General features: G+C 42.0%; 55 protein-coding genes and 1 pseudogene (1 of these 56 running past the window's edge). 25 read left to right on the top strand and 31 right to left on the bottom strand.

All coding sequences use genetic code 11. The features are described from left to right. On the top strand, window positions 1-1547 hold the 3' portion of the coding sequence (locus JOD17_RS18840; RefSeq protein ID WP_204699529.1) for an SLC13 family permease. The gene continues 136 nt to the left of window position 1, outside the view; 1547 of the gene's 1683 nt are visible here — the last part of the coding sequence; the start codon falls outside the window, past its left edge; it ends in the stop codon at window positions 1545-1547. A 94-nt stretch (window positions 1548-1641) separates the two neighbouring features. Continuing rightward, window positions 1642-2487, top strand: a complete 846-nt coding sequence (locus JOD17_RS18835) for a GNAT family N-acetyltransferase (RefSeq protein ID WP_204699528.1) — start codon at window positions 1642-1644, stop codon at window positions 2485-2487. Between the two features lie 52 nt (window positions 2488-2539). Here the strand turns inward: JOD17_RS18835 and JOD17_RS18830 are convergent, their stop codons facing one another. The 3 genes from JOD17_RS18830 to JOD17_RS18820 form a co-directional block, all read right to left on the bottom strand. Continuing rightward, entirely contained in the window at window positions 2540-3394 is an 855-nt protein-coding gene (locus tag JOD17_RS18830) for an alpha/beta fold hydrolase (protein ID WP_338028830.1), read from the bottom strand. A 5-nt stretch (window positions 3395-3399) separates the two neighbouring features. Continuing rightward, window positions 3400-4455, bottom strand: coding sequence for a tartrate dehydrogenase (locus JOD17_RS18825; protein WP_204699526.1), 1056 nt, complete (start codon window positions 4453-4455; stop codon window positions 3400-3402). Between the two features lie 164 nt (window positions 4456-4619). Beyond that, a complete protein-coding gene (locus JOD17_RS18820) occupies window positions 4620-5327 on the bottom strand; it encodes a hypothetical protein (protein WP_204699525.1) in 708 nt (235 codons plus the stop codon). A gap of 382 nt (window positions 5328-5709) precedes the next feature. Here JOD17_RS18820 and JOD17_RS18815 point away from each other — a divergent pair, with 382 nt between their 5' ends. After that, complete coding sequence (locus JOD17_RS18815; protein ID WP_204699524.1) at window positions 5710-6003, top strand: hypothetical protein; 294 nt, start codon at window positions 5710-5712, stop codon at window positions 6001-6003. A 98-nt stretch (window positions 6004-6101) separates the two neighbouring features. Here the strand turns inward: JOD17_RS18815 and JOD17_RS18810 are convergent, their stop codons facing one another. The 8 genes from JOD17_RS18810 to JOD17_RS18775 form a co-directional block, all read right to left on the bottom strand. After that, window positions 6102-7670 (bottom strand): ABC transporter substrate-binding protein, encoded by a 1569-nt coding sequence (locus JOD17_RS18810; RefSeq protein WP_204699523.1) that lies wholly within the window; start codon window positions 7668-7670, stop codon window positions 6102-6104. After that, window positions 7667-9100 carry an amidase gene (locus tag JOD17_RS18805; protein ID WP_338028829.1) on the bottom strand — a complete coding sequence of 478 codons (1434 nt, stop codon included), beginning with the start codon at window positions 9098-9100 and terminating at the stop codon, window positions 7667-7669. Before JOD17_RS18805 ends, JOD17_RS18810 begins: the two co-directional genes overlap by 4 nt. Before the next feature lie 151 nt (window positions 9101-9251). Beyond that, complete coding sequence (locus tag JOD17_RS18800) at window positions 9252-10730, bottom strand: M81 family metallopeptidase (protein ID WP_420827951.1); 1479 nt, start codon at window positions 10728-10730, stop codon at window positions 9252-9254. A 60-nt stretch (window positions 10731-10790) separates the two neighbouring features. After that, the gene (locus JOD17_RS18795) at window positions 10791-11819 is read right to left on the bottom strand and encodes an ABC transporter ATP-binding protein (protein WP_204699520.1); all 1029 of its coding nucleotides are present in this window, start codon (window positions 11817-11819) and stop codon (window positions 10791-10793) included. Further along, on the bottom strand, window positions 11803-12819 hold the full coding sequence (locus JOD17_RS18790; RefSeq protein WP_204699519.1) for an ABC transporter ATP-binding protein: 1017 nt from the start codon (window positions 12817-12819) through the stop codon (window positions 11803-11805). Before JOD17_RS18790 ends, JOD17_RS18795 begins: the two co-directional genes overlap by 17 nt. A gap of 17 nt (window positions 12820-12836) precedes the next feature. After that, window positions 12837-13772: an ABC transporter permease gene (locus JOD17_RS18785; protein WP_204699518.1), complete on the bottom strand. Its 936-nt coding sequence runs from the start codon at window positions 13770-13772 to the stop codon at window positions 12837-12839. Window positions 13773-13790: 18 nt separating this feature from the next. Further along, the gene (locus JOD17_RS18780) at window positions 13791-14741 is read right to left on the bottom strand and encodes an ABC transporter permease (protein WP_042358782.1); all 951 of its coding nucleotides are present in this window, start codon (window positions 14739-14741) and stop codon (window positions 13791-13793) included. A gap of 486 nt (window positions 14742-15227) precedes the next feature. After that, entirely contained in the window at window positions 15228-15437 is a 210-nt protein-coding gene (locus JOD17_RS18775; protein WP_042416076.1) for a hypothetical protein, read from the bottom strand. A 100-nt stretch (window positions 15438-15537) separates the two neighbouring features. Between JOD17_RS18775 and JOD17_RS18770 the strand changes: the two genes are divergently transcribed. Further along, window positions 15538-15981 (top strand): GNAT family N-acetyltransferase, encoded by a 444-nt coding sequence (locus JOD17_RS18770; protein ID WP_204699517.1) that lies wholly within the window; start codon window positions 15538-15540, stop codon window positions 15979-15981. A gap of 64 nt (window positions 15982-16045) precedes the next feature. On the opposite strand, the gene JOD17_RS18765 is transcribed toward JOD17_RS18770, so the two are convergent. Continuing rightward, window positions 16046-16768, bottom strand: a complete 723-nt coding sequence (locus tag JOD17_RS18765) for a metallophosphoesterase family protein (protein WP_204699516.1) — start codon at window positions 16766-16768, stop codon at window positions 16046-16048. Between the two features lie 314 nt (window positions 16769-17082). Between JOD17_RS18765 and JOD17_RS18760 the strand changes: the two genes are divergently transcribed. Beyond that, complete coding sequence (locus tag JOD17_RS18760; RefSeq protein ID WP_204699515.1) at window positions 17083-18033, top strand: MsnO8 family LLM class oxidoreductase; 951 nt, start codon at window positions 17083-17085, stop codon at window positions 18031-18033. On the opposite strand, the gene JOD17_RS18755 is transcribed toward JOD17_RS18760, so the two are convergent. Then, window positions 18017-18640, bottom strand: coding sequence for a hypothetical protein (locus JOD17_RS18755; RefSeq protein ID WP_204699514.1), 624 nt, complete (start codon window positions 18638-18640; stop codon window positions 18017-18019). The genes JOD17_RS18760 and JOD17_RS18755 overlap by 17 nt on opposite strands. Before the next feature lie 251 nt (window positions 18641-18891). Here JOD17_RS18755 and cls point away from each other — a divergent pair, with 251 nt between their 5' ends. Further along, window positions 18892-20343 carry a cardiolipin synthase gene (gene cls / locus JOD17_RS18750; protein ID WP_204699513.1) on the top strand — a complete coding sequence of 484 codons (1452 nt, stop codon included), beginning with the start codon at window positions 18892-18894 and terminating at the stop codon, window positions 20341-20343. Window positions 20344-20410: 67 nt separating this feature from the next. On the opposite strand, the gene JOD17_RS18745 is transcribed toward cls, so the two are convergent. Further along, the gene (locus JOD17_RS18745) at window positions 20411-21001 is read right to left on the bottom strand and encodes a DUF6198 family protein (protein WP_204699512.1); all 591 of its coding nucleotides are present in this window, start codon (window positions 20999-21001) and stop codon (window positions 20411-20413) included. Window positions 21002-21251: 250 nt separating this feature from the next. On the opposite strand from JOD17_RS18745, the gene JOD17_RS18740 reads away from it, so the two are divergent. The 6 genes from JOD17_RS18740 (at window position 21252) to JOD17_RS18715 (ending at window position 28513) form a co-directional block, all read left to right on the top strand. Continuing rightward, entirely contained in the window at window positions 21252-22616 is a 1365-nt protein-coding gene (locus JOD17_RS18740; protein WP_204699511.1) for an FAD-binding oxidoreductase, read from the top strand. 13 nt (window positions 22617-22629) lie between these two features. After that, window positions 22630-23619: a bile acid:sodium symporter family protein gene (locus JOD17_RS18735; RefSeq protein ID WP_204699510.1), complete on the top strand. Its 990-nt coding sequence runs from the start codon at window positions 22630-22632 to the stop codon at window positions 23617-23619. A gap of 168 nt (window positions 23620-23787) precedes the next feature. Then, window positions 23788-25371 carry an ABC transporter substrate-binding protein gene (locus JOD17_RS18730; RefSeq protein ID WP_204699509.1) on the top strand — a complete coding sequence of 528 codons (1584 nt, stop codon included), beginning with the start codon at window positions 23788-23790 and terminating at the stop codon, window positions 25369-25371. A 17-nt stretch (window positions 25372-25388) separates the two neighbouring features. After that, window positions 25389-26498, top strand: coding sequence for an o-succinylbenzoate synthase (menC, locus tag JOD17_RS18725; protein ID WP_204699508.1), 1110 nt, complete (start codon window positions 25389-25391; stop codon window positions 26496-26498). 20 nt (window positions 26499-26518) lie between these two features. Further along, window positions 26519-27379 (top strand): MurR/RpiR family transcriptional regulator, encoded by an 861-nt coding sequence (locus JOD17_RS18720; RefSeq protein ID WP_081831665.1) that lies wholly within the window; start codon window positions 26519-26521, stop codon window positions 27377-27379. An 18-nt stretch (window positions 27380-27397) separates the two neighbouring features. Beyond that, window positions 27398-28513 (top strand): amidohydrolase, encoded by a 1116-nt coding sequence (locus JOD17_RS18715; RefSeq protein ID WP_204699507.1) that lies wholly within the window; start codon window positions 27398-27400, stop codon window positions 28511-28513. Between the two features lie 34 nt (window positions 28514-28547). Here JOD17_RS18715 and JOD17_RS18710 read toward each other — a convergent pair whose 3' ends face one another. Next, window positions 28548-29669: a S8 family peptidase gene (locus JOD17_RS18710; RefSeq protein WP_204699506.1), complete on the bottom strand. Its 1122-nt coding sequence runs from the start codon at window positions 29667-29669 to the stop codon at window positions 28548-28550. A 264-nt stretch (window positions 29670-29933) separates the two neighbouring features. Here JOD17_RS18710 and JOD17_RS18705 point away from each other — a divergent pair, with 264 nt between their 5' ends. From JOD17_RS18705 to JOD17_RS18695, 3 genes are all read left to right on the top strand, one after another. Continuing rightward, on the top strand, window positions 29934-30752 hold the full coding sequence (locus tag JOD17_RS18705) for a GerAB/ArcD/ProY family transporter (RefSeq protein WP_204699505.1): 819 nt from the start codon (window positions 29934-29936) through the stop codon (window positions 30750-30752). Window positions 30753-31002: 250 nt separating this feature from the next. Further along, entirely contained in the window at window positions 31003-32433 is a 1431-nt protein-coding gene (locus JOD17_RS18700; RefSeq protein WP_338028831.1) for a spore germination protein, read from the top strand. Between the two features lie 11 nt (window positions 32434-32444). Further along, window positions 32445-33563 (top strand): Ger(x)C family spore germination protein, encoded by a 1119-nt coding sequence (locus JOD17_RS18695; protein ID WP_204699503.1) that lies wholly within the window; start codon window positions 32445-32447, stop codon window positions 33561-33563. 34 nt (window positions 33564-33597) lie between these two features. On the opposite strand, the gene JOD17_RS18690 is transcribed toward JOD17_RS18695, so the two are convergent. From JOD17_RS18690 to JOD17_RS18680, 3 genes are read right to left on the bottom strand one after another with little or no spacing between them, the layout of a single operon-like run. Next, window positions 33598-34449 (bottom strand): transglutaminase domain-containing protein, encoded by an 852-nt coding sequence (locus JOD17_RS18690; RefSeq protein ID WP_204699502.1) that lies wholly within the window; start codon window positions 34447-34449, stop codon window positions 33598-33600. A 33-nt stretch (window positions 34450-34482) separates the two neighbouring features. Next, complete coding sequence (locus tag JOD17_RS18685) at window positions 34483-35391, bottom strand: alpha-E domain-containing protein (protein WP_204699501.1); 909 nt, start codon at window positions 35389-35391, stop codon at window positions 34483-34485. After that, window positions 35391-36791 carry a circularly permuted type 2 ATP-grasp protein gene (locus JOD17_RS18680; RefSeq protein ID WP_204699537.1) on the bottom strand — a complete coding sequence of 467 codons (1401 nt, stop codon included), beginning with the start codon at window positions 36789-36791 and terminating at the stop codon, window positions 35391-35393. Before JOD17_RS18680 ends, JOD17_RS18685 begins: the two co-directional genes overlap by 1 nt. A 197-nt stretch (window positions 36792-36988) precedes the next feature. Between JOD17_RS18680 and JOD17_RS18675 the strand changes: the two genes are divergently transcribed. After that, complete coding sequence (locus JOD17_RS18675; protein ID WP_204699500.1) at window positions 36989-37297, top strand: hypothetical protein; 309 nt, start codon at window positions 36989-36991, stop codon at window positions 37295-37297. 54 nt (window positions 37298-37351) lie between these two features. Further along, on the top strand, window positions 37352-37513 hold the full coding sequence (locus tag JOD17_RS18670; RefSeq protein WP_193745312.1) for a hypothetical protein: 162 nt from the start codon (window positions 37352-37354) through the stop codon (window positions 37511-37513). 47 nt (window positions 37514-37560) lie between these two features. On the opposite strand, the gene JOD17_RS18665 is transcribed toward JOD17_RS18670, so the two are convergent. The 7 genes from JOD17_RS18665 to ureA are packed head-to-tail and all read right to left on the bottom strand — an operon-like array spanning window position 37561 to window position 42523. Beyond that, a complete protein-coding gene (locus JOD17_RS18665) occupies window positions 37561-38364 on the bottom strand; it encodes an urease accessory protein UreD (RefSeq protein ID WP_204699499.1) in 804 nt (267 codons plus the stop codon). Further along, a complete protein-coding gene (ureG, locus tag JOD17_RS18660) occupies window positions 38345-38974 on the bottom strand; it encodes an urease accessory protein UreG (RefSeq protein ID WP_204699498.1) in 630 nt (209 codons plus the stop codon). The genes JOD17_RS18665 and ureG overlap by 20 nt, the downstream gene beginning before the upstream one ends. Before the next feature lie 13 nt (window positions 38975-38987). After that, entirely contained in the window at window positions 38988-39728 is a 741-nt protein-coding gene (locus JOD17_RS18655; protein WP_204699497.1) for an urease accessory protein UreF, read from the bottom strand. Further along, entirely contained in the window at window positions 39670-40113 is a 444-nt protein-coding gene (locus tag JOD17_RS18650; protein ID WP_204699496.1) for an urease accessory protein UreE, read from the bottom strand. The genes JOD17_RS18655 and JOD17_RS18650 overlap by 59 nt, the downstream gene beginning before the upstream one ends. A gap of 15 nt (window positions 40114-40128) precedes the next feature. Continuing rightward, window positions 40129-41844, bottom strand: coding sequence for an urease subunit alpha (gene ureC / locus JOD17_RS18645; RefSeq protein ID WP_204699495.1), 1716 nt, complete (start codon window positions 41842-41844; stop codon window positions 40129-40131). Further along, a complete protein-coding gene (locus JOD17_RS18640) occupies window positions 41841-42209 on the bottom strand; it encodes an urease subunit beta (RefSeq protein WP_204699494.1) in 369 nt (122 codons plus the stop codon). The genes ureC and JOD17_RS18640 overlap by 4 nt, the downstream gene beginning before the upstream one ends. Window positions 42210-42220: 11 nt before the next feature. Continuing rightward, on the bottom strand, window positions 42221-42523 hold the full coding sequence (gene ureA, locus JOD17_RS18635; protein ID WP_204699493.1) for an urease subunit gamma: 303 nt from the start codon (window positions 42521-42523) through the stop codon (window positions 42221-42223). 205 nt (window positions 42524-42728) lie between these two features. Between ureA and JOD17_RS18630 the strand changes: the two genes are divergently transcribed. Next, the gene (locus tag JOD17_RS18630; protein WP_204699492.1) at window positions 42729-43892 is read left to right on the top strand and encodes a M20 metallopeptidase family protein; all 1164 of its coding nucleotides are present in this window, start codon (window positions 42729-42731) and stop codon (window positions 43890-43892) included. Here the strand turns inward: JOD17_RS18630 and JOD17_RS18625 are convergent. Next, window positions 43874-44995, bottom strand: coding sequence for an alanyl-tRNA editing protein (locus JOD17_RS18625; protein WP_204699491.1), 1122 nt, complete (start codon window positions 44993-44995; stop codon window positions 43874-43876). The genes JOD17_RS18630 and JOD17_RS18625 overlap by 19 nt on opposite strands. Window positions 44996-45033: 38 nt before the next feature. On the opposite strand from JOD17_RS18625, the gene tenA reads away from it, so the two are divergent. Further along, window positions 45034-45702, top strand: a complete 669-nt coding sequence (gene tenA / locus JOD17_RS18620; protein WP_204699490.1) for a thiaminase II — start codon at window positions 45034-45036, stop codon at window positions 45700-45702. Window positions 45703-45748: 46 nt separating this feature from the next. On the opposite strand, the gene JOD17_RS18615 is transcribed toward tenA, so the two are convergent. The 4 genes from JOD17_RS18615 to JOD17_RS18600 are packed head-to-tail and all read right to left on the bottom strand — an operon-like array spanning window position 45749 to window position 51069. Then, on the bottom strand, window positions 45749-46861 hold the full coding sequence (locus JOD17_RS18615; protein WP_204699489.1) for a mannitol-1-phosphate 5-dehydrogenase: 1113 nt from the start codon (window positions 46859-46861) through the stop codon (window positions 45749-45751). Next, window positions 46862-47290: a PTS mannitol transporter subunit IIA gene (locus tag JOD17_RS18610; protein WP_204699488.1), complete on the bottom strand. Its 429-nt coding sequence runs from the start codon at window positions 47288-47290 to the stop codon at window positions 46862-46864. A 4-nt stretch (window positions 47291-47294) separates the two neighbouring features. Continuing rightward, window positions 47295-49334 carry a BglG family transcription antiterminator gene (locus tag JOD17_RS18605; protein ID WP_204699487.1) on the bottom strand — a complete coding sequence of 680 codons (2040 nt, stop codon included), beginning with the start codon at window positions 49332-49334 and terminating at the stop codon, window positions 47295-47297. A gap of 16 nt (window positions 49335-49350) precedes the next feature. Further along, window positions 49351-51069 carry a PTS mannitol transporter subunit IIBC gene (locus JOD17_RS18600; protein WP_338028828.1) on the bottom strand — a complete coding sequence of 573 codons (1719 nt, stop codon included), beginning with the start codon at window positions 51067-51069 and terminating at the stop codon, window positions 49351-49353. 234 nt (window positions 51070-51303) lie between these two features. Between JOD17_RS18600 and JOD17_RS18595 the strand changes: the two genes are divergently transcribed. Genes JOD17_RS18595 through JOD17_RS18585 form a run of 3 tightly spaced genes read left to right on the top strand, consistent with a single transcriptional unit; the run spans window position 51304 to window position 53204 of the window. Beyond that, window positions 51304-51684, top strand: a complete 381-nt coding sequence (locus tag JOD17_RS18595; protein WP_081831660.1) for a GntR family transcriptional regulator — start codon at window positions 51304-51306, stop codon at window positions 51682-51684. Then, window positions 51674-52552 (top strand): ATP-binding cassette domain-containing protein, encoded by an 879-nt coding sequence (locus JOD17_RS18590; protein ID WP_204699485.1) that lies wholly within the window; start codon window positions 51674-51676, stop codon window positions 52550-52552. The genes JOD17_RS18595 and JOD17_RS18590 overlap by 11 nt, the downstream gene beginning before the upstream one ends. After that, window positions 52542-53204 (top strand): hypothetical protein, encoded by a 663-nt coding sequence (locus tag JOD17_RS18585; protein WP_204699484.1) that lies wholly within the window; start codon window positions 52542-52544, stop codon window positions 53202-53204. The genes JOD17_RS18590 and JOD17_RS18585 overlap by 11 nt, the downstream gene beginning before the upstream one ends. Window positions 53205-53245: 41 nt before the next feature. On the opposite strand, the gene JOD17_RS18580 is transcribed toward JOD17_RS18585, so the two are convergent. Next, window positions 53246-54484 carry a M20 family metallo-hydrolase gene (locus JOD17_RS18580; protein ID WP_204699483.1) on the bottom strand — a complete coding sequence of 413 codons (1239 nt, stop codon included), beginning with the start codon at window positions 54482-54484 and terminating at the stop codon, window positions 53246-53248. A 406-nt stretch (window positions 54485-54890) separates the two neighbouring features. On the opposite strand from JOD17_RS18580, the gene JOD17_RS18575 reads away from it, so the two are divergent. The 3 genes and pseudogenes from JOD17_RS18575 (at window position 54891) to JOD17_RS18560 (ending at window position 57547) form a co-directional block, all read left to right on the top strand. Next, window positions 54891-56159, top strand: a complete 1269-nt coding sequence (locus tag JOD17_RS18575; protein ID WP_204699482.1) for an ArgE/DapE family deacylase — start codon at window positions 54891-54893, stop codon at window positions 56157-56159. Between the two features lie 19 nt (window positions 56160-56178). Beyond that, a pseudogene (locus tag JOD17_RS21425) lies at window positions 56179-57308 on the top strand (sodium:solute symporter family protein). Between the two features lie 8 nt (window positions 57309-57316). Then, entirely contained in the window at window positions 57317-57547 is a 231-nt protein-coding gene (locus JOD17_RS18560) for a hypothetical protein (protein WP_204699480.1), read from the top strand. Window positions 57548-57671: the final 124 nt, after the last annotated feature.

Raw genomic sequence — 57671 nt, 5'->3', positions numbered from 1 at the left:
CTACGAAGAGTAGTTCCGAACCACCATCATCTCCTAATCAACCAAAACAAGCGTATTCAAAAGCCCAAATGATCGGACTATTACTCGGTCCAACACTGTTTATTCTCACAATGGCTTTCTTCAATCCAGAAGGTCTAGCTTCAGAAGCAAGGGCTGTACTTGCGGTGACATTATGGATTGCGACTTGGTGGGTAACTGAAGCCTTACCGATTCCAGCAACTTCATTACTGCCTTTGATCTTATTGCCGACTACTGGCGCTCTAGAAGGAAGTGCTGTTGCCTCTTCATACGGTGACGATGTAATCTTCTTATTCCTTGGTGGTTTCTTTATTGCTACTGCTATGGAAAAGTGGAACTTGCACAAACGAATGGCCTTATTAATTATTTCTTTAATTGGAACGAGCACACAAAGAATTTTGCTAGGGTTTATGGTAGCTACCGGATTTATCTCAATGTGGGTGTCTAATACCGCAGCAGTTATGATGATGATTCCGATGGGACTTGCAATTACTGCTCAAGTAGCTTCTGCATTAAAGGACAAGCCTGAAGAAAAAGACTTTCCAAAATTCGAAAAGTCCCTTATTTTCGGTATCGGTTATGCAGGTACGATTGGTGGCGTAGGTACACTTATTGGTACACCTCCAAATATTATACTTGCTGGACAAATGCGCGAAATTTTTGGAATAGAGATTTCATTTGCTACTTGGATGATGTTCGGTATTCCAATCGTAGTGATTATGCTTCTCTTCACGTGGTTCTACCTTGGTAGAGTCGCCTTCAAAACTGAAATCAAATCACTACCTGGTGGTAAAGCCGTTATCCATGATGAACGAAAAAGCCTTGGAAAGACATCCTACGAGGAATGGATGGTCGGATTTGTTTTCTTATTCGCCGCGTTCATGTGGGTAACACGATCTTTCTTTTGGGATTACGAAGACGGTATCATCTATGGAATTCAAGGATTAAGCGATGGTCTAATTGCCGTTTTAGCCGCTGTATTACTGTTCTCCATCCCGGCGAGCCGAGCAAAAGGCGGGCGCATCTTAGTTTGGGCAGACTCTCGAGACATTCCTTGGGGTGTATTGCTACTCTTCGGTGGTGGTCTTGCGATTGCACAAGGCTTTACTGCATCAGGATTATCAGATTGGCTCGGCCAACAGCTTACGGTTCTAGATGGATTTAATTTACTCATCATTATCGCTGCTGCTACAATCTTCATCATGATTTTAACCGAGATCACATCGAATACTGCTACGGCTACTATGATTTTACCTGTAGTTGCTGCACTGGCCATTGCTCTCGACGTTCACCCATTCGCACTCATGATTCCTTGTGCAATGGCTGCGAACATGGCATTTATGCTCCCTGTTGGTACACCACCAAATGCCATTATGTTTGGAACAGGAAAGCTGAAAATAATTGAGATGGTAAAAACAGGATTCTTTGTGAACATTGTTGCCACCATAATCATTATCTTCGGTGTCTACTATGCTGTACCACTCGTTTGGGGAATTGATTTAACAAGCTTCCCTGCCTCACTTCAATAAATAATGGGTTCTCCCTACTATGGGAGAACTCTTTTTTCTTGGCAGAAGCACGAACTATCGTCATACTAGACATGATGAAAGGGAGGGTTAACCATTGATTCGCCAATTACATCCAGAAGATCAAACGTACTATGAACAAATGGATACTGGCATTGAGGACGATTACATTGCAGCCATTTTTCCGTACCTCGTTACAGGGCCAAACAAAATGTATGGACTATTCATTGAGAATCAACTCGTCAGTACAGCCGGATTTACGATTTACCATTCGGTCTATGCCATGCTTGGAAGATTGCGCACCGACCGTCGCTATCGTGGACAAAACTTAGCAACAGAGATCTTAAACAATGTGTTAGAGCGGGCTTGGGAACATTCAGAGATTCAATGGGTTGGTGCCAATACCCAACAATCAAACATACCCGCCCAAAAAGTACTCCGTAAAATTGGCTTAACACCACGGATCTCTTTACAATCAGCGACAACAACATCGCCAAATCAATTGGCTGATGAACACGCTCAATGGACGGAGATCACGAGTCTTTCAAAGAAGAAAACGTTACTTTCAGAACAGTATGTCCAACCGGGACGAGTATTCCCATATGAATGTTATTATCCGTTCGAAGCGAAAACTGAATTGTTCCACGATGATGAAGTAGCTACGTGGCGTTTCTTTGAAAATAATCAATGCGATCGCTTTTTTATAACGAAATACGACCAAAAAAAATATCACTACTTGCATGTTGTCTATCCATTTCAAGATCTATTCAATCAATCCGGTTTATGGGCAACGATCACTCACGCACATAACGATTCACAGTCACAATTCGAAGAAGACGTTCACGTTTGGGTGGACATAACAAACGATCAAATGGCAAAGCTTCCTAATCAACACCCTTTTGATCTACCTTCACCGTGGAATCTTTACGTTGATCAACGATAATTCTCACCTCAATCGATGCCCGATTTCAAAAGCATGATTGAGGTGAATTGCTTTAGAGAGCTGATTGATCAAACGCTAGAATATTCTCCGCAATTTCCCTTGGCTTCTCTTCTGGTACATAGTGGCCGCACCCTTTAATCTCATACCCTCGAACGTAATCAATCGTCTTTTTCCATTCATCCACGACTGGTAACCCAGCCAAGTTGCCACGTTCTCCCCAGAGCACTAACGTCTCCTTCGACAACTTGCCAACCCCTTGTTCATATTCTGGAAGATCGGTACGATAGGTTGCTCGGTAATCACTGAGCGCTGCTTGAACCGCTCCTGGTTCCTTAAACGCTCGTAAGTACTCATCAAAAGACCCATCTTCCTTTAGGCGTTCGTATAAGCCATCACCACGACTCAATAGAAATGTTAAGTACTCTTCTTCTTTTCCCTCAATTAACGTCTCAGGAAGGTCTGGAACGATTTGAAATACCCAGTGCCAATACTTTCTAGCAGCTTCTTTTGCTGGCAATTGATAGACGTATTCCATAGGCATAATATCGATGAATACGAGCTTTCTTACAAGTTCTGGGCGTAAGTAAGCAAGCTTTCTCGCAATCCTAGCTCCTCGGTCATGACCAACGATTAGTGCGTTACGAATGCCTAGTCTGTCTAGAACAGACGCGACGTCATGTGCCATCACATCATTCTGATACAACGCTTCTCCGATTGGCTTCCCTGACTTACCATATCCTCTTAAGTCAACCTTAATGACACGATAACGCTCAGCTAGATGAGGACTAACATACCGCCACGTTAACGAACTTTGAGGAAATCCATGTAGCAAAAGGCAGACCGGCTTATCAACCGCTCCATCATCCTCATAATGAATCGCTACGCCAGCAACTGAAACCTCCCCCACATTCGTCACCTCTTTAACTCTTGAATAATGGCATTAGTCACTTCTTCAGTTGTACAATTTCCACCTAAATCAGGGGTCACCATTTGTTGACGTGTGACCTGTTCAATCGCTTCAAGTACTTTTGTCGCTGATTCTTCTTCCCCTAAATGATCGAGCATCATTTTTGCAGTCCAAATCTGACCGATCGGATTCGCAATCCCTTTGCCAATAATGTCTGGGGCGGAACCGTGTACAGGTTCGAACATAGATGGGTACTTCCCATTTACATTTAGGTTTGCTGCCGGAGCGACACCTATACTTCCCATAATCCCTGCACCGATATCCGTTAGAATATCCCCAAACAGGTTGGAGGCAACCACAACATCTAACGTCTCAGGCTTCGTAACGAGAAAGGCCGCAAGGGCATCAATGTGTTGTGATTCAGTCGTCATCTCAGGGTAATCTTGGCTTACATCGTTGAAAACTTCATCCCAGAACGGCATGCTATGAATAATGCCATTTGATTTCGTAGCGCTTGTCACATGACCACTGCGTTTCTTCGCTTGTTCAAATGCAAAGCGCATTGCACGTTCTGTCCCTTTACGTGTAAATACAGCGTTTTGAATCGCAATTTCTTCTTCACCATTGCCAATTCGGCCACCGCTAGAACTGTATTCTCCTTCACTATTTTCCCGAACGACGACAAAGTCAAATTGATTTGGGTTTGCCAATGGCGAGGCAATGCCTGGCAATACTTTTGCAGGACGCATATTAATGACTTGCTCGAATTCTCGGCGAATTTTGATTAATAATCCCCAAAGTGAAACATGATCGGGAACGAGCTGTTCATTTCCGACAGCACCAAGAAAGATCGAATCAAATGAAGCTAATGTTTGAATCCCGTCTTCTGGCATCATCACACCGTGTTCTAAGTAATATTCAGAACTCCAAGGAAAGGACGTAAATTCAAATTGAAACCCACCATGAATATCCGCAATCGTATGCAACACTTGTTCTGCAGCAGGGACTACCTCTTTCCCAATGCCATCACCTGGAATGCTTGCAATGTTCCATTTCTTCATCATTTGTTCCTCCTGTATTCGAATACTGTCGGCTGTCGACAGGTGTTAGTTTTATTATACATTATTCTTGAGAAAGAACGTATAAAGAAAAATTGACATCGTCTAAATAGAAAAAACGTGCGCGACTGTATGCACACGTTTTCTAGACACAATTCGTCGTGTCTTTAAGGTTCTGTATGATCGTCTCGCACTGCTTCATCCCGATCTCTGTTCTCTTTTGTTTTCTTCTGTGTTTCCGTGAAGTTAGTATCTTCCCCCTCGTCTGAAGTGTCACTAGAAGGATTCGTGTGATCACCTCTTTCTTTGTCATCTTGATCTCTGTTCTGCATCGTTTCTTCCTGTGCTTCTGTATAACTACGCTGATTGTCGCTTTTCTTATTATCTTCTCTTTTCCGTTTAAAATCTGATCGCTCTCCGTGCCAAATGAGGTCAAAGATTGCTCTACCATTCGTTGGTTGTCCATCGGGCAAATAGACAGGAATCACATCAAACAACACGTAATAAAAACAATAAAAAATGAATGTTGTCCAGAAGATATTATCTTCTAATACACCGTTTAACACTAAAGCGTTTGCTGTAAAAGCAATACCACCAGTCATCATAATCGGCGCAGCATAGATTAACCCGTGCCAAAAACGGTTTTTAGGCTTGAGTTCATCGTATTCCATCCAACTATACATAAAAAAATACCGTCGAACCTCGACAGTAGGTATCGTAAACAATATAGGTCCACTACCAACAATCAGCTTCTTATTCTCACCTCTTAGAAGGGTTGCCACAAGATAATAACCCGACTCACGAATGATCGTAACAATCGGCAAAATAAAAAGTGCTGCCATAAATAGTCTGAACCAGTCGATTAGACTAAACATATACTCTCCTTTTCTCTCTGTTTTGTTTGTATTTATATCATTGATTTAAATCGTTTATTTTAATGACGGACGTACCATACTACATGGTACAGACCTACGATGCAAATGTAGAACTCTATGTTCAATTGACAAAAACATGTGCCATTTTGCAAAATACCTTTTTAATGCGTGTTTTAGATTTTTCAAAAAGGGAATCCTTGAAGTAAGAAGCTAAAAATATAAAAGGTCGGTATTCGTTATGATCCGCCCTTTAGAAAATTGTCCTCTAAAATCACACTCATTATTCTTATATAGACACGATCATCGAAGAACAATAAGATCCGCTCACCTTCAGGTAAAGCGACTGCTCCATAATTAATAATTAATAAAGGACGTGATGAATTTGAGTAAGCCAATGTATAAAGAATTTAAAGAAGAAAAAGATGCACTTGAAGCAGTAAAGAAAATGCGAACAAAGTTCTCTCCTAGTTGTATTAATGTCATTAACCCTAATCCAAAAGATCGTCATACACTATCAGCTGCTGACTATGGATTGCCAGAAGAGAATGTCTCTTACGAGGGAATACAACAAAGTTATCAATCCAAACTTATGTCATGCGGATTTAACGCGAATGAAATCACACAATTAGAACGAGAAGTACAAGAAGGTACGCTATTAGTTATAGTTTGTCAATAAACCTTCCTTTCATCCCTTTTAAATCTTCCAAAATGAAAATAGGAGGAGGGAACTTAAATCGCTCCCTCCTCCTATTTTCATTTAAATAAACGTTTAATTTATTCTTCAACCTGAACGTTCCAAAAGATCGGACCCATTAGTAATTCATAATCTATCAGACGATCACTTACTGCTTCAACATTGTCATAATGACCAATGTTCACGACAGGAACATCTTCATAGAACAATTCTTGTAACTCCTCAAACAACGCGAGTGCCTCTTCTTGCGTTTCAGCTTGATCAATTTCATCGAAGTATTCTTCATATCCTGGATGATCTGTCCAACCTGCCCAGCTCGGGTTGAAGAATGGGTATTGATGAGGAACAGCATAGACGAAAAATGATGTTACAAACATCTCATATTCATTTGGATCATCTCGCAGACTGAGTAACGTAGCCCAATCAACTACGTTTAGCGTTGCGTTAATTCCCATTTCTTCGAGTTGTTGGTGGGCAACAACCGCTACATTATAATGAAAATCATAATCCCGACTCGTAAGAATTCGAATTTCTTCCCCGTCATACCCTGCTTCTTCAAGCATTGATAAGGCTCGGTCTGGATCATTCACATCGTAATTCTCTTCTCCAGCTCGTGTGTACCAATCCGTTTGATCCGGAATCATTAAGCCAGGCTCTAAGCTGTAGAAATCCTCATAGTTAAATGCCGCTTGCAAAATCGGTTGCTTATCAAGAGCAATGTTCATTGCCTGTCTTGCTAACGGATCTGAAAATAATCCTTGTTCTTTGTTAAATACGAGCACTTCCATTCCGCTCGGTGTTGTCATCAACTCAATGGAATCATCCGCTTCTAACATTTCGTAATTATCAAAAGGAACACCATTAATCGCATCGTACTCACCTGTCTGCATTCCAGATAACCTCGTCTGTGAATCTGGTACGAAATGAACTAGAATTTCATCAGCATACGCATTCTTTTCACCACTCAGCCCGTCAGCTGGTGCATCCACGCCAACATAATCTTCAAATCGTGTTAATTGTACATGTTGGTCTTGGTGCCACACACCAAACTCGTACGGACCTGTACCGATGTATTCATCGACTCCAGTCGCAGGTGCATTTGAAGCAATCTCTGCTGGCATGATTGCCGCCATTTGGCTGATATCTGCTAACAGGTGTAAGGCCGTGTTGTTCATTTCATCTAGCAACACATTTACGGTATAATCGCCATCTGCCTCGTATTGTGCTTCAGGTAAAACGTTAGAAACTTCTTGCCAACGTTGCATCGAGGCCACAACATCTTCTGATGTCATTTCTTCACCATTATGAAATAGGACACCTTCGCGAAGCGTAAATGTGATCGTTTTACCATCTTCACTTACTTCATAATCTTCCGCAAGCATTGGGGCTACTTCGTAGTTACTATTTAACGTAACAAGCGATTCGTAAATGGAACGACTAATATCTCTCGTTGCAGCCGCTGTCGTGAAATGAGGGTCCAACACTTCAGGTTGAGTACTGTATCCGTAGTTGATTGTACCTCCATGATTCGAACTCTCTTCTCCATTTCCTTCTTCAATCGCTGCCTCTTCGTCAGAGCTACCTCCGCAACTTGCCAACAACATGACTCCTACCATTGAGCCAATCAGCGGCATCATTCGTTTCTTCATAACGGCTTACTCTCCTCGACATTCATTTTCGGTTGCTTTTGATAATGCTTTGTGACACTTTCATACACATGCGCCAATTGCAACAGCTCAAAGTCTTGCCCAATCGGTGCAACGAGTTGCAATCCAAACGGCAATCCATTCTCTGTAAATCCTCCTGGTATTGAAATCGCTGGCGTATTTAAGACCGAGATGAGCGAACATGATTGCATCCAGCTCGTATACGACTTCATCGCTTCACCTGCAATCATCGTCGGATATTCAACGTTGGCATCAAACGGCTCTACTTGCGTCGTTGGCAACATAAGGAAATCATAGTTGCTAAAAAAACGAGCCATTTCATGGACGAGCTCTGTTTGCTTACGTAATGCACGACCGACTTCTGGACCTGTAAGATTCATGCCCTTTTCAACATTTTTGACATACGTCGTTTTTAATTCTGCTCGGTGCTGTTCAACAAAAGCCCCACCGGCAGCTTCCATTTCAAACGCACGCAACGTTTCAAAGACGTCTGCCGCCTCCGCTAAATCCGGTGCTACGTCCACAAGTTCACAACCGAGGCTTTCCCAAACCGCTAATTGGTTTTTAAATGCTTTTCTAACGGGCTCATCTAGTGCAAGTAGACCACCTAAGTCTTCGCTATATGCAATCTTCACTTTTTTAACATCAAGTTCAAGACGTTGTAAAAACACAGTCCCCTCTTCACGTAAAGCAATCGGTACACGCTTGTCGTACCCAGCGATTACCGACATCATATAGGCAACGTCAGATACCGTTTTTGCTAACGGTCCTTGTACCGATAGGGTCCCAAAACCGTTCGCTTTCGGATACGTAGGAACTCTTCCAGGTGATGGACGCAACCCTACGACGTTATTGAACGCTGCAGGATTCCGGCAGGATCCTCCCATATCTGAACCGTCCGCAAGCGGAATCATTCGAGCAGCAAGAGCTGCAGCTGCTCCGCCACTGCTACCACCAGCACTCTTTTCTAAGTTGTATGGGTTTCTCGTCAGCCCAAATACCGGATTAAATGTATGAGATCCTGCCGCAAATTCAGGTACATTTGTTTTTCCTATTCCGATTGCCCCCGCTCGCCTTAAGCGAGACACGAGTAGTTCATCTTCTTTCGCGACGTTGTCTTGTAGCACCGTGCATCCTTTCGTCGTCTTAAATCCTTTCGCATCATGCGTATCTTTAAACGCCATCGGAATGCCATGAAGCGGACCATCAACGTTTCCTTTTGCAAAACGCTCATCTGCTTTTCTAGCTTCTGATAATGCATACTCAGGTTGAAACGATACGATGGCATTAATGCTCGGGTTGTACGTTTCAATTTGCTTAATAAACGCACTCACCACTTCATAGGATGAGACTTCTTTTCCCTTAATCATCGCGACTAGTTCCACTGTCGTAAGATCAACCAATGAACTCACCGAATCCCCCATTTCTCATTTCTCAATTAAAAAGAAAGCGCTTAAATTTGTTGTCATTCAGCGGAAGTGCCAGTGTAATCTCTACTTCTATAAGAAGTGCACCAAAAGGCACGTAAACACATTTGACGCAGTCTTATTGACTAAATACCAGTTACTTCTCGAAATGACGATCGAGCGGATAGATCGGTCGGTTCACATTCACATATTCAAAGTGATCAAGTGAGTAACTGCTAAGTCCTGGAGAATCGACAGTGATGATTTTTTTCGCTATATCTTGGAAACCCGCACGGAAATGCTGGCTTGATTTTAAGGCAATTATTTTATAATCTAATGGATTAATTCCTGTTAACGAGATAATTTCTGGATCAAAGGTTTGTGTGCGTACAGAAATCACTATGACTTCAACCTGACCGATGACTAGCCTAGCCGTCTTGCCGTAATTCGATTTTTTGCCGGCCATCATCGGGTTCGTGTGTACGAACACCCCATCTGTAAGTGCCACTACCTTTGCTGTGACTCGTAGCGGTTCACCGTGAAGGTGATCCGTTTTTCCACCAAGTTCTACGTCAAGTGCTGCGCCAATGCCCTTTTCATGAGCGAGCGCTGCCACATCAGGGTCGTATATGCATGCAAAAACGGTGTCAGGTAGGTCTTGTCTCAGTAATTCTTTTAATAGATTCGTTCCGTCTCCAGGAGTTCCTGCACCTGGATTGTCACTCGTTTCATTGATCACGACAGGCTTTCCTTCTACGTTTAAAGCCATGTCGATCCCTTCAGCAGATGATGGCAATTCGACGATAAAGTCGGATTTGGCATCCCAAAGATCTTGAGCTACTCGCTTTGAGATCACTTCTGCTAATTCACGTTGATTGTTCGTTGTCGTTAAGATGGCACAACCAATATGTGCAACATCTGTATGTGGGAACGAATGGTAGAACGTACAATCAAGTACATCTCCAAGCTTTTCTTCCTCGAGTGTTTTGAGCTTCATCTCAAAAGCTGGACCACTTATTGTATGTGTAGTCGGAATCATCATCGGAAGCTTCGTCATGTGCATAACTGGGATAACCTTGTTAACAACTATTTCTTTGATGAACTTAACAGCATCCAATCCTCGTTCATAACTATCCACATGTGGATATTCTTTTACACCGAGTAAAGCACTCGCATGCTCGACCATTCTTTCTGTTAAATTCGTATGTAAATCGAGGGTGACAACAATTGGAACGTTCGGGTTAAGTGCACGTCTTAGCTCTTCTAATAACTCTCCTTCAAGATCATCAATCCCTTCAACAACACCTGCACCGTGAAGTGCTAGACAAACTGCGTCCAACTCTTTGATTTCAAGAATACGATTGATTAACTCTCGCTTCATCGTTTTGAATGTCTCTAAAGGAATAACTCCTGAAGGATTTGCTCGAGCAGAAAACGTTGGAATGACGGTATATCCTTCGTGATTCGCTTGATCAATCATGCCACCAATGTAATCTCGCACTCCATCGTAATGCTCAAAAATCTCTTCTCCATATAACCATTCATATAATTTAAAAAAATTCTCATCAGAACTTACATTTGAGAACGTATTCGTTTCGTGTTGAATGCCACCGACTGCAATGTTCAAAACGCTCACCTCTCTTTAAATCTATACAAAACGATTGATTTTGAAAAAAACCAATCGCCTTGTACGTGTCTATGCATTTACTACTTTCTTCTCTTCCGTTGTGATTCCTTCATCATGCAAGTGACATCTGACCGTATGATTACCTGCTAGATTTAATGATTGTGGAACCGTTGTTTTGCATACGTCCATTGCAAACGGACAACGCGTATGGAACACACACCCAGAAGGAGGGTTTAACGGTGATGGAATGTCTCCTTGTAAAATAACGCGTTCACGTTGTATGTTCGGGTCAGGTAACGGCACTGAACTAAGTAGAGCCTTCGTATACGGGTGCTTCGGATTCTCGATCACATCATCTGTATACCCTTCTTCAACGAGATTCCCCAAATACATAACCCCGATCCGGTCAGAGATATGCCTTACGACGCTAATATCATGAGAGATAAACAAATACGTCAATCCCAGATCTCGTTGTAAACTTTGCAAAAGGTTGATGACTTGAGATTGGATGGATACGTCCAAAGCAGATACTGGCTCATCACAAATAATCACTTTCGGATCGACAACTAACGCTCTTGCAAGACCGATCCGTTGGCGCTGCCCACCTGAAAACTCATGTGGAAATCGATAGTAATGATCGACTTGCAAACCAACCTTGCTCATCACCTCCATAACAATGTCTGTACGCTCACTCTTATTACCGATGTTATGAATGTTTAATGGTTCTTCTAAAATGTTGCCAATCCGTTTTCTTGGGTTCAATGAAGAATAGGGATCTTGAAACACCATTTGCATATCTTTCCGAACCTTGTTCATCTCTTTATTTGAAAGCTTGAAAAGATCTTTTCCGTTATAGATGGCTTCACCTTCTGTAGCATCGTGCAGGCGCAATAACGTGCGACCCGTTGTACTTTTGCCACACCCTGATTCTCCTACAAGTGCATAGGTTTCCCCTTTTCTTAAGTCAAAGGAAACACCATCCACTGCTTTGACATAAGTGTTGCCGCTTTTAAGTTTGTTCAAGCCTTTTTTTGCCTGATAATACTTCTTCATGTTTCGTACTTGAATCAAGGCAGTCTCCTCATGTTGAGCTTGCATGGACGTGACCTCCTTCTTCCCTAGCAATGATTTCTTCATAATGCCAACAACGCACTTTTTTCGTATCGCTATGCGTCTTAAGTGGTGGCATTTCCTCTAGACACTTCTCATCTGCGAATTCACATCTCGTAGAGAAACGGCATCCTTTAGGCTTATTTGTAAGGCTTGGGACATTGCCTTTAATCACACTTAATTCTAACTTACGTTCTCCAGTCATTTGCGGAATCGATTTAATCAATCCCCGTGTATATGGATGTAGTGGCTTTTCGAAAAGCGTCTTTACATCGGCCTCTTCAACAATTTGACCGAGATACATAACCATGACACGATCACAAAGCTCAGCAACAACGCCCAAGTCGTGAGTAATAAAAATAATGCCCATCTGTAGCTTTTTGTTCAAATCCCGCATTAGATTTAAGATCTGCGCTTGAATGGTTACATCGAGTGCAGTTGTTGGCTCATCTGCGATTAATAACTTTGGCTCACACGCAAGCGTAACCGCGATCATCGCTCGTTGGCGCATCCCACCTGAAAGTTGATGAGGGTATTCATGGACCCGTTTTTCTGGTGAGGGAATTCCTGTTAATGCAAGTAATTCAACAGCACGTTCGTACGCTTCTTTTTTTGACTTTTTATGGTGAAGCATTAACGGTTCGGCAATCTGCTTCCCGATTGTAAATACAGGATTTAATGAACTAAGTGGGTCTTGGAAAATCATCGAGATTGCGTCGCCACGAATTTTTTGCATCTTTTTAATCGGGTAGTTGAGGAGATTGTCACCGTTGAATTCGATTTTCCCTTCATACTCAACCATATATTCATCATATAGACGCATAATCGATTGGGACGTCACACTCTTTCCACAACCTGACTCTCCTACTAAACCGACAATCTCGCCTTCGTGAATCGTAAAACTCACATCATCAACTGCCGTAACCGTACCTTTTTCAGTAAAAAAATGTGTTCTTAACTGCTCTACATTAAGCAACTCAGTCGTCATCAGATTTCCCCCTATCTTTATCCACGTGCTTTTTGAGAATTAAAACGAAAGAGGTTAACACGTTTCTTCTTCGATCTCGGCTTTGTATGTGGATCAATCATATCGCGAAGCCCGTCACCCACAAAGTTCAAGCCGATTACGGCAAGGATAATCATAATCCCAGGGAATACAGTCATCCACCACGCATTAAAAATAACGAGTTTTCCATCGTATAATATGTTCCCCCAACTCGGGTCAGGTGTCGGCACCCCAGCACCGAGGAAACTTAATGCAGCTTCTGTGATAATACTATCCGCAAAAATAAACGTCGCTTGAACAACTAGAGGTGAGATCGTATTCGGCGCAATATGTAAGAATATAATTCTAAGAGGACTCGCACCTTGTGCCCTCATTGCCTCCACATACGTCTCCTCTCGAATCGATAACGCTTTCGATCGTACAACCCTAGCAATATGAGGGGTAAAGACAATACTCAAAGCGATAATTACGTTTTGCGTCTGTGGTCCAAGTGCTGCCATTAGCGCAATTGCAAAGAGAATTCCAGGGATTGCCATTAATCCATCGCATATTCTCATAAGAATATGATCGAGCGTCTTGTAGTAACTTGCGAGTAAACCGATGACTAATCCGACAACAGAAGTAATGACTGCTACAGCAAGACCTACACCTAATGAAATTTGTGCACCGTAGACGACTCGAGAGAATAAATCCCGTCCAAAGTTATCTGTACCAAGTAAGTGTTCTGCACTTGGTGGACTTAACCGGTTTTCGACGACCATTTGATACGGTGTATAGCTTAAAAAGAACGGACCAATGAGCGCTACACCGACGACAAATAACATGATGAAACTACCTGTTAATAACAGTTTATTTGACAGAAAACGCTTGAATAACAATGAGCGCTGTTCTTTCTTTAATTCTTTTCGAATGTTCGATAAACTCGTCGTTGACATGTGACCCCACCCCTTTCCTTATTTACTATCAAGTCGTACTCTCGGATCAATGAATCCATAGAGTAAATCAATGATTAAGTTAATCGTTACATAAATAAGTGTCACGAATAAGACGATGCCTTGAATAATCGTATAATCACGTCGCTCAATTGAGTTGATAATAAGCTGCCCAATTCCCGGAATATTGAAAATTGTTTCCGTAACAACTGCCCCAGTTACGAGTGCTCCAAAAGTTGCTCCAATAACCGTAAGAATCGGTAGAAAAGCATTTTTAAGTGCATGACTATAAATAACTGTCCGCTCTTTCATCCCTTTAGAACGAGCCATCTTAATGTAGTCTGTATTAAGTACTTCTAACATCGATGCACGCGTCATCCGAGCAATTAACGCTGCCTGGATCGCACCTAATGAAATGGCAGGTAGAATTAAATACTGCAAATGATTCCATAGACCATTCGATAACGGTTGATATCCTGCTACTGGTAACCACCCGAGTTGCACTCCGAAAATTAAAGCAAGAAACAGCGCAAGTAGAAAGCTCGGAATCGCCATACCCATTAATGATACGACCATAACGGATTGGTCCGTTGCGGTTCCCCTTTTAATTGCTGCAACAATACCAATAGGAATAGAGATCGACAGTGCAATAATTTCTGCAACAATGGCAAGGGATAACGTCGGTCCTATGTGAGAAAATATCGCATCAAGTACCGATTGATTCATAAAATAGGAATCACCAAAATCCCCTTGTACAACTCCCCCAAGCCAGTTCAAGTATTGAACCGGTATTGGATCGTTTAAGCCTAATTCTTCACGTAATTCATTGACTTGCTCTGGTGACGCTTCTTCCCCTAGCATGTAGGAAGCTGGGTCCCCAGGGGTTAAATGTACAATCCCAAAAATAACAACGGAAACGACAAATAACACTGGTAACAATGAAAGTATTCGTTTGAGAATATAGATTCCCATCACGCTTTGCCCCCTCTTTGTATAGTTGTCCTCTATCTTTGTCTAACACGATAAAGTATAAATAGTCAGATAAATTAAGGTTTACCTGACTGTACTGCGTGCATATCTGAGTTTTTTCCCATATATAATACGAAAGCACCTCTGCTCATCACATCATTCTCTTAAATACGTTCATTATGTATGAGTTGATGCGTCTAGACTTTCTTCGTATGCTTATTATCCGAAGCAAATGCTTTATGTTTTTATGATTATGAAGTATTTCCTGCTATAAATCAATATAGTATTTAAAATTTTTAAAAAGTTCTTGTAAGATTTCCTCACGGTCAAAACTGTTTCTGCAGCGATTTCTTACATTCCTGAATTGCTTACAATCTTTTTCTCCATATTCACTAGAATGATCTAACCATTTATAGCAAGCTTGAAACGATGAACTACCTCAAAATACGCACTAAAAAAAGTCTCCTCATTACGAAGAGACTTACGTGTTTACTGATTTTCTTTGTCTTCCATCTTCTTTGCACGATCTCGTCGAACCATATTCACGAAAACGGTTACTGCAATCCAAATGATGAGAAACAGTAAAATCATTCCGTACCAAGGCAATTCATAGCCAAGTGTATTCAAAATCGTTATTAAGACGAAAGCAATGATAAAATATATAAACATGCTCGTCCAGTCAAATTGTGTTCGTTTCATACTTTCTAATCCCCTTGAATCATCCTTATTATTAGCATATCGGAAATCGTTCCTCACTGCAACGCTCATGCAATTCAACCACTTGAAAGGAGTCACATCTATGTTCGACTACACTGTTCGAGCTGCTACTGTACACGATGCGTTGCAACTCTCAAACTTACGTCAACTCGTCGACAAAGAAACGGATCATCTAGACCGCGAAGAAGGCGAACAGGCCTTAAGCAAAGCACAGTTTCGAGAGATTCAAATTAAAGATCACGAGGAAGAGAACCGTTATTGTGTTGTCGCTGAACACAATCAAAAGCTCGTCGGATTTGCTAGATTACAAGGAAGCAACTTAAATCGGTTTCAACATCACGTTGAATTTGGGGTTGCCATTCAAAAGAGTCATTGGGGCAAACGACTTGGCACGAGATTATTACAAGATTGTCTGTCCTATGCAGACGATCATCAACTCGCAAAAGTAACTTGCGAGTTCAAGAATCAAATTATAAGGCCCTTCAACTCTACAAAAACTACGGCTTCGTTATTGAAGGAACCTTAAAAGATGATAAAAGAATGCCTGATGGAACTTTCCAACATACTGTTCTCATGGCACGCTTTCTTACTTAAACCTCATCTTCGATGTTTACAACAATAACTTCCGGCTCCCCATCAAGAGCTACCTTTAATCCAATTAATGGTCCTCCAAACACTGCCCCACCATCGATACCAATCTTCGTTTCACATTCAGAAAACCAAGCCTCATCGCGCTCGTCTTCATGCAAACGTTGGACAGGGGTATGACCAAAGATAATCGTTTTACCAGAACGATTGCAGCCAGCATGGAATGGTTCACGAACCCAGAGGTAATCTTCTTTCGTCTGATCTGCCAACTCTTTATTGACGTCAATGCCAGCATGTACAAAGAAATAGTCACCCCATTCATGGAAATGGGGTAGCTGTTTCATAAATCGCAACTCTTCATCAAATTCCTCTTCAATAATCGCTCTAAACGCTGTGTAAGAACCTTCATCAAATGTTTCACTTTGCTCAATCATTGAATCTAACGTTTGCACACCACCATTACGTAGGAAACGTTCGACTTGCTCCGAATTCATCCAATCTAAGAACATATCTTCATGATTTCCCTTTAGTGCAATCACGTCATCGTATTGATTTTGAAGCTTCATGACACATTGAACAACTTGTAACGACTTCGGACCACGATCAATGTAATCCCCTAAAAAAACGAGCATCTCTTCGTCACGATTCCAATGCTCGAGCAATTGTTGCAATTCATCATAGCATCCGTGCAAATCTCCGATTACAAATGCTTTTTGCTTCTGCATAATATCAGCTCTTTTTCCCTTACTATAGCATAAGGTTTCTCTCCCTTGCACCGACCTACAATTCTTCTGTTTTAATGACTTAGTTACATTACGCACGATCAAGCTGAGGTTTCTTTCTTAATTCGTATTGTGCGATAAAGAAATACACTTAATCAAAGCGTATGCTCGTCTGGTTTGAAACGCGCGATAGAGGGAATACACAATTTGCACCCGTAACAAAGTCAATTGTCTTAAGGAAGCAACGAACAAACGAATGATTGCATTCGGTTGATACACTATATATGACAGACGTTAATGATAAGGACGTGGAATTTATGCAGCTAGGAATTCTCAATCAAATGCCGACTCCAAAGAATATGACTGCTGAGCAGACTGTACAACACACCCTCTCACTCGTGGAGTTAGCAGAAGGTTGGGGTTATTCTAGCTACTGGTTCGCTGAGCATCATGGAACAAAGGGCATGGCCTCAAGCTCACCCGAAATTATGATGGCTGCCGCCGCAAGCCGGACAAAGCAGATTCAAGTAGGTAGTGGCGGAATTCTTTTACCGCAATATAGTCCATACAAAGTCGCTTCCCAACTCCTCCAATTAGAAGCGTTGTTCCCTGGACGAATTGAAGCCGGTGTTGGTCGCTCTCCTGGAGGAAATGAAACGATCCGTTCACTTCTAGCGAATGGAAAAGAAAATGAGATGGGGATTTTCCAACAAAAGGTACAGCAATTACAAAACTATGTACATGGGAATACAAAAATCAGGGCGACTCCCCGAACGCAAGAACCACCCCGATTATATGTACTTGGACTAGGACCGAATAGCGCAAAGCTTGCCAATGATGAACAAGTTGGATATGTGTTTGGACACTTTATCCAACCTGAACACGGTGTAGAAACTCATCAAACATTACGCGAGCTACATCATACACACGATATAAAAACTGCCGTCTTTGTAATCTGTGGAAAAGATAATGAACATGCTGAAAAACTGGCATTAAGCCAGGATCTTTGGCTTTTAAACGTAGAAAAAGGATTAGACAGTCGGATCCCTTCATACGAAGAAGCTAGTAGACAAACATTCTCATTGAGTGATCAAAAGAAGATCAAACAGAATCGAAAACGGATGATTATCGGGGGACCAAAACGAGTAAAAGAGGCGATGAAACGCCTAGTTGATGACTATCAATCAGAATCCTTTCTTCTAGTCGCATCGATCTATGATCCATTAGAAAGAGAACGATCGTTTAAGCGAATTATTGAGCTTTTTTAAATGAAGTGACCTTCGTGCGTTTGCTCTGGATCGCTCGTTGTTGATGACTCGTTTTCCGTCCTTGATTAAACGCAGTCGTTTTTCGCTCACTATAAAAACCAATGTCCTCTCGTAGAATCGACTCTTTGCTACTAAAAGACATTGCCCTTCTAAAATATACGTCTGCTTGATAACTATTGTTCAGTTTTAAATAGCTTTGCCCTAAATGATTATAGAAGTTTACTTTCTTATCTTCACCAATGCCGTGCATGTACTCTTCTGCACGGTGATAAGAATCAATCGCTGAATGATACTTTCCTTGTTCATGATTCAGCTTTCCAATCAATGAATGGTGCAGAAACGATACAGCTCTTTTTGTTTCCTCAATCATGGGGTTTAACTCTTGCTTTACTTTTGGTGCCGTTTGATCTAAAACGCGATGATACGTAATATTGTAATAGAATAAAACAAGTTCATAATACATCTTGATTGTCGACTGCATCTCATGAGGCAGACGCCTTTCAACGTCTAGCTTCATTTGGTGGACCTCTCGTAACTCTCTACCTTGAATCATACTCTCGTACCATTTACCGATAGATTGTACGATGGTCTGCTCCTTGTGATTCACCTGTGATTCCTCCTTAAGCGCGTATCTCTCTTTTTAGAATTGTAGGTTAAACAATTAGAATCAATGTCAAATTGTTTAAAATCAATTATCTCCTATTCAATGTAATATAAAATCTAGCAAATCTCTATATCCTAAACGGATTTAAGATATTTGAAGCGCGATTTCGACATGAGTCGAGACAATATTGGTATTACTTCCTTTTTTTGCTTACAATAATAATAGCCAATTTCTTAAAGAAAGGGCTTGATGCAATGTCTTTCATTACAGGCACCTTTTCAATTGTTCTACTCATTAATATACTTCTCGCTTTTATTATCGTGTTTATTGAACGACGAGACATCGGTGCTACGTGGGCATGGATTCTCATTTTGTTTTTCATACCCATTGGTGGATTTATTTTGTATCTCATATTCGGAAGACATTTAAAACAAAAGAACTTCTACAATCTCTCCAAAGAAGAACGTGAATACTTAAAGATCGCTGTAGAAGCTCAAGTCTATCATTTGCAACAACACTTATCTGTGTTCCAAGATCAAAAGCTTCAAGATAAATATGAACAATTAATGCTAATCAATTTGCAATCGTCTACCTCCATCATAACGACAGATAACGAGGTCGAATTATTCACTGAAGGAAAGACGAAATTCGATGAACTGTTTCATGATATTCGCCAAGCAAAAGAAGAAATCAACATTCAGTATTACATCATTCAAAGAGATGAACTCGGAAGAAAATTACGTGATGAATTGACGGCAAAAGCTAAAGAAGGGGTAAAAGTCAGGCTCCTTTATGATGATATCGGCTCCAGGCGATTAAATCGCTCATTCTTCAAGGAACTTATTGAGCACAATGGTGAAGTTGCCGCATTTTTCCCCTCAATCTTTAAAGTCGTTAACCTTCGTATTAACAACCGAAATCACCGTAAGCTCTGTATTATCGACGGCGACATCGGTTACATTGGAGGGTTTAACGTCGGGCGAGAGTATTTGGGGAAGAAAAAGAAGTTCGGCTATTGGCGAGATACCCACTTTCGTATTAGAGGTGGTGCTGTAGATCATATTCATGGCCGGTTCATCCTTGATTGGAAGCAAGCAACCAAACAAGATTCAATCAACCTCTCTGAATATGCTGGTCGAAAAGAACGTCATAGTGGCTCTAGCCCTGTTCAAATCGTTGATAGTGGACCGAACTCAGAAACTGAACACCTTAAGAATATGTACATCAAGCTCATCATGACAGCGAAGAAAAGCATCAAGATTCAAACGCCTTACTTTATTCCCGATACGAGTTTTATGGACGCGATTAAGATCGCACTGTTAAGTAACGTTGATGTTCACATTATGATTCCTAACAAGCCCGATCACCCATTTGTCTACTGGGCAACACTTGCGCATGTAGGTGAGCTCTTGAAGTACGGAGCAAACGTCTGGATTTATGAAAAGGGATTTATGCATGCGAAAACGATTGTCATTGACGAAGAAGTCTGTTCAGTCGGTACAACGAACATTGACTCAAGGAGTTTTCGTTTGAATTTCGAAGTAAATGCAACCGTATACGATGAAGCCGTCGCACAAAAATTGCACAACCTTTTTCTAGACGACATGAAAGACAGCACTTTACTTACTCCACAGCTTTATAAAGAACGCTCACTATGGATTAAAATCAAAGAAGCTGTGTCTCGCTTATTGTCACCGATTCTATAAACAGTCGAAAAAGACCCTCTAAAAACGAGGGTCTTTTTCATTTCCCGGGAAATGATGACAATTTCCCTTAAGTTTCGCTGACAATATTCAACGTTTTTTTCGCTATTGCTTGTTTAGAAAGGCTGATCACAACCGAACAGACAAATATGTTCACAATCGTCAACAAACCTTGATGAACTCCTAAGATAAGAAATGATATAAATGCAACAAATGTATCGAAACAAAAGATAACAATTCCAGGATCTATCCGATATCGTTTTTGTAAATATACAGCAAGAATCGTTGCTCCACCCATCGATGATTGGCTTAAGAAAATTAGCACTGCACCAATTCCAACAAGTAGCCCTCCAATTACAGAACCGATTGCTGTTGGAATCTCCATTTGAAACCATTGCCCACTAAAAATAGTCATAATTGAAACAATAGTAACAGAGTAGAGGGAGTTCAATGTGTAGTCCTTGCCAAGTTTTATGAGGGACAAAATGAAAAAAGGTATGTTAACGAGAATAAACAATAAGTAAAAAGGCAATTCAATAATTCCCATTAGCGTAAGTGACATACCTGCCGCTCCAGAAGTCGCTAATCCAGCTAGACCAGTCACTTCAATCCCAGCTGTCAATACGAAACAACCGAATAGATTTAATAATAGTCGTCTCACCTGCTCCACCTTCTTCGTATCGATCTTATCTTTATCCTACCACTTCATTCCATTAGCCAAGTATACCATTACGCATTAACATTTCCCGATCGATTTACGACCTTCACATGGGTTGTCCGATAATTTGGTATTCCATGCTTATTGTAGATACTATTCTTGTTATATAATCTTTCAAAATAGTTATAACGTTTCGTTTTGAATTCGTGTATAATGCTCTTTATATCTATTTTTGCTTCGGAGGGATACACAAATGTCCACCCTGATTGGATTATTACAAGAAGTTTTACAAGAATCTCAACTCTCTACGAGTGAAAGTGTACGAGGGCTACATAGCCAAGATGAGTCGTATCATGCACCCATTTTGCCTGAAGTCGTCGTGTTTCCTCATAGCACAGAAGATGTACAATCCATCTTAAACATCGCAAAACAAGAAAATCGCCCCGTCTATCCATATGGAATGGGCACGAGCTTAGAAGGTCATATTATCCCAACGACCGATGGCATTTCAATTGACTTTTCAGAAATGAATAACATTATTGAAATTCTAGCGGATGACATGCTCGTGAAAGTTCAACCTGGTGTGACGAGAGACCAATTAAATAAAGAATTAAAGAAGCATGGTCTTTTTTTCTCTGTCGATCCTGGTGCAAATGCGACCGTCGGAGGCATGGCTGCCACCAATGCCAGTGGAACGAGCTCCGTTCGTTATGGCATTATGCGAGATCAAGTTCGCAATTTAGAGGTTGTCCTTGCAAATGGTTCTGTCATTCATACAGGTAGCTTAGCTGCTAAATCGTCGTCTGGCTATAACCTCAATGGATTGTTTGCCGGTTCAGAGGGGACTCTCGGTTGCTTCACTGAGCTCACATTGAAAGTGTACGGAATTCCAGAACAAATTGTTGCTGGTCGTGCAACCTTCCCGTCCGTTGATCACGCTGTCCAAGCAGTCGTACAAATTCTTCAAGCGGGTATTCCAGTAGCACGATGCGAACTCGTTGACGAGCCCTCTATTCAAAAGGCCAATGAGTTTAGCGACACAAATTACTCCATTCAGCCAACATTGTTTTTAGAATTTCACGGTAATGAAGCTGGATTAAAGCAAGACGTTGAATTTACAAAAGAAATTGTTAAAGAGTTCGGCTGTAAAGAAATTGAATTTGAAAAAGACACGGCTGCTCGGAACAAATTATGGGAAGCAAGACATAACCTTGCTTATGCACACGTTCACAGCTCACCAGGGAAAAAAATGATGGTAACAGATGTGTGTGTGCCAATTTCTAAGTTGGCCGCTGCAATTACCCACGCTCGTTCAGTCGTCGATCAATCGAGGTTTGAAGGTGGCATTGCTGGTCATGTTGGCGATGGAAACTATCATATCTTAGTAATGTTTGATCGTGACGACCCAGAAGAAGTTGAAGCTGCCTCCAAACTTAATGAAGAAGTTGTTGAATTTGCCCTTTCTGTTGGGGGAACTTGTACCGGTGAACATGGGGTTGGGCTCGGTAAAAAGAAATACCAACAGAAAGAACACGGAGAAGCACTTCAACTTATGAAGGTTCTAAAGCAAACATTTGATCCAGATAATCGTATGAATCCTAATAAACTTATCAACTAATGGGGGAATAACGATGAAGTTCCTTGCTTCAGTGAGCACATTTGCAGGTCGTTACTTTGCTGTACTCGTAATCATCGCAGCATTCACTGCTTTTCTTATGCCAGACCCATTCATCCCGATCAATAGCTACGTTCCGATCTTACTCGGGATCGTTATGCTTGGAATGGGAATGACGTTAAAGCCTGTCGACTTTACACTCGTAGCAAAAAAACCGACGCCGGTCTTATTAGGTCTTCTCTTTCAATATACAATTATGCCACTCACTGCTTTTCTTATTGCCTTAGCATTGAGCTTACCGCCTGAGCTTGCTGCTGGACTCGTTCTTCTCGGCTCTGTACCTGGTGGAACATCCTCAAACGTTATGGTTTACTTAGCTAAAGGAGACTTGCCTCTCTCCATTACGATGACGTCGATATCCACACTCGTTGCGCCAATTGCAACGCCAGCCATCTTATTCTTGCTCGCTGGACAGTGGATGCCAGTTAACTTTATGAGCATGTTCACCATGATTATTCAAGTGATCATTATCCCAGTAGCCATTGGACTTTTACTTAGAAAGTTCGTACCAGCATTTGTTGATAAGACAGTTACTGTTATGCCACTCGTATCAGTCGTTGCTATTCTTGCAATCATGTCTGGTGCTGTTGGTGCCAATGCTGATACACTCGCTTCAGCAGGCTTAATTGCATTCGTAGCTGTTATGCTTCATAACGCCGCTGGCCTTGCACTCGGTTATGCAGCCGCTACAATTTCTAAGCTAACCCCAAGTCAACGACGTGCCGTTTCCATCGAGATCGGAATGCAAAACACAGGGCTTGGTGTAACACTTGCAACCGCACACCTTTCGCCTCTTGCCGCAATCCCTAGCGTCATCGGAACGGCTTGGCATAACATTACCGGACCAATCATGGCTACCTATTGGTCAAAACGACCACTAAAGCAAGATACACCAAAGGATCAAGATCCAAAAACACCAGAGCTTAACGTTACACCTCACTCATAGAGACTGCCTTCAAATTCTCAAACCTAAGAGAATTTGAAGGCTTTATTATTTGTAAGAATATTTTAAAATCAATATTGATTTCTTGAAGGATAAACTTCATACTTATATAAAAATAATCAGCAATCACTTCAATGACAACATAACTGGAGTGATCGTTAGGGGGACATCATGAAAACATACTTTTCGACCAAAGGGCTTTTCGTTGTAAGTACGCTAGTTTTACTAACCGCTTGCGGCAACGACGAACCGCAAGATACGACCGAAGCTGAACACACTTCTTCTCCAGATGCAACGAGTGAACTTCGTGTGGCCTTTAACGCTCAACCACCATCACTTGATCCTTACATAACAACAGCCGTAGCAACGAGAGACATCGCTCGCCACATTTACGAAGGTCTCGTAACGTTTGATGAGAATTATGAGATCCAACCTTGGTTAGCAGAAAGTTATGACGTTAGTGATGACGGGACGAGCTATACGTTTACACTGCGAGAGGATGTTTCCTTTCATAACGGTGAAACGATGACTTCTGACGATGTTGTTGCTTCCATGGAGCGTTGGTTTACTACAGCAGCTAATGCAAAAGAAGAATTCAGCGATGCAACAATCTCTGCAGTGGACGAGCATACCGTTTTATTGGAATTAGAAGAACCTTCAGCTGTTGCTATTACAACACTTGCTTCTCCAGATGAAATTGCTGCAATTACCCCTGCAGACCTTGCAGAGAGTGCTAGTGCAGATGGCATTAGTGAACACATCGGAACCGGCCCTTATAAGTTAGAAAATTGGCAACATGATCAACATATTCATTTATCGAGATTTGAAGACTACGAAAACCCTGAACAAACATCCACAGGCCTCGCTTCTCTACGCGAAGCGCATGCAAGTGATATCTACTTTGAATTCGTTACCGACCCGTCCACACGAGTTGCTGGCATGCAAAGTAATCAATATGATGTAGCGAATGCGATTCCTTTTGACAATGTCGAGCAATTAGAGCAAGACGCTAACGTTGTTAACCATGCGGATCAAAACGGGTTTAATGCGTTAATCTTTAATAAAGAACAAGGGGTATTTAGCGACCAAGCCATTCGCCAAGCAGCAAACACTGCGCTGAACATGGAAGCGATCCAACAAGCTGCATTTACAAATGAAGAGTATTATAAGATCTCCCATGACTTTATGACAGAAGATCGAGCAGACTGGTACACTGAAGTCGGTTCAGAATACTACAATCAAAATGATTCAGAGCTCGCGCAACAACTGTTAGAGGAATCAGCTTATAATGGAGAAGAAGTCGTTATTTTAACGTCTAGAGATTATGACGATCATTATAGTGCTGCAGTTGTTATTCAACAAGAATTAGAAGCAATCGGAATGAACGTGACATTAGACCTTTATGACTGGCCTACCGTATTAGAAAGACGAGCGGACCCTACCGCTCATGACGCATTTGTCACTGGCTTCCAAACACCTGCATCACCAACCCAATACGTTTTCCTAGAGTCTAGTGCCGGCTGGCCAGGTTGGACGAATAGCGAAGAAATTGACCAACACGTTGACAACATCCGTACCGCAGTCGATCAAGATGAAGCCATGAGGTATTACGAAGATTTACAAGAAGAGATTTGGACATACCTTCCTCTTATTCGCTTCGGGGATAAAACGACCATTACGACTGTTCGTGAAAACGTAGATGGCTATGACTTTCAACAAGGTTTAATACTTTGGAATACACATGTTACTGAATAACTAAAGGAGCTTTGACATTGAAAATTACTGACCTGACCTTAAGAACGGTTGACATGACGATGAAATTTCCCTTCGAGACGAGCGTTGGCATAACGGATACGAGAGAAATCCTATTAATTGAAGTTACCGATGGAGAGTACGTCGGTTACGGTGAGTGCGTAGCAGATATCGATCCTTACTATAGCGAAGAGACGGTTGAAACAGCGATTCATATTATTAAAGACTTTATTATTCCGAGACTAAAAGGTGCGTCCATTCAGCACCCTTCTGATATTTCTAGTCTGTTAGCACCAATTCGCCGTCATCAAATGGCAAAAGGTGGCGTTGACTGTGCACTGTGGGATTTGTATGCAAAGCAACAAGCAAAATCCCTTTCCGAAGTGCTCGGTGGCACAAAAACGGAAGTACCTGTCGGAATTAGCATTGGCATTCAAAAAGATGTAGAAACACTTATAGAAAAGATCAACGTGTACGTGAATGAAGGCTATCAGAAAATCAAAATCAAAATTAAGCCTGGGTTTGATTATGAAATTCTCAAACAGGTTCGTGAAGCTTTCCCAGCTGTGTCAATTATGGCAGACGCCAATTCTGCTTTCACGCTTCAAGATCTCGAGCTATTCAAGAAGATGGATACACTCAACTTACTGATGATTGAACAACCACTTGCTCATGACGACATTGTTGATCATAGCAAGTTACAAGCTGCCATCCAAACACCCGTATGCCTCGATGAAAGTATTCATTCATTTGAAGATGCTAGAAAAGCAATTGAACTAGGTAGTTGTAAAACGATCAACATCAAAATCGGTCGTGTCGGCGGTCTGTTCGAGGCGAAACAAATTCACGACCTTTGTGCTGAAAATAACATTCCGGTCTGGTGCGGAGGGATGTTTGAAACAGGAATCGGACGTGCTCATAATGTAGCAATCTCTAGTCTCCATAACTTCTCCATTCCTGGAGACACTGCCCCTTCTGCCCGTTATTGGGATAAAGATATTATTGAACCTGAGATTACGATGAGTGAAGCTGGTACCGTTGCTGTTCCTACAGAACAAGGTATCGGTGTCACGGTTGATCAAACTCATGTTGACTCAATTACGAAAAGACTAGAAACGTTCTCTATGTAAAAGAATGGATGGTGTAGCACTTGATTCAGTCCAAATTGCATCAGCTTTACCCGAGCCTGTCCAAATCCAAGCAAAAAGCTGCCCACTACATGATTGAACACCCAGAACAGGTTGCATTATATCCTGCTCAGAAAATTGGTCGTCTCGCTAATACGAGCGAGACGACCATCATTCGCCTTTGTCAAGATTTAGGATATAACGGCTATAAACCATTACAAGAAGCGTTGCAAGCGCAAATGATTACCGATGAATCTGAAAGCTCAAATGACTTGCTCGGTCGTTTCGAAATGAAGACGAACACGCTCAAACATGAACAAGATCTAATCGAGTACGAAAAATATAACGCTCTTTTTGACTTGAAAGAGACATTTGAAACCGTATCACAGCAAACGCTTCACCGTTTCGTTTCAGCGATTACTTCTGCTGAAGAGATTGTTGTCATCGGTTTAAGAACCTCATTTTCTGCTGCACACTGGCTAACGTATTCATTAAATGCGTTAAAAGGAAATGCAACCCTCTACCGAAGCGGCATTGATGAGAACATTCATCTGCTTAATCGAACCTCAGAGAAAACCGTGCTCATTGCTTTTTCTTTTTCAAGATACACAAAAGAAACACTCACGTTTACTCGTGCTGCCAAATCTCGTGGTGCAACTGTCTTAGCAATTATCGATGAACACCGTGCACCGATACACGAAATTGCGGATTGCTCCATGATCGCTGGTAAACAAGATTCAATCGTCCCTTCAAAACGCATGATTTCACTCTTTGCCATCATTCATTTGTTATTATCTGCCCTTTCGGTCAATGACTATGAAAGCGTTGCGAAACATTTAAATGACTATGAAAAAGCAAACCTTAGTGTATCACCGTTTATTTGAACGTGTTAGGAGATTTTTATGGATGAACAAACGAAGCATTTCAACCTTATAAACATCTATCATGATTTACACGAACTCGCTGAAATTAGCGGAGAAGAGTATCAAACTACCCGCTATTTAACGAACCACCTTCAACAGTTAGGTCTTCATGTACACCATTTTAAAACGACCACGGGTCTGTATGTTGAAGTTGGACACGGCAAACGCATCATTGCACTGCGTGCTGATATCGATGCTGTTGACCAACAAGTAAATGGCGAGTGGAAAGCGAATCACTCTTGCGGTCATGACGCTCATATGACCATCGCTTTAGGTGTTATTTCAAACCTTTTAAACAGGCAAAGTACACTACCTGAAGACCATACGTATCGCTTTATTTTTCAACCTGCAGAGGAAACCGGCTTAGGCGCAATGTCTCTATGTAAAGAAGGGGTTATCGATGACGTCTCGATGCTGTTTGGGATGCATCTTCGCCCGATTCAAGAGCTATCTTCAGGTCAATACTCACCTGCCATCCAGCACGGTGCCTCTCGTTTTATGACTGGAACAATTACTGGCGACGATGCTCACGGTGCAAGGCCCCATTTGAATGTAAATAGCATTCAAGTCGGGATGGATTTTGTAGCCAAACTCAATGCCATGTCACTAGATCCGATGGCCACTTATTCGGCGAAAATGACAGCTTTTCACGCAGGTGGAAAAAGTCCGAACATCATTCCAGGGAATGCTCATTTCAGTTTAGACCTCCGTGCAGATGAAAATGACACGATGGAGCTTTTGACAGCGAACATTATGAATATCAAGGACACACTTCGCTCTTATTACGGTGTGGAAATTGAATTAACGATTGGTGACGACACACCGGGTGCAGTGATTGACGAAGTAGCTGAAGCGATTCTATCCAAAGCAATTGTCGAATGTGTTGGAGAACAAAACCTTAAACCACGTCTCCATACACCCGGAAGTGATGATTTTCATAACTACACAATCTACCATCCCGCGCTTAAAGCCACCATGCTCGGTATTGGATGTAACTTAGAACCTGGGCTTCATCACCCTGCAATGCATTTTGATCTTGATCAGTTACGTGCCGCAGTTCGAATTTTGTCTCATGCAATGCAGATTTCTACGTAAAAAAGTTCGACTGGAACTTCCAGTCGAACTTTTTTTATTCGATTTCTCCAAAGGCTGCTTCTAATTGCATAAGTCCGTGTCCATACTCATGATGCTCCCCAAGCGGCATAGCAGTATCAATCATCATCTGTCGAAGTTCCGATGCGCTTGCATGAGGGTTTTTCTCACGTAACAATGCAGCAAACCCGGCCACTTTCGGTGATGCCATCGACGTCCCACTTAATGTTTGATAACCGTCAGTGCCATACGTGCTATACACTTGGTCACCCGGAGCCATAATCGTTAATTCGGGACCTACGCTTGAAAACGGAGCCCGTCCATTTGACTGGTTTGTTGCTCCTACAGCAACAACTGATTCATACGCCGCTGGATAACTAACAGTACTGCCCCCAGTTTGACTTGCACCTGTATTCCCAGCTGCTGCTACGACGACGATATCTGCTTCTTCTGCTGCATGAATTGCGTCAGACATGACTGTAGAACCTGTTGAAGAACCGAGACTTAAGTTCATCACATCCATGTCATTTTCAATCGCCCAATAAATCCCTTGGATGATGCTATTTAAGCTACCAGATCCATTGCCAGCTAATACTTTTACTGCATAAAGATTCGCTTCAGGTGCAACGCCAACAACACCAAAATCGTTATCCAACGCTGCAATCGTACCTGCAACGTGCGTGCCGTGGCCGTTGGAATCGACAAACGGATCTTCATACACAAAGCTTTCACCACCAACGACATTCAAATCAGGATGTTCAGCTTGAATCCCTGTATCCAATACCGCAACATCAATTCCTTCTCCTGTAAATCCATTGGAATAATATGCTGGAGCACCAATATGTTCAATCCCCCAAGGAACCTGTTGCTGCTCTACATTGACGACTTGGTCTCTTTCTATATAGTCTATCTGCTCAGAACGTTCGAGTTCAGCAACTTCTTCATCAGTCATTGAAGCATATAAGACCTTTAACTCGTCATACTCATATTCAACGTCTAATTCAAAAGAGGTTTCAATCTCCTCACGTTCGAGCCAAGATGAATCTTTAACTCCAATAAAGTAACCTTCTGTTTCTTCTGCGTGAACGACATCTGTCGAAAAAGCAAACAAACACGCGAAGCCACAAGCTGTTACCCCGTTTACTCCCCTTTTCCCCATGTCTAGTTCCCCTTTTTAAGTAATTTTCGTTACTATGCGTATTGTACAAATCGAACGAAGGGGCATCTATACAAAAAATATGTCAATCTAGTTGACGTTTTCTATCTATGGTAGTTTTATGAATTTTTTCTTTAGTTGTATTTGCTATCACATAACGAGAATCAAGCGCGTCCGCTTATTTTTAGCACCTTTACCAAACCTGTATAAATTCTCCTTTCATGGTAACGATAACTTTGAACCGTTGTTATGCAGAGGAGATAGAACATGAACATTGGCAGATTACAACCTATTCATATTTATATTTTAATTATTATTGCCACTGGCTTTATGGTGCATGTTCTCCTCATGCCTAGCCTTTTGAATTCCGCTGGTCGAGATGCTTGGATTAGCGTGATAACTAGCCTTTTTACACTGCTGATTATCATTACGCTCATCGCACTGATGATTCGCAAATTAAATGGCAAAGACCTCGCTACGTTTCTTAAGGATCACTACCCTGCACCTGTGGCATGGACGATCTTAACTTGTTTTATGATCATCTTCTTTGCTGAATCACTGATTTCATTAAAGTTCTCGGTCGATTGGGCCAAGTCTAATTACGCTGCCGAAGCTCCCGAATTAATCGTTGCATGTGGCTTTATTTTAATTTGTTTTTACGCCGCTTATAAGGGTTCTTTTGTCCTCGGATTTATTGCCGTAATTCTATTCCCGATTGTATGTTCATTTGGAATTCTTGTAGGAGTTGGAAACCTGAAAAGTAAAAACTACGATCTGCTGTTTCCAATGCTTGAGGACGGCTTCTCGCCTATGTTCGAAGGTATATTGTATACAAATTCTGGTTTTTTAGAGCTCATCTATATTTTATTTCTACTCAGTTATACGAAGAAACGATTAACGTTTAAAGGTCTGCTTTTATCAGGTTTCGTTATTTTTATTCTTATTCTTGGACCCCTTACAGGATCACTCGCTGCTTTTGGTATTGCTGAATCACTAAAACTAAACACACCTGCCTATGAACAATGGCGACTTCTATCACTTGGTCGTTATATTACTCGCCTCGATTTCCTATCGATCTTTCAATGATTTAGTGGCTTACTCGTACGAGTTTCACTTTTCACAATCTTACTCAACCAACTACTCCCATTTAAAAAGAAGAAGATTTCCTTAGTCTTGATTTACATTATGCTGTTCATTCTTATCATCATGCCTTTTTCACATCGAACATTTATCGATCTCATGCACAACGTTTACTTCCCCTTTACGTTTTATTTTCTAAGCAGTGCATTGATTCTGCTCTCAATTCTCGTGACGATCAAAAAAAGAGGCGACACTCATCAGAAAAGCCAAAGACGTACCCGCACAAATTAATGCTGTATTTACATCGACAGATGACGTGATCATCTCCAAACACGAGCTGCCGGATGATGCAACGTATACACTCGTGTATTGTGAAGGGTTAATCGACAGTAATCTTCTTTATCAATCTCTTTTACCTAATTTGAGCCATGTTGTTGGGCAACCAAAGCGACAAAAGGGAGCCGTATTAGACCGTTACTTCGAGCCAGTCCCAATTTCTCTTCAAGAAAACTATATGGACACTGTCGAAAAGCACGTTTTTTTAGGGTCGGTCGTTGTGTATATTCATGAAAGTCACTTCCTTTATAGCATCTCAATTCCTAAGATCATGAATCGTAACGTCGAAGAATCAAACATGGAAGTATCCATTCGTGGTCCAAGAGATGGCTTTATCGAAAGTGCAACCGATAACGTCTCCTTAATCCGAAAACGACTCAAAACAAGCACATTAAAAGTTAAAACTTACTCTATTGGTCGCAGAAGTCACACTCAGGTGAAGTTGCTTTATATGGATGACGTCATTGAACCAAAACTTCTGACTGAAATAGACAAACGTTTAAAGAGCATTGACATCTCAATTGTTGCAAGTAGCTATCAAATTGAAGAATTGCTTTATGACAATACTTATTCACTCGTACCTTTAGTAGAGTACAGTGGTCGGCCTGACTTTGTCGTCGATGCGATAAACGAAGGAAGATTCGCAATTATCATTGACGGTAACCCCAGTGCTTTAATTGGTCCAACAAACTTTTCACTACTCATTCGTTCAGCAGAAGATACACAATCAAGTTTTTTCTATGTAAATGCAGAGCGACTCATTCGAATTACTGCGTTAATTACGAGTATCCTCTTACCAGGCTTTTGGTTAGCTGTTACGTCTTATCAAATTGATCAAATCCCTTTTCCATTAGTTGCTACCGTTTCCCAATCACGAGTAGGCCTCCCCTTATCTTTGCCGCTCGAGATTTTTCTCATGCTCCTCTTCTTTGAGTTGTTCAAAGAAGCTGGGATTCGCCTACCTAAACCCGTCGGTCAAACCGTTGCCGTACTCGGTGGTCTAATCGTCGGTGATGCTGCTATTCGAGCCGGCCTTACATCACCAGCAACACTCGTCGTTGGAGCAATTACACTCATTTCAACCTACACGCTTACCGATCAAAGTCTTGCTGGGAACATTCTAATTATCCGCTTTTTCATCGTCGGACTTGCCGCGCTCCTCGGTCTTTATGGCTTCTTTATCGGGGTATTTCTGTTACTCATTTATATCGCATCATTAACGAGCTTTGGCTTCCCATTTGTGAGACCTTTAAACCGCATGAAAAACATCAATGATAGTGTGTTTCGCCTGCCTGTGAAAAAGGATCGCACCCGAAGCGTGACCTATTATCCAACAGACCCGAAGAAATAAGGTGGATAACGATGAAAGGAATACAGATTCTACTTATAATGATTTTGGTAAGCCTGTTATCTGGATGTTGGGGAATCAAAGAAATTCAACACCAAACATACATTACAGCGATCGGAATCGATTATGAAGACGACCTCTATCAGTTATACTTCCAATCATTAAGTTATAGCTCTGTTGCAAAAGTCGAGGGCGGTGGCGCTGACACTACTGAGTCACGTATTATCGTCGGTTCAGCGAGCGGTAGTACAATTGAACAAGCGTTAGGTCGTATTGAGCAAGTTGCTCAACTACCCGTTAGTTACTCACACATTAATACGATTTACGTCTCTCCAACGATTTTAGAAGAACAACAATTGAAGATAGTTAAAGATTTTTTAGGGCGATGGCCTTTTCTGCGCTATGACACGTGGTTGTTTGCAACAGATTCACCTATTGACAAAGTAATGTTACACAACGATTTCTTTAGTCGTGCACCGGTGTACTCTTTTACTTATGACCCTGCAGAATTGTTACGTGAGAACTCTTTTATTCCTGTACTAAGTTATCAAACTCTCGTACAACGTTATGACGAACCCTTTGGCTCAATCTTAATTCCTTCATTAATCGTCAAAGATCAGACTTGGAAAGACAATGAAGCCAGTGAGCTAGTACTAAATGTTAATAGCGGTTACTTTATTGAACAACACGAATTAAAAGGACATCTCACGCTTAATGATTTGAAAGGGTTAGATTGGTTTGATGAGAATACTGAAAAACTTCACGTCACATTGCCCGAAGATCTTATATCTGCCCAGCTCATTCGTCCGCAATTGAATATAAACGTTTTGACAGAACATAATGAGCCTCGGTTTCGAGTTGAGATGAAAGTTAAAGCTGCATTATTGAGCAATGTGAACCAAATAAACGAAAGGGAGTTAAAAAATAAGCTTGAAGAACGTCTAGTATTAGACATTACAGAAACCTTCCTTCACGGTGTTGAGATGGACTTAGACATTTATCAACTAACTGAAAAAGCGTTCCGCTTCCACCCAGGAGCATGGACGTATGAACAATTGGAAAATCTTGATGAAAACTTTCTAGATCGTGTTGATATTGCAATTGAAATTGTTGATGAAGGAAATTACAAATAAAAAACAAAGCCATCAATCCTACGATGGCTCTGTTTTATGAATCAAGCAATGTTACAGAAACGCTGACATCAAGGTTCTGATTCCCTCCACGGTAGACACCTTGTACCGGACTTACATCCCCGTAATCTCGGCCGACCCCAACTCTTATATGATTCTCCAAGGCTTCAACGTTATTCGTCGGGTCTAGGCTAATCCACCCGATTCCTGGTGCCATAAATTCAACCCAAGCATGGCTCGCAGCATCACCGACTAACGCTGAGTCCTCTCCAACATACAAATAGCCACTCACATACCGGGCAGGAATTCCTTGTGCCCGCAAAACACCAATCATGGTGTGCGCAATATCTTGGCATACACCACTTTTTAATTCGATTGCTTCTCTTGCAGTTGTATTCACATTCGTAGAATTTGAATCATACGTAAAATGTGCATATAAATAGTTCATGAGTGATTTTGCAAATTGGACGGGATTCTGAATGTCACCAATTTCATTTTTCACGTTGGTCACTTGATGAGGTTCTAAATACGTATAGTTCGTCTGGCTTAAGAATGGTAAATATTGATCTCGAAACAATTGTGAACTAAAGATGTCTTGCATCGCTTTTGAATACGTTAGTTGGTCGACAAATGGGCTTCGTTGAATACTAACGACACTTGTTGTCTTCACTTCAAGATGGGTGTGAGGTTCAGCGATGTAGAAGCTCTCCACCGTATTTCCCCAAATATCCGTATAATGAGACGTTAATGAATGTGGTGTGATTTCAGTATGATATACGAGCAACCGTTGACACTCATCCGTTTTTGGCTCTAATCGAATGCTGTTCATACTTTGGTCAACAGGCGTCTCGTAGTCAAAACGATTGATATGAATAATCTCATATTTCACTACGCTACTCTCCCTTGCTGTCGATTTATACCCTTACACTTTTAACGGTGTATAGTAAGGTTGTATGTCATGAAATGCTTGATCTAAGTCAACGTCCTCAAACGACAGCTGCATCACTCTTTCGATGATGATATTGATTTCTTGTACGAGAAGCTGCGTGTATGACGAACCTCTTTCCCCTTCTAACTTTACGATGGCGTCAGTTGCCCGTTTTAAGCAGTATTGAATTGAACCGGGGAAATTCGGCTCCGCGATCATGAAGTGTAAAACATAACTCGGTTCAATTGAAGCGTTTCTAAGTTGCAAAAACGCCTCACTCCCATTAATCATTTGTAAAGCAAGTCGCATGAAATACCGCGATGAGTTAGAATCTTCTTCTACTTTTTCACTGATCGCTTGTAGCATACGCTGCGTATATTCAGCACGCTCCATCCATTTACCAATCTTCATGATTTGGTAAGGCATTCCTCGCATCGTCGTAGACTCAATGACACCTTGCGCAGAGAGTGACGTCATTTTTACCCGTTGCAATAAACGTTGCATCTGGTAATCACTGTAGTCATCAAACTTTGCAAACTCAACGTCTAAGAAGAACACATTAATGATTTGCCATAAATCGTCATTAATATGATCTCGGACGCTTCTGGCATTCTCCCTTGCAACTCGTACACAGTTCATCACAGAATTAGGATTTTCTTTTGCAAATAACAAATACGATAGAACCTGATGCAAAGTAATTGTTCCTTTAGCCTTCAACCGATCGGCTTCTTCTTTTGATGCAGCCACATTTACAGCCGTATACAACTCTTCTTGTACGAGCAAATCTTCTTCTTGGGATTCTAACACTTGTAGAACTTGAACAGACAATAAGCTTGCGGTCTTCTCCGAGCGCTCCAAATTCCTCGACATCCAATACAAAGCATCTGCTACACGAATCAACATTATACTCTTTCTCCCTTTTTAAGCACCCACGTATCTTTACCACCGCCACCTTGTGAGGAATTAACGACGAGAGAACCTTTCTTGAGAGCGACTCTAGACAACCCGCCTGGAATGACTCGGACTTTCTTTCCACTCATTGCATACACACGCAAATCAACATGACATGGATAAAATTGATTATCTTGAAATGCAGGTGCCCGAGATAGCTTGATTGTTGGTTGAGCAATGTACTGCTTTGGATTTTCAATGATCTTCTCCCGAAACAGATTCAATTTCTCACGAGTAGAATGAGGACCAATCAACATGTCATAGCCACCTGACGATCCGACATTTTTAATAACGAGTTGATCCAGTCGTTCTAACACCCACTTGCGCATAGAAGGTTTACGGAGTGAATACGTATCAACATTCTTCAAAATCGGTTCTTCGTTCAAATAGTAGCGGATAATGTCTGGAACAAAAGCGTAAAGCGCCTTGTCATCAGCCACACCATTTCCCATTGCATTTACAATCGCGACATTCCCAGCACTCGCTGCACGATATAGCCCTTTTACACCGAGTAAAGAGTCTGACCGGAACTGCTCTGGATCTAAGTAGTCATCATCAATTCGCCGATAAATCACATCGACTTGTCGCAGGCCATGAATCGTTCTCATGTACACAGATTCACCTTTAACAACGAGGTCACTACCTTCTACAAGCTGAATGCCCATTTGTTGGGCTAAGAAGACATGGTCATAGTAAGCTGAATTGAATACACCTGGGGTCAGCAGGACCGCAACGGCGCTTTTCTTCCGTGAACTATAATCCATCAACGTCTGTCTTAAAGGGTCTAATTGCTGCTCAATCTTATACAGCGTATGTTCCTTAAAGAATTCTGGATAAACGTGACGCATCACGAAGCGGTTTTGGTACATATAGGAAAGTCCTGATGGATTACGTAAATTATCTTCGAGAACTCGGTACTCTCCACGATCGTCACGAATGAGATCAATACCAGCTAAAAAGATATGATTCGTTAACGGAAAAGGAAACCCTTTTAAATGCTCAATGTAATACGGGTTTTCTTTAATCAAGTATTCAGGGATAATCCCTTCTTTTAGAATTCTTTCTTCACCATATATGTCTTCCAAAAATGCATTCAAACCTTTGATCCGTTGTTCGATACCCTGTTCAATCTCTACCCAATCTTCACTCGATATAATAATCGGAATAAAATCAAACGGCATCGTACGTTCAGTACTAAGGTTATCTTGGTAAAGAGTAAATGTGATCCCTTGGCGCAAAAACGAGGCTTGCGCTTGTTCGTGTTTTAACTTTAATTCTTCACGGTCAAAGGAACGAATGGTATCATGCAACGTTCGATAATGAGGTTTTACCTTACCTTCTGAAGTAAACATTTCATCGAAATACGTTTCTGTTTGATAAGGTTTTAATTGTTCCACCGTATATTGTTCACTCCTTTAGCGTACAAGTTACATTATGATTCCCTTTTTTTTGGATACTCAAAACAATGATTCCGACAGTTTCTTATTATTTGAAATATCTTATTGTTTAACCAAACTCTTTTTCGGGTAAAGTTTGGTGAATATCTCTGTTGAATGGGGTTGGATTGTGGATGGAAATTGCCTCTTCTCTTCTTATAGCTATTGCATATGGTACAATCCTCTGGTCAATCTATCAAATATTATTCAAAGACGATGATACTGTAACTGAAGGTCTAGTTGGCATGTATTATATGATTTTACCTATATTTGTCGGGCTTCCAGCATTTCTGTTAGTCAGTCAGTTCTTGCATACGGTTACATTTCCGTTAACGATTGCCATCGTTCTTTTACCGTTTCTTTCTATTCTTTCTACAATTATCATGATTTTATTCGTATACCGTCATCATTTCACACCATAAATGCATAATTCCCGTCCCTTTTTGACAATCTATACGTCAAGGAGGGGATGAATCATGGGTCACAAAAGCAACAAAAACCATAAGCACGATCACCAATTCCGTGAAACGAGCAACCATGGCGAACATCGCAACGGTCGCCTCAGTCAGTTTAAGAATTCAACCTCAGGTGAGGACGATCACTATAATCAATACGTCAGCAGTAAAGACAACGATTAACAATGGACAAGAGCCCTCACACGCATGATGAGGGCTCTTGTCCATTGTTAATGTAAAGAGGCGAACCTTTGAGCAAACTGCTCTAATTGTTTCTTTAAATGCCATTGATCATTTGAAAGCATGCGAATATGGATTCCACGGTCTTCTAAACGAGTGACACCTGCTTTGCAATTGTTTAACATCATAAGCTCATCATGAAGCTCCTGAACGTCAATCGAAGAGATTGCTTCAGAAAAGAACCAGATCGAACCGACATACCGATACTCTCCAAGCACGCCAAAGCGCTGAACCGCTTCTTTCTCCGGTTGAAACCGAAAGGCATCAAGGGCGAGTAAACGTCCTTCTAGGTAAACCTCCATACGTTGTTCAAGTTCATAATAATGAAAGTTCTCCCCTCGATGTTCTCGACCCGGCGCAATAAGATCTGCCCAAATTAACGAGGAATTCGAACGTAAATGTACGACGGTTTTCGTTTGAAACCTCGATTGTTCAAATGGAATCACTGCTTCAGGAAGATAAGTGACCGATGCCTCTTCACCTACGGCAATATGAAGTTCTTGTACACAAGGCTGTTCATTGTGTGAAGGGTAGATCTTGGTGGCAGACTGGGGAATTAGTGTCACATTCGCCTTCGCTTTTGCATTTATGCGAAACGTATTGCGATCACCAGCAACCATTCCCCCAGATGATTCCATTAAGTACACATAAGCATGTCCAGGGTTCTCCTCATCAAGACGTAATACGCGACTGACTTTTAATGGCGGTTGCTGGAACGCATGGATCATCTTTGTTTTGTCTCGATGATAAGCAAATGAAGCTTCTAATACACCGTCATGCTTTGGTCTTTGCATATTCCATCCCTTCAAACAACAAATCCTTTTGGATCCACTCAATAATCTCCTCGACACCTGTCCCGCTTTTCACATCAGCGAATACATACGGGCGCCCATCTCTCGCTAATTTGGTATCGCTCTTCATGACTTGTAAATCTACCCCTACGTGAGGTGCAAGTGTCGTTTTATTCACGACTAAAAGATCTGACCTTGTCACCCCAGGACCGCCCTTACGAGGAATATCACCACCTTGCGCGACATCGATCACATAAATGAAAGCATCAACAAGTTCTGGACTAAACGTGGCGGATAAATTGTCTCCACCACTCTCTAAAAACAGAATCTCCAAATCTTCAAAGCGATCACAAAGCGTATCAATCGCTTCAAAATTCATGGACGCATCTTCTCGAATAGCTGTATGAGGACACCCTCCCGTTTCTACACCTAATATTCGATCCTTCGGCAATACCCCGTTTTGCGTGAGAAACTGGGCATCTTCTGTCGTATAAATATCATTCGTAATGACGGCGACCGAATACTTTTCATGCATCTGACGTGTTAATTGTTCAATCATCGCAGTCTTTCCTGACCCTACTGGACCAGCTACACCAACTCTAACCTTTGCCATCGTTGTCTCCTCCTTATGAAATAAATAATCTAGATCGTAAAAACTGATGGTTCATCGATGAAATATCAATGAGTAGTGCATTGTTGGCAATGTCCTCAATCGTCTGACCTTGGATCGTTTTTGTAAGCTCAGAAATTAGCGGAAACATCGCATGGACCGTTCGAACACCCGCTTGCTGTCCAAGAGGAATCGCTCTCACTGCATTTGTAATGAGACTATTCATCGATGAATATAGAAACGTAGACACAGCAACATCAACAGAGACCCCTAAAAGGCTCGTATACATTCCAAACACGACCGGGTAATGACCGTCAATTTGCTTTTGCTTTAATCGCTCTCTAAACGTTACGAATTGGGCGTCTTCAAGCAATGGGGTGACCGTTTTAATGAATTGTCTTCCCATCATTGCAGATCCTTTTCGAGCTTCTTCTGTTATTTTGAAAGCATGACAGCGATGATCAAGCTCTATGAGTTGTTCTAACTCACTCTGAGAAGCTCGTTGATAGGCTTCTTGCACGAACAATGCGTCCCCAGTTGCAACGCTGTTCGTTAAATAACTCGACAAATACTCCACAAGCTCATGTTCATTCGTAATTGCTTCGTCTTGTATGAACGTCTCCATTCCAAAAGAGTGTGTATACCCACCAATTGGAAAGGCAGAATCAAGGATATGGAGCAATTGCAACATTTGCCCATTAGTGGTGGTGGCTTCTGTATTTGAATGGGGCGTTAAATCGTTGTGATTCTCGCTCATACTGCACCCCAATCTCATTAAATAATCGTTCAAGCGTAGCATCGTACCGAACCGTTATCCGATCTTCTTCGACCAAGCATGGTGTATGGCGATTGCCTAATTCAAATGAAGCTTTGCCCATTTCTTGCATCGATTTAGGATAAACGACAAACACAGGCTCCATTTTCGTACGTAGAACAATTTGCACGTCATGATCTTCATACAAAACATCCCCGACATGTAAATGCTGTGCATCCTCAAGCTTAATTGCAATCTCTCTTCCTTGATCTGTCGTTCTGCGCATTCTTCGTTTGTTTAACTCTTCCCATTCAACTTCAAGCCATTCTTTCGTTTCTTTTTCTGGGTGTCCGTTCTGAATATTTCCAAGTACTTCAGTAATAATCATGTCGATCCTCCACTATCAAAATAAAAAGTATCGTTGTGCTAGTCCGACTTTTTCAACCGGTTCACACGTCATAAGCTCACCATTCACTCGTACCTCATACGTTTCAGGGTTAATCGTAATCTCAGGCGTTGCGTCGTTTAACTTCATCGATTTCTTCGAAATACTGCGGCAACCTTTCACAGCTACAACACGCTTTTTCAGTTGTAGGCGTTCAGGCACCCCAAGGTCAACAGCACTTTTTGACATAAACGTAATACTCGTTTGCTCTTTCGCTTTCCCATAGTTCCCAAACATCGGTCTCATATAGACCGGTTGAGGTGTCGGGATGGACGCATTTGGATCACCCATTTGGGCGTACGCAATCATTCCGCCTTTTATAATTTGTTCTGGTTTTACGCCGAAGAACGCTGGTTCCCAGAGCACCAAATCAGCTAACTTACCTACTTCTACAGAACCTACCTCCTGACTAATTCCATGTGTAATTGCAGGATTAATCGTATACTTGGCAATATAACGCTTTACTCTCGTATTATCATTGCCACTACCTTCGTCTTCAACGAGGGAACCACGTTGAAGCTTCATTTTATCTGCGGTTTGCCACGTTCGGATTAATACTTCACCAACTCTACCCATCGCTTGAGAATCTGACGAAATAATGCTTAAAATGCCTAAATCATGAAAGATATCTTCTGCTGCAATTGTTTCTGGGCGAATGCGAGAATCCGCGAATGCAACATCTTCAGGAACATTCCCATCCAGATGATGACATACCATTAACATATCGAGATGCTCGTCGATTGTATTTACGGTGAATGGTCGAGTCGGATTTGTAGATGATGGCAAGACGTGGTCAAGACCGGCTATTTTCATAATGTCAGGAGCATGTCCTCCGCCTGCACCTTCTGTATGGTACGTATGAATAACACGACCATCAATTGCTGCTATTGTGTCCTCGACAAATCCAGCTTCGTTGAGCGTATCCGTATGAATAGCAACTTGGATATCCATTTCGTCAGCGACTGTAAGGCAATGGTCAATTGTGGCTGGCGTTGTTCCCCAGTCTTCGTGTAACTTCAAACCAATGACGCCAGCATCAATCTGTTCTTCTAACGGTGCGTGACCAGAAGCATTGCCTTTCCCTAAAAACCCTAAATTCATTGGAAAGTCTTCTGCAGCCCGTAACATTTGATGAATGTTCCATTCCCCTGGAGTAACTGTTGTGGCATTTGTTCCCGTTGCAGGTCCTGTACCTCCACCAATCATCGTTGTTGTTCCTGATGCAATGGCCGCTTCAATTTGTTGAGGACTTATAAAGTGAATGTGTGCATCAATCGCTCCTGCTGTGACGATTTTACCTTCAGCGGCGATGACTTCTGTAGCGGCACCAACAACCATATTGTCCGTCACACCATCCATAACGTCAGGGTTGCCTGCCTTGCCGATTCCGACAATTCGTCCATCTTTTATACCGATATCTGCTTTTACGATGCCACTATAATCAATAATTAGAGCGTTCGTAAAAACTAGATCCAATACGCCATCTTCTCTCGTTCTCGTACTATTCTGTCCCATCCCATCGCGAATGACCTTGCCGCCACCAAACTTAATTTCATCACCGTAATGTGTATAATCATGCTCAACCTCAACCCAAAGGTCCGTATCCGCAAGGCGCAGCTGATCACCGGTTGTTGGTCCAAACATACTACTATAGGCTTTACGAGACATCTTCATGAATGATCACCTTCCGCAATGAACTGACGCTCTTTTGCACGCCTCACGAATTCTGTTACATCGCTACTTCCCGCCGTTAAATCGTTGAACCCATGAACAACTCCCGATCCGCCAAACATGACGAGATCTACCTCCTGTTCTTCACCTGGTTCAAATCGCACAGCGGTCCCTGAAGCAATATTAAGACGCATGCCAAACACCAATTCTCGATCAAATGTAAGCATCCGATTCACTTCCGAAAAATGATAGTGGGAACCTACTTGAATCGGACGATCACCCTCGTTTCTTACTCGAATCGTTACTGTCTTACGATTTACATTGCATTCAATGTCTTCCTGACGAAGACGATATTCACCTGGTATCATCGACATTCTCCTTATTGAATGGGCTCGTGGACTGTGACGAGTTTCACACCGTCTGGGAATGTTGCCTCGACTTGTACGTTTTCAATCATTTCTGAAATTCCTTCCATTACATCTTCAGCCGTTAAGACATGTTTCCCTTCTGACATTAACTGTGCAACGGTTTTCCCATCTCTTGCTCCTTCGAGGATAAAGTTGCTAATCAATGCAATTGACTCTGGGTAATTCAGTTTTACTCCTCGCTCCTTACGCTTTAATGCCAGCTCACCTGCTACAAATAACAGCAGTTTATCTTGGTCGACTGGAGACAATTTCACTTCGATCACCCTTTATGTAAAATAAAAGCATTCTAATTTGTTGATTTCTTCATCGTATCTTTCTGACGAAACTTTCTCAATATTTTTGTAAGATAATCTTACAATAGCAAACGAATGATAGATTGAGCAATAAATAGTAAGTTTTCAGTTATCTCGTTTCTATTTGTGATAGTATTCTAACTAAGTATTGAAAGGGAGGAAGAACATGACAACATTACAAGACGTATTTCCGAAGATCGTTGAGTGGAGAAGACATTTACATATGCACCCTGAACTCTCCTTTGAAGAGGTTGCGACACCTGAATACATCGCAGAAAAACTTGAAGCACTAGGTCTCGAAGTTACGACACACGTTGGTGGCCGCGGCGTTGTAGCTAAGTTACAAGGTAAACATAATGGACCAACGATCGCGTTTCGTGCCGATTTCGACGCTTTACCGATTGAGGAAGAAAACGATACAGAGTATGTTTCTAAAAACCCCGGCGTAATGCACGCTTGTGGTCACGATGGACACACCGCTGCGTTACTAGGCGCAGCAACCATTCTTACAGAGTCCAAAGATCAATTGAGCGGCACGATCGTCTTTATCTTTCAACATGCAGAAGAACTTCCACCTGGTGGTGCAAAAGAGATGATTGCTGATGGATGCTTAGACGATGTAGACTACATCTTTGGTGCTCACGTACAATCTGGTCTTGAACTTGGGAAGGTCAATGTTCGTCAAGGACCATCAATGGCTGCTGTTGATCGTTTTAAGATTCGGATTCAAGGTAAAGGTGGGCACGGGGCTATGCCGCATACGACTGTTGATTCAATCGTTGCGGGATCGAAGCTCGTACTTGATTTACAACAAATTGTAGCAAGAAGAGTCGATCCAATGGATAACGCCGTTGTAACCGTTGGTGTATTCGAAGCAGGCAAGGCATTTAATGTTATCGCGGACTCGTCAACGATTCAGGGAACGGTGCGCACGTTTAAGCCTGAAACGAGAAAACAGATCGAAGAAGACATTCGTGGAATTGCACGAGGGCTTGAAGCAAGCAACCATGTCACGTGCGACATTGACTATTTAAATGGATACCCTGCTCTTGTAAATCACGCAGAAGAAACCGCACTTGTCGGTTCCCTCATCCAAGAAACCTTTGGAGAAGACGCGTGGATTCAAGGTGAACCAGTCCTTGGTGGTGAAGATTTTGCGTATTATTTAGAAGAGAAGCCAGGTTGTTTCTTTCACGTCGGCAGTCAAACCGAAGAAGAATGGACATCATTCCCTCACCATCATCCACGATTTGACTTCGACGAACGTGCACTGTTAAACATCGGTGAATTATTCTTAAAGATTGCTCATCACTATTTAGTCGCTAAGTAATCTGATGTAAACTGTTCAACCGTTGTTTTATAGGGGGCCCCGCCTTGAGCAAGCTGCTTTTGGCCCCCTCCTTTTCCGCCAATCATAGCTAAAAAATCTTTTAAACATTCGTTCATATCTAGGTCTACGTGGTTTCCTCTTGCGAAAACACACTGTACCTTTTCGTGGGGTATGACAGTAAACAAGCGTACCGTAAGTGTAGGTTGCTCTTGAGTTGCTAGCTTCGCAAGAAGTTGTAAGTCTTTAATTGACCTATTTTCATATACCCGTTCAATAACCGAATGCGTCCCATCCACCCACTTGCCAACTTCATAGTGATGCAGTTGATCGTGTGCTTGCTCAAGCTGATTAGACCGGACCTCATTTACTCGGCGTAACTCTGTGAATTGTTCTTCCATTTTATTATTTTCTATATTCCAACGTTGGACGGCCCTTAGACCGCATACGAAGTGCAATCGTACGCTTTTTCGAACCTTTTCGGTTTTTAGTAGCTTGATGATGCCCACTTCACTTGTTGTAAGAGGATGTGTTCCTCCACATCCGTTATAGTCATACTCAGAAACGATGACAAGTCGAATCTGTTCGTTTACCGTTGGCGCTTTACGTAATGGATAATGGTGCAATTGATCGTTTGTTACAAAGCGGGTTTCAACGTTTCGATTTTCAAAAACGATAGAGTTCACAACGCGTTCGACATGGACCACCTCTTCGTTTTGAAGCGAAGGAATATCAAGATCGATCGTGACCGTTTCTTTTCCTAAGTGGAATCCGATCGTTTTATAGCCATACACATCGTCAAACGTTGCACTGAGAAGATGTTGCCCTAGATGTTGCTGCATGTGATCAAACCGTCGGCGCCAATCGATGACACCGGTCACTGTAGCACGTTCTATCGGCTCCTTGATGTAATGACGAATCTCCCCATCAACCTCTTGAGTGTCATACACTTTGACGCCAGCCAAATGCCCGGTATCACCAGGCTGTCCGCCTCCTTCTGGATAAAATGCGGTTTGATCCAGTACAATGTAGTCACTCGCCGTTTTAATCACATTCGCTTCAAATTCTTTCAAATAAGCGTCATCATAATAAAGTTTGTGTGTCATCATAATCCCCTTTTCAACTAATTATTGGAGGTTTTTCAATGAGCTTTTCAAAGCGTATTCGACAGACTGCTGATTCAATTTGGCAAGCAAGCCATCAACATCCATTCGTTCAAGGCATTGGCGATGGCTCTCTAGATCTTGAATCGTTTAAGTATTACATGAAGCAAGATTATGTCTACTTGATTGATTATAGTAAAGTGATGGCCAAAGCCGTCGTGCTCTCACCAGACTTAAAAACAATGACTTCTTTCTCTCACGCTTTGCATGAAACGTTAGCCATAGAAATGGACTTGCATAGAGCTTACGCCAAAAGGCTTGGAATTAGCGAAGAAGAATTAGAAAGCACAACACCAGGTCCAATTACGATCGCTTATAGCGGTGCAATGCTCGCTGAAGCAGAAAAAGGATCACTTGCTGAATTAATCGTTGCCATTTTACCATGCGCTTGGAGTTATTACGAGATTGGCACAGCGCTCGCCAAAATCCCAGGTAGTACAGAGCACGAGTTTTACGGGGAATGGGTTCAGATGTATAGTTCAGAGCAATTTGGCGAAATTGCTACACACCTTATAAACCTTCTCGATGAACTTGCACAATACAAGTCTGAGAAAGAACTGGACAAACTTGAACAAATTTTCTTGAACACGAGTCGATATGAATATCTATTTTGGGATATGTCTTACAAACAAGAAGGTTGGCCAATTTAACTAAAAAGACTCCCACCAAAGCAATCTTTGGTGGGAGCCTTACCATTTACAATGAGAGTTTTTGTTTTACTAATTGAGCTAATGGCTCATCTTCAGACAGAGCACTTACGTTCAAAAATGCCTCATAAGCGCCATGCTCTTCAATTAACGCTCGTAATTGTTCGCTTTCAGGATCATCGTCTGCATAGAACTCAAGCGCGTTCACAATCGCTTGTACGAGATGCTCTGGATTCCCTTTACGAGCAAAAGCTTTCGCAGGCTTTACGAGTCGATCATTTGGGCCAAGTTTGCGAATCGGTCCACGTCCAACACGAGCAACTGTATCTTGCAAATACGGGTTTTTGTAACGTTCTACAATCCGCTCAGCATATTGTCTATGCTCGTCTTCATCGAACCCATAATCTTCAACGAGTACGGTTGACGTTTCACGAAGCGCACCGCGGACATGTTCTTCAATATCGTGATCGAGCATCGCATCAACAATTCTCATTTTCCCTTGCTTCATTCCAGCGTATGCTGCTGCTGCATGACCTGTATTTACCGTAAAGAGCTTGCGCTCTAAATAAGGATCAAGTTCGTCAACGAGCTTCGCTTCCCCGAGGGACATATCGCCTACCAACATCGGCGCTTCTACAACCCACTCGAAAAACGGCTCAACAGTAACTGCTAGAACATCCTCCGAAGGAACACTCGGTACGATTCGGTCGACCGCAGCATCTGCAAAGCCAATCCAATCTGGAACTTCCGTTGCATGTTCAAGTACATAAGACTTCAACGTGCTCGTAGCACGAATTGCATTTTCACACGCAATAATATTTAACGGAGTCGCTGTGATTCGCTTCTCAATACCCTTTGCAATGACTGGAGCGATGCGTGGTAAAATGTTCGGTCCAACCGCAGTTGTGACGAGATCTGCATTCGTTATCGCAGCAATCACTTCATCTTCTTCCGTCAGGCTATTCAAACCGTCAACATCATCAACCTGAAAACTTGATTGCTCTTCTGATGCAATGGTTACGGTATACCCTCTTCTAGACTTAAGAGCGTTAATAACCTCTTCATTCACATCTACGAACGTAACCGAATAGCCTGCTTGTTGCAAAAGCGCACCGATAAACCCTCGGCCAATATTTCCTGCTCCAAAGTGCACGGCATTCATTTACTCATTTACCTCCGAGAAGAAGTTTAGAACATCTTCTGCAGACTTTGACTGTAGAAGTGCATGGACGTTTTCTTCTTCAGAACAAGCAATCGCGATCTTAGATAAGATCTCTAAGTGCTCGCCGTCTTTCCCAGCAATTCCGATAACAACTTGTACATCATTTCCATCCCACTGAACTTTTTCGTCAAGGAGTAGAATGCTAAGTCCAGACTCAATTACTTCATCTCTTGCATCTTCTGTTCCATGGGGAATCGCAAGCAAGTTGCCCATATACGTAGATGTCAACGCCTCACGAGCATGCATCTTCTCAAGGTAGTCTTGTTTCACATACCCTTCTTGTACAAGCACTTCTCCTGCACGGTCAATGGCTTCATCTCTTGATACAACCTCTACGTTTAGTTGGATATTCTCAGCTTTTAAAATCATAAATTTAATCTCCTTCACGAATAAAATTAATGAGATATTGCTTTGCTTTTTCTTCTAATAAAGCAAGTAGCTCGTCTCGTTTTCCTTCACTAAAGACCTTTACATCTTGCTCTGAACCAATAAATAACGTACTCACGTAACTTAAAAAGGACAAATGATGAGGCGTGATTTCTTTTGGAGCAGCATAAACTACAATTCGTTTCACCCACTCATGACCCTCAATCATCGACGGTAGTGAGATCGCTTCCTCTAAATCAATGACGTTGAAAAAGGGATCGCGTACCGCATCATTACGTCCGTGATACAATGCAATATCCGTATTCGGAATCGCAAGCCCACCCACCCGTTCACGCTCTTTAAGCATCGTCACAATCGCATCAACGTGATCGACAAAACCAAGCCGATGCATCTCTTCTACACTCGCTTCGATTCCTTGCCACATGTCACGATGGGAGAAAAACCGAATCGATTCGAGTAACCGTTCCATCATCGCGCTTAAAGAGGAAATTTGCTGAAATGCGACCTTCACGCCGACGGATTGATCTTGAGTTTTCATTGGGTTCTTTGTCGGCAAGCCACGAATGTACTGACGGATTTCTTTCACTTCCAGTTCCGTTAATACCGGACTCACATGAAACACTCGATCCATATCATCAATATTCACCGTTGAGATAATCACATCGTAATTTGCTTTTTCCTTACTCAGCTCTAACAATGAAGCATTTTTAATTGTTGAGATCTCAGGAATTTCTTGCTCAATTCGACTCGCTAACATTTTTGCGGAACCGATGCCACTCGGGCAAATAACTAGAGCAGACACGTGGTGGCTACGCTTTCTCCTCTCAAGAACCGAACCAAAATGCAAACACAAATAACCAATCTCTTCATCTGGTAACTGCAATGGCTCAAAAGCAACTTGTGCTTGTCCACGCACAATGTTGAACAACGTTTCATAATCATTTTGTAATCGTTGAAGCAATGGATTTGAAATGTGCATTCCTTGACGAATTCGATAGAGCGCAGGTTTTAAGTGGGCGAGTAAGTCCTGAACGAGAGTCGGACCATAAATCGAAGTATTTAGCTCTTTCTCCACACCATAAATAAGTGCTTTAATTCGACCGATTAACTCCGCATTCTGCTCCTCAAATGGCAGACTTTGACTACCACTAATTCGAGCTCCTCGCAAGTGCATGACAAGGTACCCTACTTCTTCGTCGGGAATGCGAATGTTCATTTGTTTCTCTAAAGCCCGGGCAAGCATCGAAGCCACTTCAAACTCGTCCATTTTGCGCAATGCTTCTAACTGATCGGTATCCATCATTATGATTTCTCCAAGTTCTAACCGCTTCACAGCAAGCGCCGTATGAACAACAAGAGCAATTAACGATTGATCGGCCATATACGGAAACAACGCAGGCTTCTCTGTTTGGATGACATGGGAGACTTCTTTGACCCGTTCGACATCAACGATATGAAGTAATCGTTCGGCAATTTGATTGTGAACGTTCTCTTCATAAAGCACCTCATACAATTCACTTTCATTAAAGTGAATCGAAATAATACCACTAAGTGCTCGTCGTTTACGTTCCTCAGCACCTTGAATCTCAATGCCGTATCCCCTTTTCCTAACCACTTGAAGACCATACGTTTCGAGCCATTGTGACGCCTTATCTAAGTCTGAGCTGATTGTAGCAGCTGTCACACGCAACTCTGATGCGAGTGTAAAAAGCTTTACTGGCTCACGCTCTTGTAAGAGCCGAACAAGTAGGACCTGCTGCCGCTCATCACTCGTGTAATCACGATGGACATCCGTTTTTACATACTGAGATAATACGTGAGTGTCGCCTCGAAGTTGGACGGTTTGGTCAGGTAAACGTTCAAGATTGACATTAATCTTTGCGAGCTCTTTTTCTATCCCTTTTAAGTCTCTTTGAATCGTACGTAAACTAACAGAAGTAGCCTCAGCAAGTGAGGCTTGAGTCAACGGTGAAGACGCTGCTAAAAGCAGTGTCACTACCTGTCTTTCTCTTGCGGTAAGTTGCATTTGGCTACCTCCTTTATTAGTTTTTCAGACGTTCAACGAGTTCCGTGTATCTCGGACTATTTAAGAAGTTGTCAACCGAGATATGCTCAGCATTTGGCTGTTGCTCTTTTGCTCTTGTCGTTAAGTCTTTATGCGTAATCACAAGATCCGCATCACTTGGAATGTTGCTAATGGATGTGTTTGACACGTGAATCTCTGTTAATCCTGCTTTTTTGAACTTATCTTTTAGGATTGAGGCACCCATTGCACTTGAACCCATACCAGCGTCACACGCAAAAATGACTTTGTTAATTTCTTTGTCATCCACCGCGTCACTCTCTTGAACAACCTCGTATTCGTTGCCTTGTAGCTTATCTATAATCTCTTTATAGCGAGGGCTGTTCATGAAATTATCGACGGATACGTGAATCGCATTCGGATGCTGTTCCTTCGCTCGTGTCGTCAAATCTTTATGCGTAATGACAAGATCTGCGTGTTCAGGAATGTTACTAATGGATGTGTTGCTCACATCTACACCTTCAATTCCTGCTTTTTTAACGCGGTCTTTCATGATGGATGCGCCCATCGCACTTGAGCCCATGCCTGCATCACAAGCAAAAATGATCGTAGAAACTTGGCTGAATTGATTTGCCTCTGGCTCTGCTTGTGTTGCTTCATTATTTTTGCCAGATTTCATTGCCGCTACTTTCGCTTGAGCCTCTTCAATGTTTTCCACTTCACCTTTACGATCAAACTTCAAGATTGGCGCTGCAATTGCGAACGTAACAGCAGCTGCAACGAGAACAGATATGATTGCACCAAGGTGACTTCCGCTAGCCGCAAACGCCAAGATCATAATAATACTTCCTGGTGCTGGCACACTTGTTAACCCAACATCAAATAACTGCACCATAAACACACCACTCATACCACCTGCAATGACCGCAACAATAAGAAGTGGTTTCATGAGGACGTATGGGAAGTAAATTTCGTGAATACCACCGAAGAAGTGAATGACACCCGCACCGTAAGAAGAGGCTTTCGCTGCACCTTTTCCAAAAATCATAAAGGCTAGCAAAATACCAATACCTGGTCCAGGGTTTGCCTCAAGCATGAATAGCATCGACTGTCCATACTCATACACTTGGCTAGTCGCAAGTGGACTAATAATTCCATGGTTAATCGCATTATTTAAGAAAAGAATCTTAGCCGGCTCGATAAAGAGAGAAACAAGTGGTAATGCACCGATTGAAATCATCGCATCAACACCCGCACCGAGCGCCACTGTGAACCCTTGTACAACAGGACCTACCGCAAGCGAACCAATGATCGCGAGTAATGCACCGATAATACCGGCGGAGAAGTTATTAATCAACATCTCAAAGCCTGGGCGCACTTTACCGTCCATAACTTGGTCAAACTTCTTAATCACATAACCCCCGAGAGGTCCCATGATCATTGCTCCGATAAACATCGGTATATCTGCCGCTACAATAACACCCATTGCGGCTGTTGCACCAACTACACCACCTCGGAAATCGTGGATCATTCGCCCACCAGCAAACGCAATAAGTAACGGTAGTAAGTAGAACACCATTGGATCTACGAAAGCTTCTAACATGCCAATTTCAGTCGGTACGGCAATTGCGGTTAAGATACCCCAAGCAATAAATGCCCCGATGTTCGGCATAATCATACTACTTAAATGACTACCAAACCGTTGAATACGTGCACGAATACTTTTTTTCTCAGACACGTACGGTCCCCCCTTTGCTATGTTGTTCATTTTATTAATTCAAGTGTAGCGTGCCCTAACGCGTGCAACAATAAAAGGAAAATGCAATCTTGTCGCAGAGTTGGCGACAAGATTGCATTTGTTGAAAGCGCATACATTAAATTTATATTGACAAAATCACACGCTCAGTCATATAGTTAGTTACATAACCAACTAACCAATTAACTAAGTCGTTTACGAAGGCGGTGATGTCGATTGCGACCGACACTAGATGATACTCGACCGATCTACTTGCAAATTAGAGAAATGATTGAAGATGAGATTATTGAAGGAAGACTACTCGAAGAAACACAAGCACCTTCTACGAACCAGCTCGTCGCTTTTTATAAAATCAACCCAGCCACGATTTTAAAAGGAATCAACCAGCTCGTAGATGCTGGAATTCTGTATAAGAAACGAGGAGTCGGGATGTTTGTTGCTTCAGGTTCCAAACAACAATTACTTGAGAAAAGAAAAGAACATTTCTTACGAGAATACGTTGAACCGATGCACAAAGAAGCAGAACGTCTAAGCATTTCTGAAGATGAATTGCACTCATTGATATTCAAAAGAGGAGGACATCCAAATGAAGATTAACTTTAATCAAGTCTCGTTTACACGTAAACAAAAAACGATTCTGCATAATATTTCATTTCAACTTGAAGGTCCCAAAATCGTTGGGCTTCTAGGTCGGAATGGCGCTGGTAAAACAACCTTATTATCCATTCTCACTGCTTTTCAACAAGCTTCAAACGGGACAGTAACGCTTAATAACGAGACTACGTTTGAAAATGAACACGCAGTGGAGCAAATGATCTTCGTTCGTGACCATAACTTCGAATATGAAACGGAAAAAGTAGGCGATTATATTGAAACCTATGCGAAGTTCCGTCCTAATTTCGATCACGGCTATGCCCATCAACTATTAAAACGGTTTCGGGTTTCTAAAGACTTAGAAGTGGCCAAATTATCCAAAGGAATGGCCTCTGCAATGCAAGTGGTCATCGGTTTAGCCAGTCGAGCTCCTGTGACCATTTTTGATGAAGCCTATTTAGGGATGGACGCTCCAGCAAGGGAGTTGTTCTACAAAGAAGTGCTAAACGACTTTATGGAACATCCTAGGCTGATCATTCTATCCACTCACCTTATTTCTGAAATGGAGACGTTATTTGAAGAAGTAATCATCATTAAAAACGGAAGACTTTTCACTCACGAAGATAAAGAAGCATTCCAACAGCGTGGATACCGCATTACCGGAGACGAACAAAGCGTAAATGAGTTTTCGAAAGACAAAACGATTGTCGCCACCCAACAGCTCGGACCGACGAAGTCCGTCATGATTTACGGTTCATTTACTGACGATGATCAACGTCGCTTAGCTGAGCTGAATTTAGAACGCTCATTCGTTTCCCTTCAAGATCTTTTTATTCACTTAACGGAGGAGGAGAATGAAGATGACGAGTAAACAATCTCTCGCCATTCGTACTCAAACAAAAGAGTATTCATCATGGTCATTATGGTATATTAGCATCTATTTACTCATCTATATTGGGATTAATGTCGTAACGTACTTTACTCAAGGCGAAATTACGTGGACGTTTATTGAAGGGTCCTTTTCATCAACCACTGTATTCATGCTCATTGTCGGACTACTATCAATGGGAGGCTTTTTGAACCACTACCTTTCCACAGGACTTACACGTCGGATTTACTTTCGAAGCGTACTCTTTTCAGGAATCCTCGTTACGGTCGTGATTGTGATCTTTACAATCTTACTCTCGTTCTTGATACACGGAGTGCTGTTAGCAACCGGATGGGATCAACTGTATTCAGATAGAATTATGGAAAATCAAAGCATGTTTCCTTCAATCGTTGAGTCTTTATCTTATTCGGCGAGTATTCTACTGTTCTTCCTAATCGGATGGTCGATTAGCTTCGGATTTTACAAACATTGGGTTCAGGGTGCACTGTATATCGCATTAGGTGTTGCAATCACTATGATTACGAGTCATCCGCTTTTCGAATCAATCTTACCGATTTACTTCACCCTCTTCTTTATTGGGTTTTACGTATTCCTACTCCATCGTGGTACGAGAACACTCGATGTAAGTCCATAACGATTGAAACGCCGGGATTTTTTGTCCCGGCGTTTTTTCTATTAGTTAGCATCAAGTTGCATCACTGTATGAAGTAAGACTTCTACTCCATTGTGTAAATCATGATCATGGCTTAATTCATCTTCCCGGTGGCTAACGCCTTGAACGCTCGGAATGAAGATCATTCCCGTTTTCCCGAAATACGGCATGTATTTCGAATCATGTCCTGCCCCGCTATATAGTTTCATTCTCGTTAAACCGAGATTATCCGTCGATTTTTCAATCGCTCCCAACACATCTTCATCAAATAAAACGGCTGGACTCGCCCACAACTCATTGACTGTAACCGATGTTCCATCAAGCGCTGCTTGTTGTTTGAGAGCATGGCGCATCTCATCAAGTGCAGTCATTCGCAACGTGTCATCTTCATGACGAACATCAAGCACCCACTCCACGTTGCCAGGTACGACATTCGCCACATTTGGGTGCACGTGTAGCTTCCCGACCGTCGTTTTTAAACCGCTATAAGAATTTGTTATTTCATACAATGTTGAGATCATACGCGCCGAACTCGCTAGGGCATCTTTTCGGTCTTCCATCGCAGTTGGTCCTGCGTGATTTTTTTCACCGATGACGTTTACGTCTAACCAATCCATCCCTTGAATTCCACCAACAACACCAATCTGTTTACTGTTTCGTTCAAGCATTGGACCTTGTTCAATGTGTAATTCTAAGTAGTATTCTGCTTCTTTGAGACGGTACTCTTCTTTCCCAACATAACCGATCTCTTGAAGAGCTTGCTCAAATGTTATACCCTTTTCGTCTTGAATCTCATAAACAAATGACTTATTAAAATGCTCAGTAATGGCACCACTCCCGAGCATCGGTTGCGGAAACCGTGCTCCTTCTTCATTTGTGAAATTTACAATTACGATTGGACGCTCCGTTTGAATGTGATCGTCATTCAATGATTCAACGACTTCTAATCCAGCTAATACACCAAGAACCCCATCAAATCGTCCCCCATATGGCTGTGTATCTAAATGTGAGCCGATCACAATCGGTTTTAAATGAGGGTTTTTCCCTTCTCTTCGACCGTACATATTCCCAAAGTCATCAACCGTAGTCGTTAACCCCGCTTGCTCAAACCACACCTTCAGTTGGTCACGAATTTCTTTGTCAGCCTGAGATAACGCTAAACGGTGTAACCCATTATTGTCAGTTCTCCCGACTTCTGAACTTCGTTTCACATAACGATTAAACCGTTCATGATTGATCCTTTTGCTTAGTTTGTTAGGCATACATAACCCCTCCTAAGCTTCTACAATGCAATGATTATGCCAATCGGGTCAAAATCACGCAGATGAAGGTCTTCCATGCAAGATTCAGTCACAGATCCTACTTGCTTCGCAATATTAACACGACAATTCCGATGACGAGAGTCGGAGCAACAGTTCCTCAATTTTTGCACGTAGCACGAAATCTGCTTAAACAACTAAGATAATTGAGTCAAAACTGAATCAAATGCGCGTCTCCCAGAAGATGTTGAGTCATATTTGAATAAAATAGCGTTTTATCTTTCATAGTTGAATCAAATTGTACAAATAAACAAAGAATTCACCCTAAAAAAGTGATATTCTAAATGTTTTCGTTGGCATCCTTCTTGCAATAACAGAATACAAACCAAATGATGCAGGAGGATTACTCATGACAAATCAATCAATCGAACGCGTAAATCAAGCCATTGAAGAACTATGGGACGAGCAACTTCTATTCCTAAAATCACTGACCTCTTTTAAGAGCACACTCGGAAACGAGGCAGAAGTGCAACACTTCATTCGCCATCAACTTGATGATATGAAACTTGAAACAAATTCCTTTGACCCAGATCCAGAACGCCTTAGCAAATATGAGAACTACGGTCCTCCAGAATGGGATTACACCAATCGCCCAGTCGTTGTTGGAGAGTGGAAAAATGACGGCAAAAAAACAGGAAAGAGTTTAATTTTGCAAGGACACATTGATGTTGTTAGCGCTGAACCTGAGCATCTATGGACACACGCTCCTTATCAACCTGCCATTGTAGAAAATCGACTCTATGGTCGTGGCGCAGTCGACATGAAAGGCGGCGTGTCCGCCATGATTTACGCATTAAAAGCGATTCAAAAATCAGGCATTCAACTTGGGGCTGACGTTCAAATTCAAACGGTCATTGAAGAAGAATGTACCGGAAATGGTGCACTCGCCTTGCTTGATGCAGGTTACGTTGCTGACGGTGCGTTGATTCCAGAACCTACAAACTTACAAGCCATGAAAACTCAACTCGGCGTCATGTGGGTACGCGTGAATGTTCGTGGCCAAGGCGCTCACGTTGAGCGTGCAGAACGTGCTCAAAACGCCATAAATAAAGCGAGCAAGCTCATCGCTGCACTTGATGATTATCGTGAGCACATTAATCAACGACCAAAACACAAACACTTTGAAAACCATGCACACCCTCTAAATGTGAACGTTGGCGTCATTCATGGCGGTGACTGGGCATCGAGCGTACCGACCGAATGTTATTTTGAAGCACGAATTGGATTTTACCCGGACCAAAAGCCTGAAGAGATTCAAGCTGAAGTAAAACAATGGATTCTAGATGCTGCAGCAAAAGACGAGTGGCTGAAAGAACGACCGCCTGTTGTTTCCTTCTTTGGCTTCAGCGCTCCAGGTCGTGAAGAAGAAGGTGACACAGAACTATACAACGTCTTAGAAAAGGCACATACTGCGACGACTGGAACGGAGTTACAACGACTGGCGTTTACTGCTACGACAGACGTTCGTGCATTTGAGGAATTTGGCATTCCATCAACGTGTTACGGTCCGACTGGCGAAAACATGCACGGGCTTGATGAGTACATTGATTTGGATAGCTTAAAAACGGCAACGAAAACCATCGGTGCCTTTATCTTAGATTGGTGCCAAGAAAAATAAACGATAACGGGGTATTAAAATGTACATCACTGAGTCGACACAACCAATCTTGATTGCACTACTCGTCATTTATGCGCTCGTCATTCTACTCTATTCGTATTACTTCTATAGGAAGACAAAGACCTATGAATCGTATAACATGGGCGGAAGAGCCATGCCGTTAATTCCAATGGTACTAACAATCATTGGTGCAGCTGTTGGAGGGTCAACGGTGCTCGGATTTATGACCGATGCGTATCAATTTGGTCTTGGTCAAGTTTGGCTCGTCGTTTCTTTAGCGCTAGCACTTTCCATCTTCACACTCTTTTTCGCAAAGCGTATTCGGGTACTTGGTGACAAGCACAAGCTTTTCTCGGTTGGGGACTACGCTGTACTTCGTTACGGTAGCGCCGCAAGATACCCAGCATTCATTGGCAATATCGCTGCTTTAGGAGCACTTACAGGTTTACAATTCGTTGCACTTGCAACCGTATTAAATTTAATATTCGGACTTGATATGACCGCTGGGATCTAACAGCGGTTATTTGGACGGACGCCATTCAAGGAACGATCCAAACGCTAGGTATTTTAACGATGTTCATATTTGTCTACTATTTGACAGGTGGTTGGGACAACGTCGTGAGTAACGTGGAAACAAATGCGACCATATCGAATGATTTTTTGCTGATGTTCAATATGCCTCTCGCTGAGTTTTTAATGCCATTTATGACGATTGGAGCTGCTATGCTCGTCAGACAAGATACCTGGCAACGAGTATGGGCCGCTCGTAACCTATCAACAACATTAAAAGCAAATTGGATTGCTGTTATCCTTATGTTCGTCACAGGATTAATGATTATCGTCATTGGAGTAATGGCTCGTGCTGGTCTCGGTATTGAAACAGATCGTCCTGATTTGATTTATTATGATGTGATCTTTGGGGCATTACCGTTTTGGCTATCGGCATTGATGTTCATCACGTTAGTTGCCATCATTATGTCTTGTGCAGACTCCTTCTTTATAGCAGGGTCAACGATTATGGTCAGTGACATTATTAAACCTGTGTTTAAAATAACAGACGATAAAAAGTTACTGTATGTAAGCCGACTTATGGTTATTGCAATGGCAATCTTCTCTCTTTGCCTTGCTTTATTATTCCAAGACTTGTAGAGCTTTGGATGACGGGATCTGCCATTCTCGTCGCTGGTCTGTTTGCGCCAATACTCATTGGTATGTTTTGGACCCGGCCAGATAAAGTAGCAGGACTTGCCTCAATGTGGACAGGTCTTATACTTACTGTCTCTTGGCAGTTACTTGGGCATCCATTCGGGATTCATCCTGTATTTATAGGCTTACCATTGTCATTGTTCGTGTTACTCATCCTTAGCTTTCGAAAGAAGGCAATCTAGTAAAAACGCAACGGACTTTCCGTTGCGTTTTTCAGATTGTCGAGAAAGCCTTGGTTCTGTGAACCAAGGCTTTCTCTTATGGTCTTTGAATTGGTTCCAATGACGATTTTTTTGGTGAAAAGTA

The organism is Geomicrobium sediminis (assembly GCF_016908595.1).
GTDB classification, from domain to species: domain Bacteria; phylum Bacillota; class Bacilli; order Bacillales; family Marinococcaceae; genus Geomicrobium_A; species Geomicrobium_A sediminis.
This window is presented reverse-complemented; position numbering and strand designations above follow the sequence as displayed.

What these genes read in the sequence shown, in the direction of transcription:
- JOD17_RS18825 (WP_204699526.1), bottom strand. Translation starts at nt 4,455, where the DNA reads ATGAAGAAATGGAACATTGCAAGCATTCCAGGTGATGGCATTGGGAAA.
- JOD17_RS18820 (WP_204699525.1), bottom strand. Translation starts at nt 5,327, where the DNA reads ATGTTTAGTCTAATCGACTGGTTCAGACTATTTATGGCAGCACTTTTT.
- JOD17_RS18810 (WP_204699523.1), bottom strand. Translation starts at nt 7,670, where the DNA reads ATGAAGAAACGAATGATGCCGCTGATTGGCTCAATGGTAGGAGTCATG.
- JOD17_RS18795 (WP_204699520.1), bottom strand. Translation starts at nt 11,819, where the DNA reads ATGCAAGCTCAACATGAGGAGACTGCCTTGATTCAAGTACGAAACATG.
- JOD17_RS18790 (WP_204699519.1), bottom strand. Translation starts at nt 12,819, where the DNA reads ATGACGACTGAGTTGCTTAATGTAGAGCAGTTAAGAACACATTTTTTT.
- JOD17_RS18785 (WP_204699518.1), bottom strand. Translation starts at nt 13,772, where the DNA reads ATGTCAACGACGAGTTTATCGAACATTCGAAAAGAATTAAAGAAAGAA.
- JOD17_RS18780 (WP_042358782.1), bottom strand. Translation starts at nt 14,741, where the DNA reads ATGGGAATCTATATTCTCAAACGAATACTTTCATTGTTACCAGTGTTA.
- JOD17_RS18775 (WP_042416076.1), bottom strand. Translation starts at nt 15,437, where the DNA reads ATGAAACGAACACAATTTGACTGGACGAGCATGTTTATATATTTTATC.
- JOD17_RS18770 (WP_204699517.1), top strand. Translation starts at nt 15,538, where the DNA reads ATGTTCGACTACACTGTTCGAGCTGCTACTGTACACGATGCGTTGCAA.
- JOD17_RS18765 (WP_204699516.1), bottom strand. Translation starts at nt 16,768, where the DNA reads ATGCAGAAGCAAAAAGCATTTGTAATCGGAGATTTGCACGGATGCTAT.
- JOD17_RS18760 (WP_204699515.1), top strand. Translation starts at nt 17,083, where the DNA reads ATGCAGCTAGGAATTCTCAATCAAATGCCGACTCCAAAGAATATGACT.
- cls (WP_204699513.1), top strand. Translation starts at nt 18,892, where the DNA reads ATGTCTTTCATTACAGGCACCTTTTCAATTGTTCTACTCATTAATATA.
- JOD17_RS18740 (WP_204699511.1), top strand. Translation starts at nt 21,252, where the DNA reads ATGTCCACCCTGATTGGATTATTACAAGAAGTTTTACAAGAATCTCAA.
- JOD17_RS18735 (WP_204699510.1), top strand. Translation starts at nt 22,630, where the DNA reads ATGAAGTTCCTTGCTTCAGTGAGCACATTTGCAGGTCGTTACTTTGCT.
- JOD17_RS18730 (WP_204699509.1), top strand. Translation starts at nt 23,788, where the DNA reads ATGAAAACATACTTTTCGACCAAAGGGCTTTTCGTTGTAAGTACGCTA.
- JOD17_RS18715 (WP_204699507.1), top strand. Translation starts at nt 27,398, where the DNA reads ATGGATGAACAAACGAAGCATTTCAACCTTATAAACATCTATCATGAT.
- JOD17_RS18710 (WP_204699506.1), bottom strand. Translation starts at nt 29,669, where the DNA reads ATGGGGAAAAGGGGAGTAAACGGGGTAACAGCTTGTGGCTTCGCGTGT.
- JOD17_RS18705 (WP_204699505.1), top strand. Translation starts at nt 29,934, where the DNA reads ATGAACATTGGCAGATTACAACCTATTCATATTTATATTTTAATTATT.
- JOD17_RS18695 (WP_204699503.1), top strand. Translation starts at nt 32,445, where the DNA reads ATGAAAGGAATACAGATTCTACTTATAATGATTTTGGTAAGCCTGTTA.
- JOD17_RS18685 (WP_204699501.1), bottom strand. Translation starts at nt 35,391, where the DNA reads ATGTTGATTCGTGTAGCAGATGCTTTGTATTGGATGTCGAGGAATTTG.
- JOD17_RS18680 (WP_204699537.1), bottom strand. Translation starts at nt 36,791, where the DNA reads ATGTTTACTTCAGAAGGTAAGGTAAAACCTCATTATCGAACGTTGCAT.
- JOD17_RS18670 (WP_193745312.1), top strand. Translation starts at nt 37,352, where the DNA reads ATGGGTCACAAAAGCAACAAAAACCATAAGCACGATCACCAATTCCGT.
- JOD17_RS18665 (WP_204699499.1), bottom strand. Translation starts at nt 38,364, where the DNA reads ATGCAAAGACCAAAGCATGACGGTGTATTAGAAGCTTCATTTGCTTAT.
- ureG (WP_204699498.1), bottom strand. Translation starts at nt 38,974, where the DNA reads ATGGCAAAGGTTAGAGTTGGTGTAGCTGGTCCAGTAGGGTCAGGAAAG.
- JOD17_RS18655 (WP_204699497.1), bottom strand. Translation starts at nt 39,728, where the DNA reads ATGAGCGAGAATCACAACGATTTAACGCCCCATTCAAATACAGAAGCC.
- JOD17_RS18650 (WP_204699496.1), bottom strand. Translation starts at nt 40,113, where the DNA reads ATGATTATTACTGAAGTACTTGGAAATATTCAGAACGGACACCCAGAA.
- ureC (WP_204699495.1), bottom strand. Translation starts at nt 41,844, where the DNA reads ATGAAGATGTCTCGTAAAGCCTATAGTAGTATGTTTGGACCAACAACC.
- JOD17_RS18640 (WP_204699494.1), bottom strand. Translation starts at nt 42,209, where the DNA reads ATGATACCAGGTGAATATCGTCTTCGTCAGGAAGACATTGAATGCAAT.
- JOD17_RS18630 (WP_204699492.1), top strand. Translation starts at nt 42,729, where the DNA reads ATGACAACATTACAAGACGTATTTCCGAAGATCGTTGAGTGGAGAAGA.
- JOD17_RS18625 (WP_204699491.1), bottom strand. Translation starts at nt 44,995, where the DNA reads ATGACACACAAACTTTATTATGATGACGCTTATTTGAAAGAATTTGAA.
- tenA (WP_204699490.1), top strand. Translation starts at nt 45,034, where the DNA reads ATGAGCTTTTCAAAGCGTATTCGACAGACTGCTGATTCAATTTGGCAA.
- JOD17_RS18615 (WP_204699489.1), bottom strand. Translation starts at nt 46,861, where the DNA reads ATGAATGCCGTGCACTTTGGAGCAGGAAATATTGGCCGAGGGTTTATC.
- JOD17_RS18610 (WP_204699488.1), bottom strand. Translation starts at nt 47,290, where the DNA reads ATGATTTTAAAAGCTGAGAATATCCAACTAAACGTAGAGGTTGTATCA.
- JOD17_RS18605 (WP_204699487.1), bottom strand. Translation starts at nt 49,334, where the DNA reads ATGCAACTTACCGCAAGAGAAAGACAGGTAGTGACACTGCTTTTAGCA.
- JOD17_RS18590 (WP_204699485.1), top strand. Translation starts at nt 51,674, where the DNA reads ATGAAGATTAACTTTAATCAAGTCTCGTTTACACGTAAACAAAAAACG.
- JOD17_RS18585 (WP_204699484.1), top strand. Translation starts at nt 52,542, where the DNA reads ATGACGAGTAAACAATCTCTCGCCATTCGTACTCAAACAAAAGAGTAT.
- JOD17_RS18580 (WP_204699483.1), bottom strand. Translation starts at nt 54,484, where the DNA reads ATGCCTAACAAACTAAGCAAAAGGATCAATCATGAACGGTTTAATCGT.
- JOD17_RS18575 (WP_204699482.1), top strand. Translation starts at nt 54,891, where the DNA reads ATGACAAATCAATCAATCGAACGCGTAAATCAAGCCATTGAAGAACTA.
- JOD17_RS18560 (WP_204699480.1), top strand. Translation starts at nt 57,317, where the DNA reads ATGACGGGATCTGCCATTCTCGTCGCTGGTCTGTTTGCGCCAATACTC.